The sequence below is a fragment of the Halobacteriovorax sp. HLS genome (assembly GCF_004006665.1).
Taxonomy (GTDB): domain Bacteria; phylum Bdellovibrionota; class Bacteriovoracia; order Bacteriovoracales; family Bacteriovoracaceae; genus Halobacteriovorax.
In genome coordinates this window covers 173,015-230,685 of record NZ_QOCL01000002.1, presented here as the reverse complement: position 1 = coordinate 230,685, position 57,671 = coordinate 173,015, and the positions used below count along the sequence as shown (strand labels likewise).

General features: G+C 33.7%; 52 protein-coding genes, 4 tRNA genes and 1 other RNA gene (2 of these 57 running past the window's edge). 40 read left to right on the top strand and 17 right to left on the bottom strand.

The features are described from left to right. The 4 genes from DPQ89_RS04090 to rpmH form a co-directional block, all read right to left on the bottom strand. Positions 1 to 1,008, bottom strand: the 5' portion of a protein-coding gene (locus tag DPQ89_RS04090; RefSeq protein ID WP_127715480.1) for a tRNA modification GTPase. It extends 495 nt beyond the left edge of the window; the window shows 1,008 of its 1,503 coding nt (coding positions 1-1,008); it begins with the start codon at positions 1,006 to 1,008; its stop codon lies beyond the left edge, outside the window. A gap of 1 nt (position 1,009) precedes the next feature. Then, positions 1,010 to 2,491: a membrane protein insertase YidC gene (gene yidC / locus DPQ89_RS04085; RefSeq protein WP_127715478.1), complete on the bottom strand. Its 1,482-nt coding sequence runs from the start codon at positions 2,489 to 2,491 to the stop codon at positions 1,010 to 1,012. Between the two features lie 77 nt (positions 2,492 to 2,568). Beyond that, positions 2,569 to 2,934, bottom strand: a complete 366-nt coding sequence (rnpA, locus tag DPQ89_RS04080) for a ribonuclease P protein component (protein ID WP_127715476.1) — start codon at positions 2,932 to 2,934, stop codon at positions 2,569 to 2,571. An 8-nt stretch (positions 2,935 to 2,942) separates the two neighbouring features. Beyond that, positions 2,943 to 3,095 carry a 50S ribosomal protein L34 gene (gene rpmH / locus DPQ89_RS04075; RefSeq protein WP_127715474.1) on the bottom strand — a complete coding sequence of 51 codons (153 nt, stop codon included), beginning with the start codon at positions 3,093 to 3,095 and terminating at the stop codon, positions 2,943 to 2,945. Positions 3,096 to 3,319: 224 nt separating this feature from the next. Between rpmH and dnaA the strand changes: the two genes are divergently transcribed. From dnaA to DPQ89_RS04030, 9 genes are all read left to right on the top strand, one after another. Further along, a complete protein-coding gene (gene dnaA / locus DPQ89_RS04070) occupies positions 3,320 to 4,876 on the top strand; it encodes a chromosomal replication initiator protein DnaA (protein ID WP_127715472.1) in 1,557 nt (518 codons plus the stop codon). Positions 4,877 to 5,569: 693 nt separating this feature from the next. Next, positions 5,570 to 6,685, top strand: a complete 1,116-nt coding sequence (dnaN, locus tag DPQ89_RS04065) for a DNA polymerase III subunit beta (RefSeq protein ID WP_127715470.1) — start codon at positions 5,570 to 5,572, stop codon at positions 6,683 to 6,685. Continuing rightward, positions 6,685 to 7,788, top strand: a complete 1,104-nt coding sequence (locus DPQ89_RS04060; RefSeq protein WP_127715468.1) for a DNA replication/repair protein RecF — start codon at positions 6,685 to 6,687, stop codon at positions 7,786 to 7,788. Before dnaN ends, DPQ89_RS04060 begins: the two co-directional genes overlap by 1 nt. A gap of 28 nt (positions 7,789 to 7,816) precedes the next feature. Further along, positions 7,817 to 10,270, top strand: a complete 2,454-nt coding sequence (gene gyrB, locus DPQ89_RS04055) for a DNA topoisomerase (ATP-hydrolyzing) subunit B (protein ID WP_127715466.1) — start codon at positions 7,817 to 7,819, stop codon at positions 10,268 to 10,270. A gap of 9 nt (positions 10,271 to 10,279) precedes the next feature. After that, positions 10,280 to 12,775: a DNA gyrase subunit A gene (gene gyrA / locus DPQ89_RS04050; RefSeq protein WP_127715464.1), complete on the top strand. Its 2,496-nt coding sequence runs from the start codon at positions 10,280 to 10,282 to the stop codon at positions 12,773 to 12,775. Further along, positions 12,744 to 13,553, top strand: a complete 810-nt coding sequence (locus DPQ89_RS04045) for a lipopolysaccharide assembly protein LapB (protein ID WP_127715462.1) — start codon at positions 12,744 to 12,746, stop codon at positions 13,551 to 13,553. Before gyrA ends, DPQ89_RS04045 begins: the two co-directional genes overlap by 32 nt. Before the next feature lie 174 nt (positions 13,554 to 13,727). Continuing rightward, positions 13,728 to 14,108: a hypothetical protein gene (locus tag DPQ89_RS04040; protein ID WP_127715459.1), complete on the top strand. Its 381-nt coding sequence runs from the start codon at positions 13,728 to 13,730 to the stop codon at positions 14,106 to 14,108. After that, positions 14,105 to 14,896, top strand: coding sequence for a F0F1 ATP synthase subunit A (gene atpB / locus DPQ89_RS04035; protein ID WP_127715457.1), 792 nt, complete (start codon positions 14,105 to 14,107; stop codon positions 14,894 to 14,896). Before DPQ89_RS04040 ends, atpB begins: the two co-directional genes overlap by 4 nt. A 58-nt stretch (positions 14,897 to 14,954) precedes the next feature. Then, positions 14,955 to 15,254, top strand: a complete 300-nt coding sequence (locus tag DPQ89_RS04030) for an ATP synthase F0 subunit C (RefSeq protein WP_127715455.1) — start codon at positions 14,955 to 14,957, stop codon at positions 15,252 to 15,254. A gap of 70 nt (positions 15,255 to 15,324) precedes the next feature. On the opposite strand, the gene DPQ89_RS04025 is transcribed toward DPQ89_RS04030, so the two are convergent. Together DPQ89_RS04025 and DPQ89_RS04020 are read right to left on the bottom strand one after the other, a co-directional pair. After that, on the bottom strand, positions 15,325 to 15,696 hold the full coding sequence (locus DPQ89_RS04025; protein ID WP_127715453.1) for a hypothetical protein: 372 nt from the start codon (positions 15,694 to 15,696) through the stop codon (positions 15,325 to 15,327). A gap of 95 nt (positions 15,697 to 15,791) precedes the next feature. Then, positions 15,792 to 16,388, bottom strand: a complete 597-nt coding sequence (locus DPQ89_RS04020; protein ID WP_127715451.1) for a CPBP family intramembrane glutamic endopeptidase — start codon at positions 16,386 to 16,388, stop codon at positions 15,792 to 15,794. A 109-nt stretch (positions 16,389 to 16,497) separates the two neighbouring features. On the opposite strand from DPQ89_RS04020, the gene ribD reads away from it, so the two are divergent. The 4 genes from ribD to ribE are packed head-to-tail and all read left to right on the top strand — an operon-like array spanning position 16,498 to position 19,976. Next, positions 16,498 to 17,655: a bifunctional diaminohydroxyphosphoribosylaminopyrimidine deaminase/5-amino-6-(5-phosphoribosylamino)uracil reductase RibD gene (gene ribD / locus DPQ89_RS04015; protein WP_127715449.1), complete on the top strand. Its 1,158-nt coding sequence runs from the start codon at positions 16,498 to 16,500 to the stop codon at positions 17,653 to 17,655. Beyond that, the gene (locus DPQ89_RS04010) at positions 17,640 to 18,296 is read left to right on the top strand and encodes a riboflavin synthase (RefSeq protein WP_127715447.1); all 657 of its coding nucleotides are present in this window, start codon (positions 17,640 to 17,642) and stop codon (positions 18,294 to 18,296) included. Before ribD ends, DPQ89_RS04010 begins: the two co-directional genes overlap by 16 nt. Further along, positions 18,297 to 19,499 carry a 3,4-dihydroxy-2-butanone-4-phosphate synthase gene (gene ribB, locus DPQ89_RS04005; protein ID WP_127715445.1) on the top strand — a complete coding sequence of 401 codons (1,203 nt, stop codon included), beginning with the start codon at positions 18,297 to 18,299 and terminating at the stop codon, positions 19,497 to 19,499. Positions 19,500 to 19,508: 9 nt separating this feature from the next. Then, positions 19,509 to 19,976 carry a 6,7-dimethyl-8-ribityllumazine synthase gene (gene ribE, locus DPQ89_RS04000; RefSeq protein WP_127715443.1) on the top strand — a complete coding sequence of 156 codons (468 nt, stop codon included), beginning with the start codon at positions 19,509 to 19,511 and terminating at the stop codon, positions 19,974 to 19,976. Positions 19,977 to 20,011: 35 nt separating this feature from the next. Here the strand turns inward: ribE and DPQ89_RS03995 are convergent, their stop codons facing one another. The 7 genes from DPQ89_RS03995 to mfd form a co-directional block, all read right to left on the bottom strand. Beyond that, on the bottom strand, positions 20,012 to 21,502 hold the full coding sequence (locus DPQ89_RS03995) for a SulP family inorganic anion transporter (protein ID WP_127715441.1): 1,491 nt from the start codon (positions 21,500 to 21,502) through the stop codon (positions 20,012 to 20,014). 111 nt (positions 21,503 to 21,613) lie between these two features. Next, complete coding sequence (locus tag DPQ89_RS03990) at positions 21,614 to 22,387, bottom strand: RNA methyltransferase (protein ID WP_127715439.1); 774 nt, start codon at positions 22,385 to 22,387, stop codon at positions 21,614 to 21,616. Beyond that, positions 22,384 to 25,200 (bottom strand): excinuclease ABC subunit UvrA, encoded by a 2,817-nt coding sequence (uvrA, locus tag DPQ89_RS03985; protein WP_127715437.1) that lies wholly within the window; start codon positions 25,198 to 25,200, stop codon positions 22,384 to 22,386. The genes DPQ89_RS03990 and uvrA overlap by 4 nt, the downstream gene beginning before the upstream one ends. Continuing rightward, complete coding sequence (locus tag DPQ89_RS03980; protein WP_127715435.1) at positions 25,197 to 26,111, bottom strand: PdxA family protein; 915 nt, start codon at positions 26,109 to 26,111, stop codon at positions 25,197 to 25,199. Before DPQ89_RS03980 ends, uvrA begins: the two co-directional genes overlap by 4 nt. Beyond that, on the bottom strand, positions 26,111 to 27,022 hold the full coding sequence (locus DPQ89_RS03975) for a hypothetical protein (protein ID WP_127715433.1): 912 nt from the start codon (positions 27,020 to 27,022) through the stop codon (positions 26,111 to 26,113). The genes DPQ89_RS03980 and DPQ89_RS03975 overlap by 1 nt, the downstream gene beginning before the upstream one ends. 63 nt (positions 27,023 to 27,085) lie before the next feature. Further along, the gene (locus tag DPQ89_RS03970) at positions 27,086 to 27,901 is read right to left on the bottom strand and encodes a peptidylprolyl isomerase (protein ID WP_164848250.1); all 816 of its coding nucleotides are present in this window, start codon (positions 27,899 to 27,901) and stop codon (positions 27,086 to 27,088) included. A gap of 68 nt (positions 27,902 to 27,969) precedes the next feature. Further along, positions 27,970 to 31,473 (bottom strand): transcription-repair coupling factor, encoded by a 3,504-nt coding sequence (mfd, locus tag DPQ89_RS03965; RefSeq protein ID WP_127715429.1) that lies wholly within the window; start codon positions 31,471 to 31,473, stop codon positions 27,970 to 27,972. A 222-nt stretch (positions 31,474 to 31,695) separates the two neighbouring features. On the opposite strand from mfd, the gene DPQ89_RS03960 reads away from it, so the two are divergent. The 16 genes from DPQ89_RS03960 (at position 31,696) to DPQ89_RS03885 (ending at position 48,537) form a co-directional block, all read left to right on the top strand. Continuing rightward, positions 31,696 to 32,121, top strand: a complete 426-nt coding sequence (locus DPQ89_RS03960; protein ID WP_127715427.1) for an NADH-quinone oxidoreductase subunit A — start codon at positions 31,696 to 31,698, stop codon at positions 32,119 to 32,121. Further along, positions 32,121 to 33,320 carry an NADH-quinone oxidoreductase subunit NuoH gene (gene nuoH, locus DPQ89_RS03955; RefSeq protein ID WP_127715425.1) on the top strand — a complete coding sequence of 400 codons (1,200 nt, stop codon included), beginning with the start codon at positions 32,121 to 32,123 and terminating at the stop codon, positions 33,318 to 33,320. Before DPQ89_RS03960 ends, nuoH begins: the two co-directional genes overlap by 1 nt. Positions 33,321 to 33,337: 17 nt before the next feature. Next, the gene (locus tag DPQ89_RS03950; protein WP_127715423.1) at positions 33,338 to 33,865 is read left to right on the top strand and encodes an NADH-quinone oxidoreductase subunit J; all 528 of its coding nucleotides are present in this window, start codon (positions 33,338 to 33,340) and stop codon (positions 33,863 to 33,865) included. After that, positions 33,865 to 34,170 (top strand): NADH-quinone oxidoreductase subunit NuoK, encoded by a 306-nt coding sequence (gene nuoK, locus DPQ89_RS03945; protein ID WP_127715421.1) that lies wholly within the window; start codon positions 33,865 to 33,867, stop codon positions 34,168 to 34,170. Before DPQ89_RS03950 ends, nuoK begins: the two co-directional genes overlap by 1 nt. Before the next feature lie 13 nt (positions 34,171 to 34,183). Further along, positions 34,184 to 36,379 carry an NADH-quinone oxidoreductase subunit L gene (locus DPQ89_RS03940; RefSeq protein WP_127715419.1) on the top strand — a complete coding sequence of 732 codons (2,196 nt, stop codon included), beginning with the start codon at positions 34,184 to 34,186 and terminating at the stop codon, positions 36,377 to 36,379. A 32-nt stretch (positions 36,380 to 36,411) separates the two neighbouring features. Further along, entirely contained in the window at positions 36,412 to 37,950 is a 1,539-nt protein-coding gene (locus DPQ89_RS03935) for a NuoM family protein (protein ID WP_241558778.1), read from the top strand. 39 nt (positions 37,951 to 37,989) lie between these two features. Then, entirely contained in the window at positions 37,990 to 39,444 is a 1,455-nt protein-coding gene (locus DPQ89_RS03930; protein ID WP_164848249.1) for an NADH-quinone oxidoreductase subunit N, read from the top strand. 323 nt (positions 39,445 to 39,767) lie between these two features. Further along, the gene (locus DPQ89_RS03925) at positions 39,768 to 40,670 is read left to right on the top strand and encodes a hypothetical protein (RefSeq protein WP_127715413.1); all 903 of its coding nucleotides are present in this window, start codon (positions 39,768 to 39,770) and stop codon (positions 40,668 to 40,670) included. After that, positions 40,667 to 41,131, top strand: coding sequence for a hypothetical protein (locus DPQ89_RS03920; RefSeq protein ID WP_127715411.1), 465 nt, complete (start codon positions 40,667 to 40,669; stop codon positions 41,129 to 41,131). Before DPQ89_RS03925 ends, DPQ89_RS03920 begins: the two co-directional genes overlap by 4 nt. Before the next feature lie 285 nt (positions 41,132 to 41,416). After that, positions 41,417 to 42,949, top strand: a complete 1,533-nt coding sequence (locus tag DPQ89_RS03915) for a hypothetical protein (protein ID WP_127715409.1) — start codon at positions 41,417 to 41,419, stop codon at positions 42,947 to 42,949. Between the two features lie 4 nt (positions 42,950 to 42,953). Next, on the top strand, positions 42,954 to 43,751 hold the full coding sequence (locus DPQ89_RS03910) for a hypothetical protein (protein WP_164848248.1): 798 nt from the start codon (positions 42,954 to 42,956) through the stop codon (positions 43,749 to 43,751). Continuing rightward, a complete protein-coding gene (locus DPQ89_RS03905) occupies positions 43,744 to 44,754 on the top strand; it encodes a hypothetical protein (RefSeq protein WP_127715405.1) in 1,011 nt (336 codons plus the stop codon). Before DPQ89_RS03910 ends, DPQ89_RS03905 begins: the two co-directional genes overlap by 8 nt. 99 nt (positions 44,755 to 44,853) lie before the next feature. After that, positions 44,854 to 48,051 (top strand): tetratricopeptide repeat protein, encoded by a 3,198-nt coding sequence (locus DPQ89_RS03900; protein WP_127715403.1) that lies wholly within the window; start codon positions 44,854 to 44,856, stop codon positions 48,049 to 48,051. A 101-nt stretch (positions 48,052 to 48,152) separates the two neighbouring features. Then, positions 48,153 to 48,240 (top strand) — tRNA-Ser (locus tag DPQ89_RS03895). Positions 48,241 to 48,272: 32 nt separating this feature from the next. Further along, positions 48,273 to 48,363: transfer RNA gene (locus DPQ89_RS03890), tRNA-Ser, on the top strand. A gap of 97 nt (positions 48,364 to 48,460) precedes the next feature. Continuing rightward, positions 48,461 to 48,537: transfer RNA gene (locus tag DPQ89_RS03885), tRNA-Arg, on the top strand. Between the two features lie 2 nt (positions 48,538 to 48,539). Here the strand turns inward: DPQ89_RS03885 and asnB are convergent. Further along, positions 48,540 to 50,141, bottom strand: a complete 1,602-nt coding sequence (gene asnB / locus DPQ89_RS03880; RefSeq protein ID WP_127715401.1) for an asparagine synthase B — start codon at positions 50,139 to 50,141, stop codon at positions 48,540 to 48,542. 136 nt (positions 50,142 to 50,277) lie between these two features. Between asnB and DPQ89_RS03875 the strand changes: the two genes are divergently transcribed. Beyond that, positions 50,278 to 50,742 carry an Lrp/AsnC ligand binding domain-containing protein gene (locus DPQ89_RS03875; protein WP_127715399.1) on the top strand — a complete coding sequence of 155 codons (465 nt, stop codon included), beginning with the start codon at positions 50,278 to 50,280 and terminating at the stop codon, positions 50,740 to 50,742. On the opposite strand, the gene DPQ89_RS03870 is transcribed toward DPQ89_RS03875, so the two are convergent. Beyond that, positions 50,739 to 51,179, bottom strand: coding sequence for a response regulator (locus DPQ89_RS03870; RefSeq protein ID WP_127715396.1), 441 nt, complete (start codon positions 51,177 to 51,179; stop codon positions 50,739 to 50,741). The two genes, DPQ89_RS03875 and DPQ89_RS03870, sit on opposite strands and share 4 nt — an antisense overlap. Positions 51,180 to 51,266: 87 nt before the next feature. On the opposite strand from DPQ89_RS03870, the gene DPQ89_RS03865 reads away from it, so the two are divergent. From DPQ89_RS03865 to DPQ89_RS03850, 4 genes are all read left to right on the top strand, one after another. Continuing rightward, positions 51,267 to 52,004 (top strand): hypothetical protein, encoded by a 738-nt coding sequence (locus DPQ89_RS03865; protein ID WP_127715394.1) that lies wholly within the window; start codon positions 51,267 to 51,269, stop codon positions 52,002 to 52,004. After that, complete coding sequence (locus DPQ89_RS03860; protein WP_127715392.1) at positions 51,997 to 52,476, top strand: nucleoside deaminase; 480 nt, start codon at positions 51,997 to 51,999, stop codon at positions 52,474 to 52,476. Before DPQ89_RS03865 ends, DPQ89_RS03860 begins: the two co-directional genes overlap by 8 nt. Further along, positions 52,473 to 52,829, top strand: coding sequence for a response regulator (locus tag DPQ89_RS03855; RefSeq protein ID WP_127715390.1), 357 nt, complete (start codon positions 52,473 to 52,475; stop codon positions 52,827 to 52,829). The genes DPQ89_RS03860 and DPQ89_RS03855 overlap by 4 nt, the downstream gene beginning before the upstream one ends. 50 nt (positions 52,830 to 52,879) lie before the next feature. Continuing rightward, positions 52,880 to 52,967, top strand: a tRNA-Ser gene (locus DPQ89_RS03850). A gap of 2 nt (positions 52,968 to 52,969) precedes the next feature. Here the strand turns inward: DPQ89_RS03850 and DPQ89_RS03845 are convergent. Continuing rightward, entirely contained in the window at positions 52,970 to 53,353 is a 384-nt protein-coding gene (locus tag DPQ89_RS03845) for a response regulator (protein ID WP_127715388.1), read from the bottom strand. Between the two features lie 87 nt (positions 53,354 to 53,440). On the opposite strand from DPQ89_RS03845, the gene ffs reads away from it, so the two are divergent. From ffs to DPQ89_RS03815, 6 genes are all read left to right on the top strand, one after another. After that, positions 53,441 to 53,538: signal recognition particle sRNA small type (gene ffs, locus DPQ89_RS03840), an RNA gene on the top strand. A gap of 90 nt (positions 53,539 to 53,628) precedes the next feature. Further along, complete coding sequence (gene dnaX / locus DPQ89_RS03835) at positions 53,629 to 55,437, top strand: DNA polymerase III subunit gamma/tau (RefSeq protein WP_127715386.1); 1,809 nt, start codon at positions 53,629 to 53,631, stop codon at positions 55,435 to 55,437. Between the two features lie 9 nt (positions 55,438 to 55,446). Continuing rightward, positions 55,447 to 55,761 carry a YbaB/EbfC family nucleoid-associated protein gene (locus tag DPQ89_RS03830; protein WP_127715384.1) on the top strand — a complete coding sequence of 105 codons (315 nt, stop codon included), beginning with the start codon at positions 55,447 to 55,449 and terminating at the stop codon, positions 55,759 to 55,761. A gap of 8 nt (positions 55,762 to 55,769) precedes the next feature. Next, positions 55,770 to 56,363 (top strand): recombination mediator RecR, encoded by a 594-nt coding sequence (recR, locus tag DPQ89_RS03825; protein ID WP_127715382.1) that lies wholly within the window; start codon positions 55,770 to 55,772, stop codon positions 56,361 to 56,363. Positions 56,364 to 56,380: 17 nt separating this feature from the next. Then, complete coding sequence (locus DPQ89_RS03820) at positions 56,381 to 56,884, top strand: hypothetical protein (protein ID WP_127715379.1); 504 nt, start codon at positions 56,381 to 56,383, stop codon at positions 56,882 to 56,884. Between the two features lie 11 nt (positions 56,885 to 56,895). Beyond that, positions 56,896 to 57,486 (top strand): ATP/GTP-binding protein, encoded by a 591-nt coding sequence (locus DPQ89_RS03815; RefSeq protein WP_127715377.1) that lies wholly within the window; start codon positions 56,896 to 56,898, stop codon positions 57,484 to 57,486. A 3-nt stretch (positions 57,487 to 57,489) separates the two neighbouring features. Here the strand turns inward: DPQ89_RS03815 and DPQ89_RS03810 are convergent, their stop codons facing one another. Continuing rightward, positions 57,490 to 57,671, bottom strand: partial view of a hypothetical protein gene (locus tag DPQ89_RS03810; RefSeq protein WP_127715375.1) — the final stretch only. Its footprint extends 1,042 nt past the window's final position; 182 of the gene's 1,224 nt are visible here — the last part of the coding sequence; its start codon lies off the right edge, out of view — the gene reads right to left on this strand; the stop codon is at positions 57,490 to 57,492.

Genomic DNA, 57,671 nt, shown 5'->3' with positions numbered 1-57,671 from the left:
ATCAGCATGACTAAAAATTACCAAATCAAAGTTGTTATCACCAAGAATATTTAAGCTCTCTTGAATATTATCTAAAGGATTTATAACTAAGATTTTGAAAAAGGAGCTTGAGTGTATATCTAAGGCCTTTTTAATGCCAATTTGTTCGATAGAATCCGTAGTAGATCTTAATCCTGCGGTATCAATAACACGAAAATTATTACCATGCATATTGATATACTCAGAAACGTAATCTCTTGTAGTGCCTTCTATATCGGAAACGATAGATCTATCAGAATTAAGCAATAAATTAAATAATGAACTTTTTCCCGCATTTGTCTTACCAACTAGACTAACACTTGGAGAACTTAGCTCACTCAAATTAGAACTTATACGAGAATGCAGTTGATTAATAATAACAGAAAACTCATCTAAGGCCTCATTTAATAAGGTAGCACAGGTTTCCTCGCCCACATCTTCAGAAAAATCGATACCTATTTCAATCGAAGATTTTACCTTTAAAAAAGAAGAGTGAAGATCTTTGTATTTAAGATATAAGTCTCCCTGAAGTATGTCCAAACCCTGTTCTAGCATGTATGAGGAGCTTGCATTAAGAAGTAAATCTAAGCCTTCAACTTGAGAAAGCGATAATTTACCATTTTTCAAAGCACGGTAAGAAAACTCCCCTTCTCTGGCAGCCCTAATATTTGTATTATCTATAAATACTGAAATAATCTTAGAAATATTTAATTGGTTCCCATGAACGGAAATTTCAAGAATATTTTCACCGTTGTAACTATTGGGACCAGGATAGTAGCTAAATACAACTTCATCCAAAACACATGAATTAAATAATAACTTTGAGAAGTGATTATATCTAGCTTTAACCTTTTTAAGATCAAAGCTGAAAAATTCCTGAAGAGATATTAAATTATCAAACCCAGATATTCGAATAAGCCCTATTGCACTATTAGAAACCATACCGGTACTGCAAGCAATAATGGGCTTATCGTCATAGAGATTATACATACTAGTCAGACAGTTTATAAACTAGAAGCTGTTGACCAACTCCGTAAATAGTTGATGTAAACATATATAAGTTTAAACCTGCAGGAAGGTCTTTCATAATGAAACCAAAAACTAGAGGCATTAACATCATAACTTTTTTCTGAGTTGGATCCGCCGTAGGTGAAGGATTAAGTTTAGTTTGAAAGAACATTGCAATTGCCATTAGTATTGGCAATACATACATAGGATCCTTAACAGAAAGATCTGTAATCCATCCTAGAAATGGTGAACCTACAAATTCCTCAGCATTATAAAGAACTTGGTAAAATGCAAAAAAGATTGGCATCTGTGCAATTAATGGAAGACAGCCACCTAAAGGGTTTGCGCCTGCCTTTTTAAATGCAGCCATAGTTTCTTTTTGCATTCTTTGTGGATCGTCTTTGTATTTTTCTTTTAGTTTAGTAAGTTCTGGTTGAATTTTTTGCATCTTCTTCATCGACTTAAAAGACTTAAACTGAAGAGGAAACATGATAGATCTGATAACTAAAGTAAGCAAAATAATAGCAAGACCATAGTTATGAACATAAGTTTGAATAAACTGAAGACCACGTAATAGAGGCACTGCTAAAATACTAAAAATACCAAAATCAATTGATTGATTTAATAAATTTCCAAGCTTAGATAAATGGTCATAATTTTTCTTAGTAAAAACTATTGAACCTTCAAGACTTTGAAGTTCATTAACAAGAGTTGTATTAAAGTCTCCTGCTTCATTTGCATTAAAACGTGAAGCCTGTGGAGTTGAAAAAGTTAAAGCAAACAAGTGAAAATTAAAATCAATTCCTACCCATCTAGCCTTACCATCATCTTCAGAACTATCAGCAACAGTCATCGAATCTAAGTCTTGCGTGTAATATGAGAAGTGTCTAATCTGTCTATTCTCTTCTTCTCTTGTAGTGGCCCTAAACTTAACTCTATATTTATATGGTGTAGCTGAGTTTAACTTATAAGTAATTTTACCAAGATCATCTAATTTAAAATCAATATTTAAACCTAACTTAGAATTAGAACCTTGAATATGAGCAGGAGAAATTTGATTAATAGAGAAGTTTAACTGAGAGTAACCAGCGCCATTATAAATTTCGATAGCAAAAGGTTTTTCGTGACCAACAGTAGCGAAGAAATCATATGCTACAGTAGGATTTGTAAAACCAACTATAGATAAATCAGAAGTCATCTCAACGAGATAGCCATTATTTTCTAAAGTGATCTTCTTAACATCAGCCGAAACAGGTGCTGCTGGAATATCTTGGGCATCACTAACTTTAACAGAATCTTTAGCAGGCCCTTTAGCTTGCTCTACCCTATTAACACTTGCAGCAATTTGCTCTTTTGCATCTTGCTCAACTATTGGTTGTTGAGGAGCAAAATAAGTTTGCCACCCAAAAAGTACTAAACCAGATAGTACTACAGCTAAAAAAGTACGTTTGTGATCATCAGTCATATATGATTCCTCGAAATTAATTTCAAATTAGTTTGCAGTAAATACCACATTGCATATAGGTAGGAAAGTTTTAGATGTTAAATACTTAAAAGTAATTGTTCGAAGGATTCTCGCAAAAGTTTCTCTTGTTTTTCTTGTGACTCAATTTTTTTTGTTAAAAAAGGAGAAACAATAACAATGATATCAATTGCCTTGTGTTTACAGTCAGAAGTACGAAACATGTCTCTCATTATTCGCTTGAATCTATTGCGAGTATGAGCCTTCCCTACTTTCTTAGTTATAGAGTATCCGATACGTGTATGATTAGATTTTGCTTTAAGTCTAGAAGGTCGATAATAGGCCATTATCCACTTAGTCTTTATCTGCTTAGATCCGCGCCTAAGATATGAAAAATCTTGTGCCGATAATAAACGATAGGACTTATCGAAATGATTATCGGCCATAGATTAACTTATTTTTTACCAGTAGAAACTGTAAGTCTCTTTCTACCTTTAGCTCTTCTTGCGTTGATAATATTCTTACCACCAGCAGTAGCCATTCTTTTTAAGAATCCGTGTACTCTAAGTCTTTTCTTTCTTTTTGGTTGCCAAGTTCTCTTGCTCATAGCTCCACCTTTATCTGTTGTAACATTTAACTATATAATTCGAAAGACTACGTTTACACAACGGACTTAAAAAGGTCAATGGCCCTTTGCAAAATAATGAAAATATTTATTTTTTTTGGCCCTGCGAAAAAAAATGATAAAAGTTATTTGAAAAGTTATTGGGCCATGCTACAAATTTTTGCCCACACAGCATAAATGATTACTACACACGGAGATTAGAGAATATGAGTCAAGACTTTCCCTTTGACCACTTTTTAAATACTCAGAACACTAAAAATCCAACCGATATTTTTAGTAGTAACAATAGCTTACAGGACATTAAACCTGAAGTTAATTTACCAAAAGCTAAAGCAGAAACTAGTATTTTCTCCGAAGCTGAACTTAAAACTATTGGTGACACTCTACTTGATACGCTTAAAGACCAGCTAACTCCTGAAAAATACAATGCCTATTTTACAGATGTCTTTCAGCTATCAAACATCACTATGGATTCTATTGTATTTAACGTTACGAATCCTCTTATAAAGATTATGGTCGAGACGCACTGCCTCAACGAAGTCAAATCTGCAATAAGTGGCCTTCTCGGAAAAGAATATGAAGTAATCGTCAATGTAGCTGAACCAAATACCAAAGCAGAAACTTTAGAGGATAACTCTAAACAGCAAGCTCGTGCATCGTTCACACTTGACCTCTCTCCTACACGTGACGATAAATTATCTAAAGTTGAAAGCCAGTACATTCAACACATGAGTGATCCTGGAATGAATATTGATTCTACTAAAACTTTTGACAATTTTATTGTTGGACCTTCCAATAATCTAGCAAATGCAGCTGCTATCGCTATATCCAAAACACCAGGAGATAAGGGTAAATACCCGTCTTTATATATGCACTCAAACTCGGGACTTGGAAAGACACACCTTCTTTACGCTGTTGCCAACGGTATAAAAGAAAATTTTCCACAATATATAGTCTATCTCACAACTGCTAGAGATTTCATGAAAGAGTATATTGAGTCAGTTAAAACCAAGACTGTAGACGCATTCCAAGAGAAGTTTACCAAGAAAATTGATGTATTAATGATTGATGATATTCATGAGTTAAAAAATAAGACGGGTACTCAAGATGAGTTTTTCCATGTTTTTAATGAGCTTTATAGAAATGGTAAGCAATTAATTTTTACTTCAGACAAATCTCCTGATGAAATTGATGGGATTGAAGAGAGAATTAAGACTCGTCTTCAATGGGGATTAGTTGTAGATATCCAAAAGCCAGATCTAGAAACAAGAATAGCTATCCTAAAAAGAAAAGCATTTGAATTAGATTTATATCTTCAAGATGATATTTTGACCTTAATCGCTCACTCAATCAAAACTAATATTAGAGAACTTGAAGGCTCACTTGTGAAGCTGTCTGCTTATGCTGATGTTATGAATGTAGAAGTAGACACTGAAATGGTTAAAGATATTCTTGGCCTTAGTGCTGAAGATGTTGAAAGAAAAGTTACGCTAGATATTATTGCTAAAGCTACTTCTCTTCATTTTAAAATACCAGTGCCGGACCTTAAGTCGAAGGCTAGAACAAAAGATATAGTTAATGCTAGATTTGTAGCAATGTATTTATCTAGAAAAATAGTAAATGCAACTCAAGATGAAATTGGTAAGTTTTACGGCGGTCGAGACCATAGTTCAGTGGTACATGCCGAGAGAACTATAAGAGAAAAACTACTGACTGACGTATCATTGTCCAGAGATCTAATCACAATAGAAAACTGTTTATAAGATCTATTTAAAGTTCATATCCGAGAGTGCATTGAATGCATTCTTGGATTTCTGCGTTCACTTTACTCACGGCCCTAGGAAGTTATTAACAATAGGCCATGAATAAATGACTATTCAACAAATATTTATCCACATACTATTGTTAATAACTATACATTCTATCAATAACTCACGGCCCAATTTAATTATTAACAAGAAACTAAAGTGCTAGTGTGAATGAAAATATAAGTAATAGAAGGTGTTTAGAGATAGAAAAAAACTTATTAACGGCCGTGGATAAAACAGATTCACAAAAATTAATAAGTGAATAAGAAAGTTATCAACATGTGAATTAAATGTGAGTAGATGAATGGCCAAATGATATTTTTACGCATATATGAACAAACAAATTTTATGGCCGTTGATAACTATGTTAACTAGTATTTATAAAGTTAAGTAAATATTGAGTAAAAAAATAATATCCGAACTAAGGATTGCGTTAAAAAATAGTTATCCAAGCTTACTCATATTTTAGAAATAAGCTTAATACTGGTAAACATTGAAGAATAGTTACTTACACACTTATCCACACTGTATATATATATAATAATTAATAAAGAAATATATATATAAAGAAGAAAGTTCAAAGAACTCCATTGATTAACTAAATCAATAGCGATAAAAAAGTGAAAAGAATTTATTAGGAAATCGAATATGAAAATCACACTACACACAGAAGATTTTAAATCATGCTTGAATAAAGTTTTATCAGTAGTCGATAAAAGAAACTCAAGACCAATTTTAACTTACACTTTAATCGAAGCTAACAATGGTCAATTAAATATTTCAGCTACAGATCTAGAAGTATCTGCAAAGGTAGTAGTTAAAGCACAAGTGGATAACCCTGGTAGATTTTGTGTAAATGCTAAAAATATATTTGATATTCTAAAAGAATTACCTGGTACAGAAATTACTTTATCACTTGATGAAGATACGAATACATTAAAATTAAATTGTGGAGATATTCACTATTCACTTTTAATCTACAAGCCAGATGACTTCCCTCACCTAGTTTTCAACCAAGAAGTGAATAAGTTCAAACTATCAAGTGAACAACTAGCAAATATAATAAATAAAACTTCTTATGCAGTACTCAATGACGAAACTAGATTATATTTAAATGGTATCTACCTACAAGAAATTGATTCTAAACTAAGAGCTGTTGCTACAGATGGACATAGATTATCACTACTAGAAACAGACCTAGTAGAATCTAATAATGAAACTCTAGTAAATGGTATTATTATTCCACGTAAGGGAATTTTTGAAATTAAAAAAGTTTCAGAAACATATCCAGAGATTGATGTAGAAATTTCTGTAGACGATACATTTTTATATATTAACGCAAAAGATGAATACTTTCTTTCAATCAGACTTATTGCAAGAGAATACCCTAAATATCAAGCAGTGATTCCTAATAAAACAACTTATACAATGACTACTGATAGAAACTCTTTCTTTGATGCTATTAGACGAATAAAAATTATGTCTAATGAAAAATCTAATGGAGTTAGAGTTAAGCTAGCAGATCAAATAATGACTATAACAGCAAATCACCCTTCACTTGGTGATGCGATGGAAACAATGGCCGTTGATTACAATGGTAAGGAAATGGAAATTGGATTCAATGCAAAGTACTTAATTGATACTTTACAATCATTTGATGAAGGTGAAATCTCTCTTGAGTTAAATAATGAATTAAGTCCTGTAATTATTAAGTCTAATACGCTTCCTAATTATTTAGGAATCATTATGCCTCTTAAGCTTTAATGCATTCATTTAAAATTTCAAAGTTGCAGGTTACAAACTTTAGAAACCTGCAACCAGACATAATTAGCTTTAATCCTGGAATAAATTGTATTCTAGGGGAAAATGGAAACGGCAAAACCAATATCCTTGAAGCACTTCATGTATTATCTACAAGAAAATCATTTCGTAAAAATACTAGTTTTCCACAATATCTCGGTATTGATTGTGAACAACCAGAGATAATATTTTCATCTGTATTTTTAGATGAAGAAAATATCCCAATGAGTGTATCTGGGAAAATGGACGTTAATAATACAAATTGGTTTGTAGATGGTCAGCCGATGAAAAAAAAGATTGATATTAAATTAGTCTTTATTAACCCCTTCGACTCATATGCTTTTCATAATACATCAAGCTTCAGAAGACAGTGGATGGATCAACATATTTCTATATTAGATCCTATGTATAAAAAAACTTTAAGTAGATATACCGCTTCCTTGAGATTTAGAAATTCACTTTTAAGTAAGAAACCTTCTCAATATAGGGAACAAATAACAGCGATTGATCGAGAGCTTGCTAAGAACTCATATATTTTAACTCAGTTGAGAATAAAGTTTTTAAATGAAATAGAAAATTACTGTACACAAACTTTTAAAGATATTTTCAGTGAAGACCATCTATTAAAAATAACACTTGATACAAGAGTTATAGGATTAGATGAAAATGACATTTTTGACATGTTGCAATCAAGAATTCAAAAAGATGAAATTGTAGGCCATACAACATACGGTATTCATAAGGATGACTATGTGCTTCTTTTTGATGGTTTAAATTCGTTTGAATATTGTTCTTTAGGTCAACAAAAAATGAGCTATTTGAGCCTCTTATTTGCCTATATAGAGCTTTTTAGGTATAAATTCATGTCCTTTCCTATTGTACTAATTGACGATGTCTCAGGCGAGCTAGATCGCTGTCGATGGCAAAGACTTGTTGAGTATTTAGAAAGGAGCTCATTTCAGGTTCTGATAACCACAGCAAATGAGAAGTTTAAAGAAGAGTTAGAGCGCATTAATGGCGCAAATAAAATTTACGTCCAATCCGGTTCGATTACGAATTTGAAATAGACTTATAAATGGAATTATAGGAGTCCCTTTGGAAACAGAAAATACATCAATCTCAAAAGTTGGCGAGAAGTACGATGCTGATCAGATTAAGGTCCTTGAAGGATTAGAAGCCGTCAGAAAGCGTCCAGGTATGTATATCGGTGATACGTCTTTTAGAGGATTACACCACTGCGTATATGAAATCGTTGATAATGCAGTGGATGAAGCCCTAGCTGGTTACTGTAGCGAAATTAAAGTTATAATTCATGTGGATAATTCAGTTACAGTCATAGATGACGGTAGAGGTATTCCTACAGATATGCACCCTACTGAAGGTTGTTCAGCAGCCGAGTTAGTTTATACAAAACTACATGCTGGTGGAAAATTTAATGAGGAAGGTGGGGCTTATAAAGTTTCAGGTGGTCTTCACGGTGTAGGTGCTGCAGTTGTAAATGCACTTTCTAAATGGGTAAAAGTTGAAATTAAGAAGCATGGTAAATTACATGCTGTTAAGTTTGAAAGAGGAGATGTTGTTGAGTCTCTTCATGTTAAAGGAAATTTAGAAAATCCTAAAGCAACTGGTACTGCAGTAACATTTAAACCAGATAATGAAATTTTTGAAGTTCATGAGTTTAACTACGACACTCTTGCTAATAGATTTAGAGAGATGGCTTTTTTAAATAAAGGTCTAAGTATTTCTATTAAAGATGAAAGAAATGATAAGAAAGAAAATTTCTGTTACGAGGGTGGTATTGCTGAATTCGTTACATATTTAAATAGAGCCAAGTCACCAGTTCATAAGAAAGTTATTGCGTTTTCTCAAACACGTGAAGACTATGAAGTTGAAGTTGCTATGCAATGGACTGACTCATATTCTGAAATACTCTCTGGGTATGCTAATGCTATTTGTACACCAGGTGGTGGAACACATATTTCAGGTTTTAAAACTGCCATTACGAGAGTGCTTAACTCATATGCAAAAGATAATAATCTTTTAAAGGGTCTTAAAGCTAATTTAACTGGTGATGATATGAGAGAAGGGATCACAGCGATCATCTCTATAAAACTTCCAGAACTTCAATTTGAAGGGCAGACAAAAGACAAGCTTGGAAACTCTGAGGTTGAAGGGATTGTAAACTCACTAGTTGGTGAACAGTTAAAAGCTTACTTAGAAGAAAATCCAAGTCTAGCAAAAACAATTATTAAAAAGTCAGTTGATGCTGCTGCTGCAAGAGAAGCCGCAAGAAAAGCAAGAGATTTAACTAGAAGAAAATCAGCGCTAGTTGTTTCTGGTTTACCTGGTAAAATGGCCGATTGCCAAGAAAAAGATCCAGCACGTTCAGAAATTTATATTGTGGAAGGTGACTCGGCCGGTGGTTCTGCCAAACAAGGTCGAGATAGAAAAACTCAAGCTGTACTTCCATTAAAAGGTAAGATCTTAAACGTTGAAAAAGCTCGTTACGATAAAATGCTAGCTAATAACGAAATTAAGATGATTATTCAGGCAATGGGAACGGGAGTTGGAAAAGAACAATTTGATATAAAGAAATTAAGATATCATAAAATTGTAATTATGACCGATGCCGACGTCGATGGATCTCACATTAGAACACTTATATTAACTCTTTTATATAGACAATTCCCTGAACTGATTGAGAACGGTTATATCTATATTGCTCAGCCACCATTATATAAATATAAAAAAGGTAGATCTGAGAGATATTTAAAAGATGAAAAAGAGTTAGAATCATTTCTTGTAACTTCTGCATTAAGTGATGCAAAAATTATGAATGGTGATAAAGAGTTATCAACAGATGAAGCTCGAGTACTTGTGAATAAGTATAGAAATTATAAAAGAACTTTAGCTAGTTATGATGCTCACTTTGATTCTTCTCTATTAAAGCAAATTGTTCAAAAAACTCAAATTGATGCAAATTCTTTAAAAGACAAAGTAGAGCTACAAAAACAATTAGATGCTCTTTCTGATTACTTTAAGTCAATTGAAACTGAGTCGTTGAAAACATATTCATTTTCAATCTCTGAAGATGTTGAACACCAATCTAGTAATATTAATATTGTTGTTAAAACAACAGGAAGGACTAAGAAGTTTAAATTGAATACTTATTTCTTAGAGTCTCCCGAGTATGCTGACTTATTAAATAGTTACGATGGTATGAAGAGTTACTTCAATACAAAAATGTCTATTGAAAAAGAAAAAACTGGTCTTAAGCAGTTTGATTCTTTAGATGAGTTTGCTGAACATATTATTCAAGATGGTAAGCAAGGTGCATATATCCAACGTTATAAGGGTCTAGGAGAAATGAACCCTGAACAACTATGGGAAACAACAATGAATCCTGAAAATAGAACTCTCTTACAAGTTAAGATTGAAGATACTATTGAAGCAGATCAGGTTTTCTCTGTACTTATGGGTGACAATGTTGAGCCAAGAAGACAGTTTGTTGAAGATAATGCATTAAACGTTAGAAACTTAGACGTATAGGATTAGTTTATGTCAGATGAAAATAATACACCTGAAGGTGGAAATATAAATCACGGTAATATTGCACCAATAGCAATTCAAGATGAAATGAAAAGCTGTTATCTAGATTACGCTATGTCAGTAATTGTAGGTAGAGCGTTGCCTGATGTAAGAGATGGTTTAAAGCCAGTTCATAGAAGAGCATTATATGCTATGCACTCTCTAAATAATTACCATAACAAACCATATATGAAATCTGCCCGTGTTGTTGGTGACGTTATTGGTAAGTATCACCCGCATGGTGATTCTGCTGTTTATAATACTTTAGTTCGTATGGCGCAGGACTTTTCAATGAGATATGTTCTAGTTGATGGTCAGGGAAACTTTGGTTCAATTGATGGTGATGCAGCCGCGGCCATGAGGTATACAGAAATTAGAATGAAGAAGCTTTCGGAAGAAATGCTTAAAGATCTCGATAAAGATACTGTTGATTGGCAACCAAACTATGATGACTCTTTAAAAGAGCCAAAAGTTTTCCCAACAAAGATACCTACTCTTCTTGTAAATGGTTCTTCGGGTATCGCTGTTGGTATGGCAACAAATATTCCACCACATAATTTAACAGAAGTTATGTCGGCTTTAGTTGAGTTTATTGATAACAGAGATATGAGTATTGCTGATCTAATGGTTCATATAAAGGGACCGGACTTTCCTACTTATGGATCAATTCACGGTACTGAAGGGATTAAGTCTGCTTACCACACTGGTAGAGGCAAATTACAGATTAGAGCAAAAGTTGATGTAGAAGTTTATGGTAAGCAAGAACGTGAAAGAATCGTTATTACAGAAATTCCATATCAGGTTAACAAAGCTAGATTAATCGAGAAGATTGCTGAACTTGTAAATAACAAAGATATTGAAGGTATTTCTGATATTAGAGATGAGTCTTCAAGAGAAGGTATTAGAGTTGTTATTGATGTTAAGAAGGGAGAGATTTCTTCTGTAATAGTTAATAGGCTATTTAAGGCCACGCAGCTTCAAGTGACATTTGGTATTATATTCTTATCAATTTCTAATGGTTCTCCTAAAGTGATGAACTTAAAAGAAATGCTTGAGTGTTTTATTGATCATAGGCGTGAAGTTGTTATAAGAAGAACAGTTTATGAATTAAAGAAAGCAAAAGAAAGAGCTCATATTTTAGAAGGTCTTAAGGTTGCTGTTGAAAATATAGATCAAGTTGTAGAAATAGTTAAAAAGTCTGAAGGTCCAGCTGATGCTAAAGCAAAACTTATCTCAACTTTCTCGTTAAGTGATATACAGTCTCAAGCGATCCTAGATATGAGGCTACAACGTCTTACTGGTCTTGAAAGAGATAAAATTATCGCTGATTATGAAGCGATTATGAAAGAGATAACTCGCTTAGAAGGGATTCTTGCGAGTGAAGATTTAATTAGAGGAATTATTAAAGATGAATTCCAAGAAATAATTGAAAACTACGGTGATGAAAGAAGAACTGATATAGTTGCTAAGGCAGATGAAATCCAATTAGAAGATCTCGTTAAGAATGAGGATGTATTAGTTACAATAACTCATAAGGGATATATTAAGAGAATGACAATGGATACTTATCGTACTCAGAAAAGAGGTGGTAAGGGTGTTAAAGGTTCAAACTCTGATGAAGATTTCTTTACTGATATTTTTACTGCTAATACTCACTCTACTCTACTCTTCTTCACTAATAGAGGAACTGTATTCTCTAAGAAGGTTTATCAGGTTCCAGAAGGTACAAGAACTGCAAAAGGTAGAAATATTGTTAATTTAATTCAAGTTCCTGCTGGAGAGAAAATAAAAGAAATTATTTGTATTCCACCGGAAGATCAAAGAGATGGGAAGTATCTTATTTTTGCAACTGAGAATGGATTGGTTAAAAAGACATCTCTTGATGAATATAAGAATGTTAAGCAATCAGGATTAAGAGCTATTAAGATTCAAGATGGTGATTCTTTATGTAACGTAAGAGTTCTTGAGGGTTCTAAAGATGTTCTTCTGTGTTCTACTTCAGGTAAAATAATTCGTTTTGACGAAAGTGATGCTCGACCAATGGGTAGAGTTTCTCAAGGTGTTAAAGGAATAAATATTGGTGACGATGAGAAAATTATCGGTATGGAACTTATCGACGATACAGTTGAGATTTTATCTATAACTGAAAATGGTTATGGAAAGAGAACTGCAGCAAGCCAATATCGTAAGCAGACTCGTGGTGGTAAAGGTATTCTTGCCATGAGATTGACTGAAAAGAATGGCGAGATTAAACAAATTAAACCAGTATCTGATAAAGATGATTTAATGGTTATTACTGATAAAGGACAAGTAGTTAGAACTAAGATTTCTGGTATTTCTCTTATGGGTAGAGCTACTCAAGGTGTAAGGATCATAAAACTTAAAGAAGGTGAATCAGTAGTTTCTGTAGAGAAAATTATCGAACCGGATGAAGATGATTCAATCGAAACAACAAGCGAAGAATAAAATTTTGGCGCTGATTTTTATCAGCGCCTTTTTTATATCTTGCGATTTTACTCCAAGGCTTCATAAGAAAATTCTTGAAGCTCAGGGGTATATTAAAAACCAACAATATCAAAAAGCAATTTCCCAATACCAAGAAATTTTAAAAAATAATCCACCTAATGATATTAAGGTGAAGGTTAATTATCAATTGGGTGAACTATTTTCGATAAACTTAGGGCAAAACAGAAAGGCACTGCCTCATTATACTGAGATTAAAACCTTAACTGAATCACCTATATGGTTAGTTAAATCTGAAGAACGTATTGGTGAAATCTCATTTACCTATCTAAAAGATTATATGCTTAGCGAGAAAAGTTATAAGTTATTAATTAACTTTACGCCAAGACTTGAGCGATATGATTTTTACCAATTTCGATTAGCAGAGACTTATTTAAAATCTAATAGATATGATCTGGCCTTAAAAGAACTAATGAGTATTCAAGAAAGTAAAGGGCATAAACACTATGTAGATTCTTTTTTTCAAATAGGACTTCTTAACTTTCAGAAAAAAAATAATCAAGAAGCAATAAATAATTGGACGGAATACCTAAAAAGAGAAACTAGAAAGTCTAAACTAGTTCAAACAAAGTTTTTAATGGCTAATGCTTATGAGTCTATGGAAAAATTAAAGCAGGCCTATAATCTCTATTACTCAATTCTGGGTGATTATCCTAATACAGAAGTTGTTCAAAATAGGCTGAACTCTATTTATCAACGACGTGTGTCTAGGAAAAGATAATGTGGGATAAAAAATGGCTTCAAGTTACTGGATTAGCACTGAGCTTCCCTTCTACAATATTAGCTTCAGCATGGATTATGAAAATTCTGGTGGATAATAATTACATCTCCAAAACCTGGGGAATTATTATTTTTCTGGCCATCATCTGTAACACGATATATTTGATGGTCTACTATGCTTTTAAAAACAAAAATAAATCATAAGAAATTTTTTCTGATGTCATTATCTACAACGGCTCTGTTTTTGCTATTTGCAAGAAACGTTGAAGACATTTTTGCAATATTACTTGTTTATGTTGCAACTGTGACGCACTTGGGCATGCTTGCTGAAGCAGTTTTCGAATTAATTGAAAGCCAAATAACAGACGGTCATATTCAAAATGTTAAAGATAAAATAATGTATTTATTCTTAGGAAAGTTAACGATTCTCATTATATCGCTACTTATTGGTCGACAGATTATGGGAAATAGGATAATTATACCTGTGATAAATTATGTCATTCAAATATTTATATTAACTTTTAGCATTAAGACTAAAGGTCGAGATAGAAAATGAAAAAAAATATAGCTTTAATTACATTATTACTTTCTACTAATACTCTTGCTGCAGGTGGTTTCACTTGGCTTGGAGCTGCTCAAGAAGCGCTTCATACTCACTATCCTTGGCATGTTGTAACATTCGTTTTAATTGGTATTCTTCTAACAGCTGCAGGCTTTTTATATAGAATGAAAATTTCAGCTGTTACTAATCCGGTTATTCCTGATAAAGGTATTACTTTTAGAAATATTGTAGAAGCTTATGGAAAGTTTATCTACAGCCAGTGTAATGCAGTTTTAGGAACTAAAGATGCACCAGTTTACTTTAAATTTGTTGCTACGATCTTTATTCTAATTTTTGCTTCAAATATAATTGGCTTGATTCCAGGTTTCTTACCTCCTACAGAGCACCTATCAACTACTCTAGCTTTAGGATGTTTTTCGTTCATCTATTTTAATGCAAAAGGGTGTAAAGAATTAGGAACAATTAATTATTTAAAGCACTTTGCAGGACCTCTTTGGTATATGGCAGTGCTAATTTTTCCAATTGAAATCTTATCAACTTGTATTCGTCCAGTTTCATTAGCGCTACGTCTTAATGGTAACATGATGGGTGACCACAAAGTTCTAACAACATTCTTAAATCTAGAAGTTATGGGATTTAAAATCGCATGGCTAGGTGGAGCGATTCCATTCTATCTTCTTGGTTTATTAGTTTGTTTTATCCAGGCTTATGTTTTTACAATGCTATCAATGGTTTATATTAGTTTAGCGACTGCTCATCACGATCATGCTGAGCACCACTAAAAGAGTATAGCCAAAACAATTTCCTCGGTGGAGAGACGCCGAGTTTTAGGAGAAAAAAATGAGAAATATCGTATTAGGTTTCGCAGTAGCAATCCCATTATTATTCACTTGGAAAGCATTTGGTGCAGAAGGTGGAATGGATACTCAATCTGTTAAGTATCTAGCTTACTTCTTCGCAATGGCTATCGCTGCTTTTGGTGGTACAGCTGCTCAGTCTAACGCTGCTTCCGTAGCTCTAGAAGGTATCGCAAGAAACCCATCTGCTGCTGACAAGATTCAAACTCCAATGATTCTTGCTCTTGCACTTATGGAATCACTTGTTATCTTTACTCTTATCTCTGTATTCCTAGTAGGATAATTAGATAAGATCTAAAACAAGATTTTATGAAGCCACTCGAATGAGTGGCTTTTTTTATGCCGAAAATGGCCTAGATCATATCGATATCTTTTTCAATTTCTTCAATTTTCTTATATAACGAGTTTGAGCTAGAATTATAGCTAAGTTGTTCAATTTCTTTTTTTAGTACTTCTAACTCTCTTTCAACTTCATTAGATATGAGAGCAACAATACGACCTTCATTGATTTCTAAATGGTCTGGAAGAGCTGTAAGAGCTCTATTTAACTTTGCTTCAAGTCTGCTGATTTCTCTTGATAGATGATTATATTCAGCTGCCAATATTTTTCCGTGCGTGATTTCAGTATCAATGTATGAATTATCTGAATCATGAGGGCTTTTAGCTTGAGACATCGAGCTTGAAATTAGTAATGAAAAAAGAATTAATGATTTTAGTAGTTTCATAATTATCTCCCGATTAATTGATTTATGAGATAAATATAACCCTTTGCTATAAATCCATGTTGTAAATTGAATATGTTTCAATGGCCGTCAATAATTTAAACAATTTTTGATACTGTCGCCACATAGAATAGAAGATTAAAAATAATATGTAATATTATAGCTTTAGTAATGTTCTTATTGCTTTCAAAAGTTACTGAACAAATAATTCCAAGTATTAAAGTGTAGAGTAATTGAAGATAGAAGAATTGCATCCACTCTTTTGGAGCATAGAATATAGAAAAAGAATGTCCAAAACTAAAAATTAAGCCAGAAAGAAGATGTTTTAACTTACCGATTTTACTAGGTATAATCTTATTAAATATGCCTCGAAACACAAACTCTTCTAGAATTGGTCCAATGATGACCAAATTAAGAAATAGTAAGCTTATGTAATTAAAGGGATTTACAATATCTAACTGCTTAAAAATTAACAAAGATCCGACTGCCAGAAAGGTAGTACTTATTAGTGAGGTTAAGTCATTGCGGTTTATTTTAAGTTTATAGGAATAGCCTATATCTAAATACTTAGAAATAAATAAAATAAATCCAATATCAAAGAATATACTACTTGAAAAACCCTCATGAATTGAGAATCTTTCCCAAGGTATGAGAAAGGAGATAGCGAGATAAAGTGGGATTATCAATATTTTCATAGTGCCTAATTGTGAAAAACTTAATTTTAGACTACTTTTATAAAATCTTATAGTTAGAATTTTTGTTTATATGAAAAAAAGACTATAAGTACCCGAAAGAGCTGTGAATATGTTATATATCGCACCTATGGATACTAATACTCACAAACAATATATTAGAAGGTGCTTTTCCCTCGCAAAAAAAGGTCTTGGTTCTGTAAGCCCTAATCCTTTAGTTGGCTCTGTGATCGTTAAAGATAATATTATTTTGGGTGAAGGATTTCATGAAGTTTATGGAGGTCCTCATGCTGAACCAAATGCTATTTCTAACTCAAAAGAAAGTCTAGAGGGGGCGACTTTATATTGTAATTTAGAACCTTGTTGTCACACAAACAAACAAACTCCTCCTTGCGTTAATGTAATTATAAAAAATAAAATTAAAAGAGTAATCATCTCTAACCTTGATCCAAACCCTTTGGTTGCCGGCAATGGTGTTAAAATTTTGAGAGATGCAGGTATTGAAGTTCTTACTGGAATTCTTGAAGAAGAAGGAAGGGAGCTTAACGAAGCATTTTTTAAATTTATACAAACAGGTAAACCATTTGTTCATATTAAATTAGCTCAAACGTTGGACGGTAAAATTGCAACTGATAGCGGTGATTCAAAATGGATTAGTAATGATTTAGCAAGAAAAGTAGTTCATGAGTGGCGTTTAAAATATGATGCTGTTTTAGTAGGTAGAAATACTTTATCAAAAGATAATCCAGTTTTAAATATTAGAATGGGAGTCGATGCAAAAGGTAAAGTCCCTTATCGTATTGTAATGGGTTCTATTGAGAATATGGACTTATCGTTCAATCTTTTTTCGGATGAGTGGTCCCATAGGACCATAATTGTGACTTCTGTAGAAAGCTATAATAATGCCTCTGATTCACAGATTGAGCAGGTTTTACAAAAGAAGCTTAAAGTTATATTTATCGAAAAAAATAATGGTTCTATCGACTTAAATCAACTCTTAGAAAAGCTTGCAGGTCTAAAAATAACTTCTATTTTAGTTGAGGGTGGAAAGGGAGTAATCACTTCTTTTATAGATCAGAAACAATATGACAAAATTAGTTTTTTTGTATGTCCTAAGATAATTGGCAACGGTATTTCATATTATGAAAACGATGATCTTACTGAAATGAAAGATGCCATAAGCTTTGAGAAAACTTATGTTGAAAGTATTGATAATCAAGTTCTCATTCACGCTTATAATAGTTCGGAGAAATCATGTTTACAGGACTAGTTAAAGAGATTGGAATTATAAAGGCAGTTTATCCTAATCAAGAAGGTGTTGAAATAGTAGTACAATCTAAAGTTCTTCTTCCTGAAATTGGAATTGACGATTCTGTTGCAATAAATGGAGCTTGTCAGACGGCAGTTAAGATAAAAGACAATTGCTTTCATGTTCAAACAGTCCATGTCTCTCTTGAAAAAACAACTCTTGGAAGTTTAAAGTCCGGTGACGAAGTTAATTTAGAGCTCGCTCTTCAGTTGAAAGATAGACTCGGCGGTCACTTAGTTCAAGGTCATGTGAATGATGTTGCCAAAATAATTAGAATTGATTCTAAGGGTGAAAACTATCAAGTTAAACTCAAAGTATCACCACAACAAATGAAATATATCGTTAAAGAAGGCTCCATAACAATTGATGGTATCTCGCTAACAGTAAGTGATGTCGATAAAGAAGGATCAGCGTTTATGGTCTCCATAATTCCACATACTTGGAGTAATACTGTTCTTCGTAATCGTACAGTTGGAAGTGCTGTAAATATCGAAGTGGATATCTTAGGCAAATATGTGGAAAACTTGCTTTTTTATAAGCAAAATCATACAAATAGCTCACCCACTCTTACTGAAGAGTGGATTAGGTCAAAAGGTTTTTAAATGTTTAATAACATAGAAGAAGCAATTGAAGATATTAAACACGGTAAAATGGTTATCGTGATTGATGATGAAGATCGTGAAAATGAAGGTGACTTTATTATGGCGGCAGATAAAGCAACTCCAGAGGCCATTAACTTTATGGCAAAGTATGGACGTGGTTTGATCTGTACTCCGATTACTCAAGCTAGAGCTAATGAATTAGAGCTTGATCTAATGGTTACAAAGTCTAATTGTGCTAAACAGACTGCCTTTACTGTATCAATTGATTTAGATAATGGCGGAACAGGAATCTCGTGTGAAGATCGGTCATTAACTACTCTTGCTCTTACAGATTTAAAGACAAAGCCTTCTGATTTTATAAGACCTGGTCATATTTTTCCTTTAATAGCTAAAGACGGTGGAGTTCTAGTTCGCAATGGACATACAGAGGCAGCAATTGATTTATCAGTACTTGCTGGTTGTTCTGCGGCAGGTGTTATTTGTGAAATCATGAATGATGATGGAACTATGGCAAGAACGGACGACTTGTATAAGATAGCAACTGAGCATGATCTAAAATTTATAACGATTAAAGATTTAGTTGCCTATAGAATAAAAAATGAAAAAAAAAATGTAATTAGAACTTCGTCGATTGATTTTCCAAATAAATTTGGGACATTTCAACTTCATATGTATGAAGTTGAAGGATCAAATGAGCATCATGTTGCAATTGTAAAGGGAGATGTTGATTCTCAATCCCCTACTCTTGTTCGTATGCATTCTGAATGCTTTACAGGAGATATCTTTGGCTCACTTAGATGTGATTGCGGTGAGCAGTTAGAGTCTTCAATGAAGCTTATGGAGAAGTCTGGAAACGGGGTTTTAATATACTTAAGACAAGAAGGAAGAGGAATTGGTCTTCCAAATAAAATTAAGGCATATACTCTGCAAGACCAGGGTCTAGATACAGTAGATGCTAATAGGGCCTTAGGCTTTGGTGATGATTTAAGGTCTTATGATGTTGCTGTTGAGATTCTTAAAGATCTTGGTGTTGAGAAAGTTGAACTGCTAACAAATAATCCTTTAAAAGTTTCTTCTTTAGAAGATGCTAACTTTGAGTTTGTTAATAGACATCCAATTGAAACTTTAGCAAATTCAACGAATATAAATTATTTGAAAACAAAAAAAGATAGAATGAATCATTTATTTGATTCTCTTAATTAGGAGAGCTCTATGGCCAATTTAATTGAAGGTCAATTATCTGCAGAAGGAAAGAAATTCGCGATCGTTTCTGCTAGATTTAATGAATTTATTACGAGTAAGCTTGTAGGTGGCGCAATTGATTGTCTTCAAAGGCATCAAGCCAATGAGAATGATATCGACGTTGCATGGGTTCCTGGAGCATTCGAAATTAGCTTAGTTGCGAAGAAGCTAGCTGAGTCTAAAAAGTATGATGCTGTTATCTGTCTTGGAGCTGTAATAAGAGGCTCTACTCCACATTTTGACTTTGTATGTTCTGAGGTAGCGAAAGGAGTTTCTAAGATTTCTTTAGACACTAACGTACCTGTTATTTTCGGTGTTATTACGACTGATACAATAGAACAAGCAATTGAAAGAGCTGGAACTAAGGCCGGAAATAAAGGCTGGGATGCAGGAATGTCTGCAATTGAGATGGCCAGCTTACTTTCTAAGTTAGATTAATTAAAAAAGCCTCCGTATTAAGGAGGCTTACTTTTTTAGATTGTTTTAGCTTCAAACACATTGCCAGCTTTTTCTATAACACTGGCACAATCCGGACTTAGGTTTGTGATATAAACCTCTTTTCCTTGGGCCTTATATTTTTCAACTATATTATTTATAACTTCTATACTTGAGTAATCACATACTCTAGACGCTGAAAAATCAATGTGTATTCTTTGAGGATCTTCTTTAGGGTTAAATAGCTCTTTAAAACTTTCAACAGATCCAAAAAAGAGTGGGCCATTAAGAAAGTAGTGTTTAACACCATTTTCATCGATATTCTCTTCCGATTTTATTTGCTCTGACTTTTCCCAGGCAAAGGCAAGCGCAGAAACGATAACCCCGCAAAAAACAGCTATTGCTAAATCTGTAAAGACCGTGACTGTTGATACAAGAATAATAACAAATGCGTCCATTTTAGGAATTTTTCTAATAACTCTAAAGCTAGACCACTCAAAAGTTCCAAGCACAACCATGAACATAACACCTACTAGAGCAGCAAGTGGAATCATTTCAATTAATGCTGATCCTGCAACGATGAAAAATAGTAGAAACAAGGCTGCTGAGATACCAGAAGCTCTCCCGCGACCACCAGAATTGACATTGATCATTGATTGACCAATCATTGCGCAACCACCCATTCCACCGAAGAATCCAGTTACGATATTTGCCAAACCTTGTCCAAAGCACTCTCTATTTGCTCGTCCTCTTGTTTCTGTTATCTCGTCAACAAGTTGCAGTGTCATAAGTGATTCTATAAGACCGATTGCTGCTAGAATTGCTGCGTAAGGAAAGATTATATTTAATGTCTCTAAATTAAATGGAACTGATGGAATATGAAATGAAGGAAATCCTCCACCAACAGAGGCCATATCAACTACAGTTCTTGTATCTAATCCACCAAATTTTACGATTCCAGTAACAACAACGATTGCAGCTAGAGATGATGGGATGGCCTTTGTAAGCTTAGGAAGAAAGTGAATTATGGCCATTGTTAAGGCCACAAGCGCCAACATAATTGTCATATCTCCTGAAGGAAGCCATGTCGTAAGACCTCCGTCATCCACTGTTTTAAATTGCGATAGTTGAGCAAGGAAAATAATAATCGCAAGACCATTAACAAAACCAAGCATAACTGAATGAGGTATAAGTCTTACAAATTTACCAAGCTTCAATGCACCAGCTAGAACCTGTATAATTCCCATAAGTACTACTGTTGCAAATAAGTATTCTACTCCATGGTTAGCAACAAGAGAAACCATAACGACAGCTAGAGCACCAGTTGCTCCGGAGATCATTCCCGGCCTTCCACCAAAGATAGAAGTAATTAGCCCGACCATAAAAGCAGCATATAGTCCGATAAGAGGATCTACTCCTGCAACGAATGAAAAGGCGACAGCTTCAGGAACAAGGGCAAGTGCAACAGTTAGCCCTGATAAGACATCAGCTTTTAGCGTCATCTTAGTTTTAGAAATTAAATCAAACATTAACGATTTCCTTAGAAAAAATTATTTTAGTACATATATAGAAAGAAGAAGTATATCACAAATTGAATTATAACTTTGTTAACCTTTCTAAATAAACAATATTTTTATACCTTAAGATTGTGCAAAATTATAAAGGAAAATTGCACTGGAGCATGCTGCATTTAGATGGGCAACTTCATCATTAATTGGGATTCGAAGTATATGGTCACAAGAATCAATAATAGATGGATCCATGCCGTGACCTTCACTACCAATAACGATTGCTCCTTTTGAGGCTAGTTTCGTATTAGGTAAGTCAATTGCACCTTGTTGGTTGGCCGTGGCATAAACTGTATAGTTAGTATTTCTTAGTAATTCGATAGTCTCTTTTAAGTTATTTGTTTTGTGAACTTTAACTTTAAATATATTGCCCATTGAAACTCTAATACACCGTCTCACATATGGTGAGCATGTTTTAGAATCTATAATGACACTATTTATATTGAAAGCAGCTGCGTTTCTTATCATGGTTCCAATATTTTCAGGAGAACTTAGCCCATTGAAGATTAAAACTTTAGATCCAAGCTCTTCAAGTTTAGTGAATTGTGGCCTATGTGCTAGTGCCATGACTCCATGATGTAGGTTGTGACCAACAATAGATTGCAAAATACTCTTATCAGCGCTAAAGCATTCATATCGTGCAAGATTATATTGATCATAATAGTTTTCATAAAACTCATCTGAAGCAAAAATCTTATAAATTTTAACGTCAGAGTTTAGTAATTTGAGAATAACTTTCTCTGTTTCAACAATTATTTGTTCATTTTCTTTGAGTGATTTATCTCTTAGGGAGAAAAACTCACTAACTCTTTGGTCTAAATTATCTTCGATAGTTATAATACTCATTTTAGATATCTCTTTAGATACTTTCCTGTATATGATCCCTTAACTTTTGCAACCTCTTCAGGCGTACCTATAGCGACTATATCTCCACCTTTGGCCCCACCCTCTGGTCCTAAATCAATCACATAATCAGCCGTTTTAATAACATCAAGATTATGTTCAATAATAAGAACAGAATGGCCTTGTTCAACAAGTGAGTGAACAGCATCAAGTAGAAGTTTTATATCTTGAAAGTGTAGTCCTGTTGTTGGTTCATCAAGAACATAGAAGCAATGACCTTTAGTCATTTTTGCTAGCTCTTTAGATAGCTTTAGTCTTTGCGCTTCACCACCAGAGAGTGTTGTTGCTGCTTGGCCTAATTTCATGTAACCAAGGCCAACGGAGTTTAAAGTGCTAAGGATACGATTCATTTTCTTGTGATTAGAAAAGAACTCATTTGCATCTTCAATACTCATTTTTAAGATATCTGCAATGTTCTTTCCCTTATACAAGATTGAAAGCGTTTCGTTGTTGTATCTAGAGCCGTGGCATTCACTACAAGTTATATAAACGTCAGGTAAGAAATGCATTTCGATCTTCTTGACACCATTACCTTCACATTCTTCGCAACGCCCCCCTTTTACATTGAAGCTAAATCTACCTTGCTTGTATCCACGAATCTGAGATTCAGTAGTCTTGGCGTATAGGGCACGAATTTCATCAAATAATCCAGTATACGTTGCAGGGTTAGAGTTGGGAGTTCGTCCAATAGGACTTTGGTCTAATTCAATTATTGACTTTAATTTATCAAAGCCTGTAATTGAATGATAATTACTTCTACGATATAAATTTCTATTTGTTTTAGAAATATTGGCCTTTATTGCAGGAACTAGAACTTCGTGAATCAAGCTAGATTTTCCTGATCCGCTTACTCCTGTCACGCATACCAATCCTCCTAAAGGAATTTCTAAGCTAATATTTTTCAAATTATTATGAGAAGCTTTTTTAAGCTTAATAAAGTCAGTTAAGCTTTTTCTCTGTTTAGGAATATCAATCTTGGTCGTACCATTTAAATATTTAGCAGTAAGGGATTTCTTATTTTTTAATAAGGTTTTAATATCCCCTTCGGCCACGATTGTACCACCATGTACTCCTGCTCCTGGACCCATATCGATAATATAGTCGGCCTCTCTCATTGTGTCTTCATCATGTTCTACAACGAGTACTGTATTTCCTAGATCTCTTAGAGACTTTAAGGTTTCAATTAATCTATCATTATCACGCTGATGAAGTCCGATACTAGGCTCATCTAATACGTAGAGAACACCTGAAAGAGCAGATCCTATTTGAGTAGCTAGCCTTATACGTTGGCTTTCTCCTCCTGATAATGTAGCTGCACCTCTGTCTATTGTTAAGTACTCTAGACCAACGTCGATGAGGAAGCTTAAACGATTCGTAATTTCTTTAAGAAGTTTTCCTGCAATGATTTCTTTTTCACCTTTTAATTTAACACTATTGAAATAATTAAAGGCAGATAGAATATCTAGTTTAGAAAGTTCCATTATATTTGACTTGCCAACTTTGGTGGAGAGAGCAACTTTATTAAGTCTGTTTCCATCACAAGAGCTGCACTTGCAAATATTCATGAACTCTTCTAGTTCTTTTTTTACTTTTTCAGAGCCGGTCTCAGTGTACTTTCGCTCAAGCCATTCAGATAGACCAGGAAATGCTTTTGAAAATTCATAATAAGAATTTTCTGATGAAAACTTATATTTATAAATTTTATCACTCCCATCGAAGAGTATTTTCTTAAATGATGAAGGAAGTTTTTTTAGTGGAATAGTAAGATCTACTTTTTCCTTCTCTGCTATACTGATAATCATTTTATATAGAAATGAATTCTTTTTGCTTAAAGGTTTAAGAGCACCATCAAGTATTGAAATATTTTCATCTGTTACCATGAGATTCATGTCGAAATTCTTCATTTGACCGAGTCCATTACAGCTAGAACAAGCACCTATTGGTGAATTGAATGAGAATAGTCTTGGTTCAAGGTCTGGAAAAATTTCTCCTGTACTGGGAGAGATATTTTTTTCGCTAAAAGTGATGATTTCATCATCACCTACCATAACTTTAATAATTCCATTTCCTAGCTTAATAGCATGCTCTACGGAGTCGTTAAGTCTCTTTTCAATGTCTTTTTTTAATAAAACTCTATCAATAACTATGTCGAAAGTAGTATGTTTTGATTTTGCTACTTTGTGATCTTCATCTAGCTGAACAATCTCACCATTTAGATTCGCTCTAACAAATCCCATAGAAAGAAATTTTGTAATTTCTGACTTTAAGTTAGCATTTTTTCCATCATGAATTGGCGCCATGATGTGAAGTTTAGTTTTTTCCGGATATGTTAGAAGTTTTCTAACAATCTGAGCTGGAGTGTACCTTGTAATTTCTACATTTGTTTCAGGGTCAAATAGTGTTCCTGCTCTAGCGAATAGAACTCTCATATAATCATAAATTTCTGTGATCGTTCCTACTGTGGATCTAGGATTTCTACTACTAGTTTTTTGATCAATAGCAATTGCTGGCGAAAGCCCAGTGATAGATTCAACATCTGGTGGTTGATATTGTCCTAAGAATTGCCGTGCATAACTTGATAAGCTTTCAATATATCTTCTTTGACCTTCTACATATATCGTATCAAAGGCCAATGAGCTTTTTCCTGAACCTGAAGGTCCTGTGATAACTGTTATAGTGTCTTTAGGAATTTTTACACTTACTTCTTTTAGGTTATGAACTTTCGCCTTATATATTTCAATATTTTTATTAGTCATTTCTTATCCAGTTTTATGGCCTCTTTTAGCATATAGTAGCAGCCCGAAAAGTCAGCAACTCCCCTTCCATATAAATCAAAGGCCGTTCCGTGATCTACACTCATTCTGATGAAGGGTAATCCAAAGGTTATATTTAATCCAATCGTTTTAAATTGATTTTTAAATGGGGCGAGACCTTGGTCATGATATATATAAACCTTTAGTTGATTAATATTTATATTGTTATGAAAATGAAGAGTATCACCACTTACAGGACCTATTACTTTAATACTTTTATTCAACTCTTTTACAGCGTCATCGATAACAGAGTCCTCAGTACCGAGTAAACCATTTTCTCCACAGTGAGGATTTAATCCTGAAATAATGACTTCATCAACAGTGTTAAAATATTTATCAAGATAGTTAATACATGTATTTACTTTTGATTCTATTAACTCTCGAGTAACAGTGGAAGGAACTTGGCTTAAAGGAATATGATCCGTGATTAATAATGTAGTGTGGTTAAAGGCCCTAAATACCATGCATAGATTTTCATTTAAAAATCTCTTTCTAAGAAATTCTGTATAACCTTTGCAGTTTTGTCCTTCTAGTATTAATTGATCTTTTGAAGTCGGGAGCGTTAATAGAATATCACCCTTTTTAATTTTACTTAAAGCAATTTCTAAAGAACGAGTACTTTCAGAAATTTCATCTTTTTTAAATTCGATTATTTTTAAAGCGGAATTACAAAATAAGAATAATTTCTCAGATATTTCAAAGGAGAAGTTCAAAAGATTAAGATTCTTGATAAGAGTGTCTTTACAGCAAACAAGAGTAATACTTTTTTGATGTTGCTTACTTAAGAGAACAAAAGATCTTAGAAAAACTTCTAATCCTACAGCTTTTTCATGCCCTTGAGTAATAAATATCATTATTTAATATAGTTTCTTATGTAATGTTTAGAGCGCTCTCTTTTAAACCACAGCTCAGTTACACTTACAGCCTGAAGGCTCATTAACTCACCTTTTATTCTTTCTTTAACATTTAGGAATAATTGTGATTCAACAAGGTCTTTCTTTTTTACAAAGAAAACATGGTAAGTGTCTCCAAGTTTTACTGGTGTAGAAAACTTCCCTTCTTCTGTTGATTTTAAGGCCTTTTTTAAAGCGTCTGTAAGACCATCTTCTGTAATATCGCCTAGTACATTAGTTTCGATTGATTCATAGTTCTTAGGTAGAATTCCATTAACTTGAAATTTTTCAAGAACTTTAGAGAAGTTTTTAAGCATACCCTTTTTCATTTTATCTTCACCTAGTGAGAAGTCTACCAATGTATATTTAAAAGCTAGAGTCTTATCATTAGATGTCTTATAGTAGTGATTCTTAATTTCTTGCTCTGTAACAGACAATAGCGGCCTTACAATCCTTCCGTTAAATATATTTAACTCAATAGTCTCTCTAATGATTTCGAAGTATTCATCAAAACTCATATTATTAGATTCAAGAAAGGAAAGTAGTTGTTCTCTATTTAGTCCTAGTCTTTTTTCAATGCTAAGAATTTCTGATTCTACTTGGTCATCATTTCGAACATAACCAATTTCATTAAGCTTCTCTCTTATAATCAATCTTTCAATCATAAGATCTACAATTTCTTCTTTAGTCAGATTTGTTCTTTGGTAAATTATTGGAGAGATATTTTTACGGCTTGGTAAGTTATCTTGAATTCTTTTAACTTGGCTTAAAGTAATAACTGTACTGTTAAAAATAGCGACTGTTTTATCAAGTAATTTTGCTTGTATGTTTATTGTGCTTAGAATAGTAAGCGCGAGTATTAGATGCTTCATTATTAATCCATTTCATTGACTGTTCAGTACTTAAAAATAGATTAACAATGAGCATTATTCAAGTTATTTAATCAATTGTTTGTTTATTTTTATATTTGCTTTAGCGCGTAACTCTGCAAAGTACCCTTCAAGAATTGCGTCACGTTTCTTATCATAAACAATCTTCTTATAAAGTGCGTTATTTATACTCTTAACACTTTTAACTCCCATAACTTTTATTATGTGATATCCAAATTGACTCTTAACAGGTGGAGTTATGAAGTCGTTGCTCTTACCTTTGATTGCTGCAAAGTACTCTGGAGCTAGTCTTATTGCTGGTTGAAACCCCATGTCTCCCCCATTTGGAGCAGTCGAGCTTTGTGAGAATTTGTTAGCAAGTTCAGCGAATGCTTCAGGCTTTTTCTTTAGCGTGTTATACACTTTAAGAGCTTGATTTAGGGCCGCTTTGTTTTCTTCTTCTTCAGGGTTGGTTCTAACTCTAAAGAGAATATGTGCAGTTCTATATTCAGGGTAATCTTTGTAATAAGCATCTACATCAGTTTCAGTAACAACAATTTTCTTTAATCGTGGTTCAAGATCTTTAGATATTTGGGCATGATACATAATATCTTCCATTTTTTTTCTAACTATTGGATCTTTATCTAACTTCGCTTTAAATGCTCTCTTAACGCCTAGTTGTCTATTAATTAAGTCGTTTAAAACTTTCTCTTTAGTAACTAGTTTATCTGAAATGAACATTAAGTTTTCGTGATAAGTTTTTTCAAGTTCAGCTTTAGTTATAGAAACACCATCAACAACTGCAACGACAGGATCTTTTGCTGCAAAAGTAGTTGATGAAAGTAATAATAAAGAAGCTAATGCGATAGTATTTTTAAACATACTGCTATTCCCTAAATGGTTATTATTCCTTAATAGGATAACAAAAAAATCTATAAACTGGCGAAAAATCATTCAACAGGAAGAATTTTCTCAGCTAATTCTATAGCAAACTTGAGGAATTCACTCTGGTTAACCTCAACTTTAGAGTTATAAATAACCTTATAGTCCGGTGTGAATTGAAAAACTTTGGGCTTTGGTAAGAAGTAGTCGAGCATTTTATTTCTTAACTCATTATTTGATTCAACTAGAGCTTTATCAAAAGAAAGAGTTACAAGTTTGCCACCAACCTGGATAGTTTTGAGGCCAACATTTATAAGTCTTTGTCGAACTTCAAGAGTTGTAAAAAGATTTATGAGCTCAGTTGGAATGGCCCCATAAACATCTATATATTCTTCTTTTATAGAAAAAAGGTCCTGAAGTTCATTACAGTTTGAAAGCCTTTTATATTGCTTTAGCCTTTCGCCTGAATCACTTATATAATTAGATGGAATATAGCTTGAAAATGGTGTTTTGATTTCGATGTCCTGTTTAATTAATTTCTTCTCACCTCTTAGTTCACCAATCGCATCTTTTAGTAATTCCATATAAACTTCAAGACCGACATTTTCAATTTGTCCTGATTGATCTGCTCCTAAAATGTCGCCAGCTCCACGAATCTCTAGATCACATGTTGCTATATTAAAGCCTGAGCCCATATCTGCATACGTCTGAAGAGCTTTGAGCCTTTTTTCCGCAACTTCTGATATACCTTTATGTTTTGGTATAACAAAGTAGGCGTATGCCTTCTTGTCAGAACGTCCGATTCTACCTCTTAGTTGATGTAGTTGGGCCAATCCATAATTATCGGCACGATCTATAATCATTGTATTAGCATTTGGAATATCAATACCAGATTCGATAATTGTTGTAGAAATTAGTATTTGATAAGTACCATTATAAAAAGCGCTAATCTTTGCTTCAAGATCTTTCTCGGACATTTGTCCGTGTGCAAATACAATCTTTGCTTCGGGCACTAGTTCCTGAATATGGGACGAGAATTGCTCTATGTCTTGTACTTTATTATGTACGATGAAGACTTGACCACCTCGATTTAATTCTTTCTTTATTGCAGTTTGTAATGTGAGATCATCTTCTTTAATTAAATAGGACTTAATAGACTGTCTTCTTGGAGGGGCAGTTTTTATTAAAGACATTTCTCTAATTCCTAGAAAAGAAAGTTGTAAAGTTCGAGGAATAGGAGTTGCTGTTAATGTTAAGAAATCAACATTCGCCTTCATAAGTTTTAGTTTTTCCTTATGCCCTACTCCGAACCTTTGCTCCTCATCTACAACAACTAATCCTAGGTCCTTATACTTTACTTTATCGCTTAAAAGTTTATGGGTACCAATTAGTATATCAATCTTACCTTGTGTAAGTTTTTCTAAAACCTCTTTAGTTTGTTTAGGTGTTTTGAATCTCGATAAAAACTCAATTTCAACAGGAAATTTATTAAACCTTTTAATAAAAGAATTATAGTGCTGAAGCGCGAGAACTGTTGTTGGTACAAGTACGCAAACTTGTTTTTTATCAAGAACAGCTTTATATGCAGCCCTCATAGCAACTTCTGTTTTTCCAAAACCAACATCACCACATACCAAGTGATCCATAGCTACAGGTTTTTGCATAGACTCCAAGACATCTTCAATTGCTTGAGTTTGATCAGGAGTTTCATGAAAAGGAAAAGCAACTTCAAATTCTCGGTAATCATGATCTGGCGCAGAAAAAGCGTAGCCAGAAGATGATTGTCTTTCAGCTTGAAGTTTAAGAAGATCAAAAGCAAGTTTCTTTGCAGAATTCTTGGCCTTCGCTTTTAGAGCCGCAAATTTATTATTACGTAAACTATCTGTTGATACAGAAGCACTTGAATCAGCGTGTTTCTGTATTAAGTTCATTTTATAGACAGGTACATAAACCTTATCGTTACCTTTATATATAATAACAATATAGTCCGAAGGTATTCCTCCAATATCTAAAGATTCGAGTCCTTCGTATACACCAATCCCATGATCACTATGAATAACATAGTCACCTTTTTGTAGAGTAGCTAATTGTTCTGCAAATATATCAAGGCTTACTTTCTTTATGGTTTTTGTTTTACGAGTTTTTGCACTAAAAACATCGGCTTCAGATAAAACTAATGTTTTTTCTTTTTCATAATAAAATCCATTTGGAAGTTTCGAGTGAATAAGAAATAGTCGATCTCTTAAAATTGAACTAAGTCCAAAAATATCGATTAAGTGTATAAACTCTTTGCGAGATGATTCATGTTCATAAGAAAAATAAATATCTCCACTTCTTGAAAATTTTTCCTTTAAGTGAGTGAAGATCTCTTTTGTGTACTCTGGTTTTGATAAGGTTGGATTTAAGTAACTATTTAGATATCCCAGCGCTGTTTCAAGCTTCAATTCGATAGAGTTTCTTAACTCTTCTTGTATAACATTTGCAAAGCTCAAATCATCAATAGAGATATGAGGCATCTTTTCTAAAGTTTTTTCTAGGTTAATGTCATACAGTAAGTTTGGTTCAGGTAACAAATTATCATTATCCAAATCTTGCCACTCGTGTTCAAACTCTAGTCTCAATTGCTCGAAGAACTCTGTATAAGCTTGAGAGAATTGAACATCGTTGAATAGAGTTTTTATATCACTATCATTTAAAAATTCTGAAAGAATGCTGGATGCTTCAAAAAATAATGGCGTATAGGCAGCATAATTATCAAATAAGTGCTCATCAGATAAGGAAGAGAATATTTCCTTTCTTCTTTGATATCTATTTTTTTGCGCAACAGAAGGCATTGGAATATTTTCTCTAAGTCGTAATGAAAAAGCTTCACCAGATCTGAAAATTTGTGGAGTTGGAGAAATATTTAGACTCTCGATTCTTTTGTCTTTCAAAGTTTTTTGAGTACTAATATCTATCTCAAAAATCTCTTCAATCATATCGTCAAAATAATGAATTCTAATGGCCTTTGAATCGAGAGTATATATATCGAAAACTTCTCCTTTAGCACAAAAAGTTCCAGGCTCCTCCACACTTGGTGAAGAGTTATAGCCTAATTGAACAAGTTTTTGTGACAACTCAATTGGAGAGATAATATCTGAAACTTCAATTTTTAAATTATGATCTATAAAAAAGTTCTTAGGAGGAACACGCAGAGAGAAGGATTCAAAAGTTGAAATAACGATGTAACTTTGATTATCATTATTGTTTGCTAAAAAATTTAGGACTTTAAATCTTTCAAAAAGCGCCCTCTCCGATGAAATGGCCCCTGAATAAGGACTTAAGTCATGACCAGGATAAAAAAGTAATTTTTTCTTATTATTAGAAGTTAAGAAAGATTCATACAAATCTTCAGCCTGACTTACCGAGTCACAAATGAAGATAAAGTTATTTTCTTTAATGAAGCTGGAATCTTTTTCACATTCATTTAAAATAAATGAAAATTGCGCGCTGCTTAGGCCAGTAATGTGTAGACAGTCATTACTGTTTAGGTGCCATGTGTTAATCTTGTTGATCATTGTGTCGAAAATCATGAGAACTGCCTTGTTTAATGACAATTAATAACACAAGGCCAAAACACTTCCAAGTTTAGAAAGTTGTAGTGCATAAAAAAATAAGTATTGTGCAACGTTTAAATTAAGAAAGCCTTATCTATGAAAGTCTCTCAGGAAAAAAAAAGATTCCAAAATGTTTCCAACATGTTAAGTATCATGTATTCTTTCAAGACCGAAAAAGTATTTAAAATGGAGCTATGAATGTCGTCATTCAATCTAGACGTCTACATGCCGGTACTAATCTTGATTGCTTTTGCAGTTGTCATGGTAGTTGGAGCATTAGTCGTAGGTGTTTTGGTAAGACCTAACAACCCAACAAAACTTAAGCTACAGGCTTATGAGTGTGGGGAAGAACCTGTTGGAGCAGCATGGTCGAATTTTAATATTCGTTTCTATGTAATCGCTCTTGTATTCATTATCTTTGATGTAGAGGGAGCTTTAATGTTTCCAGTCGCAGTAGTATTTAAAAAGTTTAATGAGATTGGTGAAGGAACAGCAATCCTTGGAACTGTTTTAATATTCGTTTCAATATTAATTGAAGGCGTAGTCTACTGTTGGAAAAAAGGTGATCTTGATTGGGTTAAGAGTTATCAAGTTCCTAGTGAAACAGAGAAAGAGGTAAACTAATGAATAGTAGTATCGTTTCGTTCTTTTCTGAGACAGCAATCTATAAAGCAGTTGTAGAGGCTTTAACAAATGGCTTAGGTTTTGATGCTACATCTCTTGTTGCATTCTTGTTCTTTGGTTTTGCCTGTACAGTTGTTGTAATCTTAAGTGCAACTATTGGTGGTCTTGGTACATATGCAGAAAGAAAAATTTCTGCAGACTTACAAATGAGGCAAGGTCCAAATAGAGTTGGACCATTTGGAATACTTCAGTTTTTAGCTGATGGTGTAAAAATGATTCTTAAGGAAATCGTTATACCGAAGCAAGCGGATAAATTCTTATATATGATCGCACCACTTCTTTGTATGGTTGGTGTATTTGCAACTCTTGCAGTAGTTCCTTTTTCAAGTGGATTCATTCTTTCAGATTTAAATATTGGGATTTTCTACCTAGTAGGAGTTTCATCTTTAGTTGGTGTTGGAATCTTTCTTGGTGGTTACTCTTCTAACTCTAAGTGGTCAATGCTTGGTGGGATGAGAGGTGCTGCACAGATTATATCTTATGAAGTTCCAGTAACCTTATGTATTCTTTCTATTGTTTTGATGGCCGGTGGCTTGTCAATGACTACTCTTGTTGAGGGACAAGGTGGTTTACCTCATCAATGGTACATTCTTCATAACCCTTTTACATTCATCGGATTCTTCGTTTTCTTTATCGGAATTCTTGCTGAAACAAATAGAGCTCCTTTTGATTTACCAGAAGCTGAATCTGAACTGGTATCAGGTTATCACACTGAGTACTCTGGTATGGCCTTTGGTTTCTTTGCTCTAGCGGAATATGTTGAAGTATTTGTGGTTTGTGCTGTGGCTGCAGCATTATACCTTGGTGGATATAAGGTTCCTTTTGGTTTAGGTGACGGATTGGTAATTCAACAATCATTAGGTTTAGAGCCAATGATTGCAAAGACAATCGGTCAATTTTTACAACTTGGTGCTTTTTTCACAAAAACTTTCCTACTTTACTATGTAGTGATTTGGGTACGTTGGACGCTACCAAGACTTAGAGTTGATCACCTTGTATCTCTTTGTTGGAAATACTTAACACCGATTTCTATTTTTAACTTGATTGGTGTTGCTGTTTGGTTTTGGGCCTTTGAAGGTCACTCGATATTAGATTTAATTGTATCTCTCGCCCACACTAGTGGTGGCGGTGGTCACTAAAATAAAAGGGAATTAACATGTTTTTAGATATCATGTTCATTTTGGCTGCACTTCTAACTCTTGGCGGAGCTTTTGGTGTTGTTGCAAGTAAAAATATTATGCACTCGTGTGTGTATCTATTAGCATCACTCTTTGGAGTTGCAGGTCTTTACGCTATATTGGGGGCTGACTTCTTAGCAGCAACGCAATTAATTGTTTATGCTGGTGGTGTTGTTATTCTTATGCTCTTTGCCATAATGCTAACAGGTGGCCATAGCCAAGCAGTTAATAGGTTCGGTCTCAATAAAGTTGCTCCAATGGGAACTGTTCGTACTTATGTCATTGGGACTCTTTCTTCGTTAGTAATTGGGTTTGTGATTTTAAAAATTTTAGCAAGTACTATGAAAAATTACTTACCAGGAGAATTACCTGCTTTTGCATCTTCAGTAGAAAAAGTTGGTGTTCTACTAGCTACGGATCATGTTCTAGCTTTTGAAATTTCATCTGTTTTACTATTAGGAGCACTTGTTGGTGCTGCTGTTATTTCTAGACCAAGGAAACAATAATGGTATCTCTTCCAGCATTCTTATTTGTTTCGTTTATTCTTTTTCTTTCAGGAATCATCGTGATGATTGCGAGAAAGAATATAATTGCGATTCTATTAGGAATTGAGTTAATTCTTAACGCCGCTGCCCTTAACTTTGCAGCTTACACTAGATTTATTAACAACAACCTTGATGGCCATGTTGTTTCATTATTTATTATCGTTATTGCTGCAGCTGAAGCCGCTGTAGGATTAGCAATTGTTATTAGATTTTATCAAATTAGAGAAAGTATCCATATTGATGATGCTACTCAATTACAAAGTTAGGAAGGTTGATTAAATGGATTATACTATTTCAACTATAGCACCAATTGTTCTTTTCCCATTCTTTGCATTTGCAATTAACGCATTTTTAGCACCAAGAGCAACTAAACTAGCTGTTGCAATAAGCTGTGGCGCTATTGCAATGTCTTCAGTTTGGGCCTTTAGAATTTTTAAAGATTTTGTCTTTGGTAATTATGCAGCGGATTTCTACATACACAAGACCTTCACATGGTTTGATCTAAGTAGCACTACTGTTTCAGGTACGGTCATTGATTTCCCAGTTAAAATGGGTGTCTATATCGACAATATGACAGCAATTATGCTCTTGATGGTTACGGTTGTAGCGACTCTTATTCATATCTTTTCTACATATTATATGAAAGACGATATGAATTACGGAAGAAATGGTCGTTTCTTTACTTATCTTTCTCTTTTTACTTCTGCAATGTTAGGGCTAGTTCTATCGGATAACCTTCTTTCAGTTTTTATCTTTTGGGAGCTAATGGGATTTTGCTCATATTCTCTGATTGGTCATTATTATGAAAAAGATGGTGCTGGTAATGCAAATATTAAAGCATTTATGACTACAAGAGTTGGGGATGTTTTCTTCCTTCTTGGAATACTTGCTCTTTGGACACATATTGGTTCGGTTTCATTCGTTGATATATACGCTTTTATTGCTAACGGTTCTATGAATGACTTAACTGCTTTAGGAATTCCTTTGGCAACTTTTGCAGGTCTTTCAATATTTATGGGAACAGTTGGTAAGTCTGCTCAATTCCCGCTTCAAGTTTGGTTACCAGATGCGATGTATGGACCGACTCCTTGTTCTGCCCTAATTCATGCCGCAACTATGGTTGCTGGTGGTGTTTATTTATCACTAAGAATTTATCCATTATTAGATTTGGGCGGACTCTTACCTGTCGTAGCATTTATTGGTGGTATAACAGCTTTTGGTGCTGCAACAATTGCACTTGTTCAGACAGACTTCAAGGCAGTTTTAGCTTACTCAACAATATCTCAGCTTGGTTATATGGTACTAGGTGTTGGTGTTGGGTCATATAATGCTGCTTTTATGCACCTGATTACACATGCAATTTTTAAAGCATGTTTATTTCTAAGTGCTGGTTCAGTTATCCACTCTTTGCATGACCATCATACACATGGACATGTTCAAGAAATGCCAAGAATGGGTGGCTTACGTCACAAGATGAAGTTTACATGGTTTGCTATGTGGTGTTGTACATTAGCTATTGCTGGTATTCCATTCTTCTCAGGTTTTGTTTCAAAAGATAGAATTCTTGGAGATGCTCTTCTTATGGCAATGGATAATAAAATCTATATTATCCCGGCTTTACTAGGTTTTGTTGGAGCACTTTTAACAGCATTCTATATGTGTAGAATGATGTTCTTAGCATTCCATGGTGAGCCTAGAGATAAAGACTTATATGATCATACTCACGAAGAGAAATTCTCATGGAATAGAAACTTGCCACTATTATTTTTAGCGGTATTTACTCTAGGTGTATGGTTCTCTGGATCTTTAACAGGACAAAAACTTGTTAAAGTTGCAAGTCCTGAGGGTAAATTAGAATGGTTCTCTACACTTGTAACTAAGCCTGAAGTAGCTAAATTTAAGTCTTATGTGAGACAAGATTGGTCTTCTCAAGATACAAGAGTAAAAAATACAGCAGAAAAATCTCATTATGACCCGGATCATGGAATGACAGCTGAAGAAGCGCACCATGTTCACCATGTTCATCATATTGGAGCAATTGCTTCTATTATCATTGCTTTCTCAGGTGTTTTTATCGCATTTATGATGTACATAAAGAAAGCTTGGAATCCAGGTTGGTGGGTATCTACTTTTTCTGGTTGGTATAGAGCATTACAGAATAAATACTACATGGATGATTTATATATTAAAGGTGTAATACAAAAAGGGTTATTACCTCTTAATAGACTACTTGCATGGATTGATATGGGTATCTATGACAGATATATTGTCGATGGATGGGCTGCTGTAAATCGTATGCTTTACAGATTTTCAAATTGGTTTGATGCCCTATGGGTAGATACAGTAATGGTAGATGGAACTGGAGCTAGTGTTAGGTTGTTTAATGTTGTACTTAGAACATTACAATCAGGAAAGATTCAGTTCTACTTCATTATGGTGATTGTTGTTTTAGCAGGTTATGTTTTAGCGTTATAAAAAATTAGTTTTAATATAGTAAGGAGTTGGCGGTGAACGGTACGTCGAATTTATTAAGTTGGATATTATGGATGCCTATTATAGGTGTTCTTGGAATTCTTTTTATTCCAAAGGCAAAAGAAAATGCAATCAGAATGTGGGCTCTGTTAAATACAGCTATCACAATGGTTCTTTCTGTAAAACTGTGGATGGGGTTTGATAATTCTATTGCAGGTATGCAGGATGCATTTACTATTAAGATGAAGTGGATTGAGCAATTCAATATCAACTATCACTTAGCAGTTGATGGTATCTCAATGCCAATGATTCTTTTGACATCACTTTTACTCTTCCTTTGTGTACTTTGTTCTTGGACAGTTTCAAAGCAAGTTAAGGGATACTATGCACTTCTACTCTTCTTACAAAGTACAGTATATGGTGTTTTCTTATCAATGGACTTCTTCCTATTTTACGTTTACTGGGAAGTAATGCTTATTCCAATGTTCTTTCTTATCGGTATTTGGGGTGGAGAAAACAGAGAGTACGCAGCAGTTAAGTTCTTCCTTTATACATTTTTTGGATCAATCCTAATGCTCGTAGGTATGGTTGCTCTTTATCACGCAACTGGAATGGGAGCAGAGTCTTTCAACTTACTTGCTTTAAAGGCACAAGCAGATCAGTTTATTCAAATGAAAGTATCTTTATTTGGTATGAGTATTCCTTTTGATAAACTCTTCTTTGTATTTATGTTTATTGGTTTTGCAATTAAGGTTCCAGTATTTCCGTTTCATACATGGTTACCTCATGCACACGTTCAGGCTCCAACTGCAATTTCAGTTATTCTGGCCGGTGTACTTTTAAAGATGGGAACTTACGGGTTCTTAAGAATTGCTTTCCCAATCTTCCCAAGTGCTACAGTTTATTTCGCAGAATGTATCGCAGCTCTTGGTTTGATCAATATTATTTACGGAGCTTTCTGTGCAATGGCACAAACAGATGTTAAGAAGCTAATTGCATATTCTTCAGTGTCACATATGGGATTCGTAATGATGGGTATGGCTGCAATGACTACTCAGGGAATGAATGGTGCAGTTCTTCAGATGTTTAATCACGGAACTTCAACAGCGATGATGTTCTTACTAATCGGTATTCTTTACGAAAGATCTCACCACAGATGGATAATTAGACCAGATGGTTCTAGAGGTTTCGGTGGTCTTTATACTCAGTTACCTGTTTATTCGATTATCTTTATAATCGCAATGTTCGCTTCAATGGGATTACCAGGGTTATCTGGGTTTATCTCAGAAGCATTGATCTTCTTAGGTATGTTCCCTGTTTATACTACGATGACTGTAATTGCATTATTAGGTCTTCTAATTGGTGCAGCTTACCTTCTTTGGATGTTTAAAAGAATGTTCTTTGGAGATGTTGTTGAAGAAAACAAGTCTTACACAGACATGAATGCTAGAGAGATATTCTACATGGCTCCACTTTGTGTTGCTGTTATCGTCTTTGGTATTTGGCCTTCACCAATTTTAAATATTATGAAGGCATCAGTTAATGATTTAGTTACTTTATTAGGTAAGTATTAATATAAAGGTTTAGTAATGGTTTTAAACTATTTAGCAAATATGGCCCGGTTCGTACCAGAGATTACTCTGGTAGTGACTATGATTGGTCTGCTTTTTGTCGAATCAACTTATAGCAATGAAGAGAAAGGTAGTAAGAAGAACTTCCTCTATGCAACAGCATATATTGGGCTACTCTTTACTCTTGTTAAACTAATAGGTTCTTTAGGTGATGAGCCGACAGCAATCTTTACGAACTCTTTAACTATTGATCCATTTAGTACTCTATCTAAAATCATAATGGTACTTGGAACAGCGGCTTCTATTTACTTAAGTAGAAAATCTTCTGATATTTATGAGAATGTTAAGGGTGAATTCGTTATTATTTCGGTAGGTGTTCTTATCGGTGGTATGCTGCTTTCATCTGCTAATAACATGCTTATTCTTTATATCGGTATCGAGATTTTATCTATTCTTTCGTATGTTCTTGCGTCACTTAAGAAAAATGACGATAGATCATCTGAAGCGGGCTTAAAGTATTCATTATATGGCGGTATCTCAGCTGGGATCATGCTATTTGGTTTAAGTCATATTTTTGGGGTAGTGGGAACAATTCAGTTTGCAGGTATTGCAGGTAAATTAGCAAAGCTTGATACTGTTCAAATTGCAGTGTTAATGCCTTCATTTTTATTATTCTTTGCAGGAATTGGATACAAAATAGCTTGTGTACCATTTCATATGTGGGCACCTGATGTTTACGAAGGATCTCCTCTTCCTGTTACAACTTTCTTTTCAATCGTGCCTAAGATAGCTGGTATTGCTGTATTAGTAAGAGTAACAATGGCATTTTTTGGTGGTGCAGATGTAACTCTTTTACAAATGAGTTGGGTTGGAACTTTAAGTGTGGTTGCCGCTTTAACAATGACAGTTGGAAATGTCTCAGCTATTGGGCAAAGATCTGTAAAGAGAATGTTGGCGTATTCATCAATATCTCATGCAGGTGTGATGATGCTTGGTGTGCTTTGCTTGTCAGAAATTGGTGTTAGGGCCATTTTATTTTATGGTATCACTTACCTATTTATGACTTTAGTTGCCTTTTTTATTACTTCTGCTGTTCAGGATGAGTATGGTAACGATCATTTTGAAAGATTTAGTGGATTGATTGGTAAGCATCCATTGATGGCCATTTTTATGATTATTACAATGTTTTCATTGGCTGGTCTTCCACCATTGAGCGGTTTTGTTGCCAAGTTTAACATCTTTAATGCATTAATCGCTAAGAAGTACTATGTTCTTACTATAATTGCAGGACTAAACTCTGTTGTTGCACTTTTCTATTATATGAAGATTATAAGAATCATGGTTTTCAAGAAATCAGAAAATGACTCTGGAATAAAGGGCTTTGATTTTAGTTATCAGGTTGCCGTAGCTTGTTTGGCAATTCCTGTTGTTCTGTTAGGTGTTTTCTGGGAAAATATCCTGGTTGTGGCCAACGGAGCTAAAATCTTCATTCAATAATGCACAATATAAGCATTAAATTTCTAGTATACTTCTCATGTGGCCTAAGCTTTTTGATCATAGCTTGGGCCTTATTAATTAAGCTCAAGCTTAAAGACTTTACAATAGATCTTCCGAAAATATTTGTAACTAGCTCTGTACGGACATATAGAGCTTCATGTTTATCGATACTTTATATCTTAACTCTGTTCTTGCTTACCACGCTTTATAAATCTAATAATATTAATAACTTCTTTGAGTATGAAAACCTTTTATTAATGGTTCCGATTGTTCTATCATTTATAGTAATTTATATAATGGAACCATTGTCACGGAAGTAGATTTTGACCCTAGTTGATACTGAATTTTTACCAGTACTCTCTGTTTTATCAGTAGTTTTTTCTTTCTTATTATTACACTCTGTAATGTATAAGGCCGTGCGTTCTTCTTCTATTGTGACGAGTAAAAGAAATATATTACTGTCCTCTCTTTTATCATTTTCAAGAGTTAGTCTTCAGAGAACATCTGTTTACTCTCTAACTATTTCACTGATTCGTGTAAATGTAATATTTTACGCGGTTTCAAATCTATTATTGAATAACCTCTTTGCAAGTAATACATCTGTTTACAATATTACGCATGTCTTTAGTTATCTCATTATCTTAGAGTTTCTTTGGTTTTTAAAAGCAAAGGACAAAGAAAATATTAATCAAATTTCTAATTTCTTGCCTGTGGCGTTTTTGTGTTTTGTTTATATTGCTATAAGTAAATTGAGTATGAATCTTGGTATCGAAGTGAATTCTATGCTGTTAACGATTGGATCTTATGCTTATAATTGGCAAATTTTAAATATACCTATGATAATTATTCCAATTGTTCTTTGTTTATCTATGGTTGAACAAAGAATTGTGATCGCTCGTAAAAACTTATTTCACAAGACGGTAGATGGAATTGTAGATGTTATTACAGAAAAACTAATTTATTTTTATTTCGTAATTCTGTTTATTAAATCTGTCTTCGGAGGTATTAAAGACTTAAGCGGCTACGATTATTTAGCAAATGAAACAGTATTATCAGCGATTGTATTATTCCTCAAGTACATGTTAATTGCTCTTGTAGTTAATTTCTCGATGAGATTTAAATCTATTGTAAAAGAGAAATCTTCTCATAAGAGATTGTCTGGGTTAGTGGCAATTCTTCTTTTTGTTAATCTCTTTTTATGTGTCTACTTAAGGAAGTTACTGTGAGTAATAATTTAGGTGTTATCGTTTTTTTAATCTTTTCAATATCGATACTTTTATCAAATAAATCATCTTTTAAGATCATATTCAGTTTAATGTGCTCGCTAAGTATATTTGTTTTCCTTAAAATAAATGAATATCCATTTGCACACTATTACCTAGTAATCACAAGTCTTCTGCATTTTGTTACTCTTGTTTATGTTAAGGTATCTCAGACAGGTAAAATTAGAGTCGCTACGACACAAAGAAATAAGTACAGTAACAACTTAATGCCTGTTCTTAGTATTATTCTAGTAAGTATTTTTACACTGATTATCATTGCTGGTGTAGACGATGAAATGCTGAATGGAACAGTTAAACTAATTGAAACGAATAGGTTTAATCTATTAGCTCTAGATGATATTAGGTTTGCAATGATGTCCTCTATATTTATTTTGATTTTATATTGTTCAAAAAGGCTTAGGTAGTCATGACCTATATAGCGCTAATTACATTTATATTTATAACTTTTACAATTGGATTTTATTTATTATTTGCTAGGCAAAATGCAATAGATTCTTTGCTCGGTTTTATAAATTTGTTTAGTACTTCATTTTTAATAAGTTACTTACTTGAATTGAGATTTTCAATTTCTTTTAGTGGGTCTCTTATTGTAGTACTAGGTTTTTTATTCTTTATTGTAATTCTTGTTTATTCATTAGTACGCTTCGAGGCATATAAAACTAATGGCAATAGCAATATAGAGGGATAGGATGATTGAGATTTTAATACTTCTTTCATTAGTAACTTTATTCTCCTATAGAATTGGTGAAAAGTTCTATATTTCTTATGTGGTCAAGCTTTTACAGCTTGGTGTTGTTGCTTTTGTACCAACTTTATTCACTCAAAGTTATCTCTCAAAAATACTTTCAGTTAGTTCGCAATCAAGTCTTTTGTCTTCACTTTTAGTCTTTGTATTAGCTCTAGAGGCGGAGCATTTTCAAATCAGAAGATGGATTAAAGAGTCAATTTTCCTACTGATGATCATAGCAATATATTCAGGTTCTCTGGCCGTGATTTTGATTAGTGTTGTCTTAGTATTCCTCTTATTGATGGTGTGTAGAAAGAATAGACTTATAGACTTTATTTCCACATTCTTACTTTTGACGAGCTTTCTTATTTATTTCTCAGAACTCTTTGGAAGTTATAATAATTATGGAGACAAGTATGTTGTTTACTTTAGCGGTCTATCGGAATTTTTATTTCCTACATCTCTAATTCTCTCTTTTGTGTTGGTAGTGATCTCGTCTTGGGGATTTCTAAGATCAATGATTTTTACACCTGTTTTCGCTAGTTTAATCCTCCTTTTGAAGTTCAATAAGGCGCTACAAGTTCCGAATGTAGCAGTTATATTCGGTCTATTAATATTTACTGTTTTTGCTGTTAATAACTTACGAAAATATATTGTTCGTAAAAATATTGCGACTGCAATTAATGTCTTATGTTCACTAAGCTTCTTGAATGTCTTATTTAGTGCGCTTAATAATAATTATTCATTGGCCTTAGCACAGGCCCTATTAATTTCAATAGTACTCTATTGTGTAAGAATTTTTAATTTAGATAAAAATAATGGGCTAATAAAATTTAAAACTATTACAATATACTTTGTATTGTTGAATATTTCGTTCTTTCCACTAGGAATGTCTGGGCTTCATTCAATTGACTCTTTAGCTAATTCAGAGAATTTCTTTGTAGGATTTCTTTTAGTGATAAATATACTTATTTCATGGATAATTCTTTTTCTATCTTTGAAGTCTTTTAAAGAAGTTGTGGTTTTTAATCTATGGGAAAGTAGCTTAAAAGAGAGGTTTTATTCTTTTGGGCTACTTGTGATTAGTTTATTTCTTTCTTATATTAATTTACCACAAGGATTTGTTTCTAAGCAGTATTCTAGAATTCTCGTTTCTAATTCATACTTGAACTGTTGTGAGTTTAGTGAAATTCAGGGTTACAGCTTCAATATTTCTTTGCTTATTCTCTTAATACTATTTTGTTTAGTAATTTATGGCTTGAGTATTTTAGATTTTAAAAAGGTTTGGCTAATTAAATATAGGTTCATTAATATATTTTCTTCGATTAAGCCAAGGTCCTTATTGTTTAGAAAGAACGCTACTGTTAGAGAAACAAATCGCTCAAAAGTTAAGCTTTATAATGTGATTAATTTAGTCGGACAGAGCTCTAGCTATATGATTGTAGTAATTTTCTTTTTATTCTTCGTTGGTCAACTTTTAATATTAATTGAGTAGGTATATGGTTTATTTGTTCGTAGCGTTTACATTGTTTTGCCTTGTCGCTGTTACAGCAGGTAGTAGTAATAGAAAAGAGCTCATACCTTTTTATATGATGTTTGTTTTACAATTAGTTGGAATAGTATTATTTAAGCTTAGTTCTACTCTTTTCGATTACTTTCTAGTTTTTGAGCTTGTAACAATTTCTATGTACTGTTTTAGTGCACGAAAAATCGACAATATTTTCTTTATGAAATTTTTGTCATACTTCTTAGTTGTTATTTTCACTCAGAACATAGACGTGTACCCAGTTACAGTATTAATCGCTTATGTCATAATCAATATTATTCTTTTGAGCACTCTAAAAACAAACTATACAAAGGAAGTAAGAATACCTCTTTTTTCATTTAATCTCTTCGCCTTAGTGTCCTTAAGAGAAATATATAGTTTTGACTATGATTTTAGATGGTCTTTAATCTCAGTTGGACTTATGTTAGCGGTAGTTATTTTTAATAAGTTCAGAACTAATAGATTATTCTATATAATTCTTAATCTAACAGTTTGTATAAATTTACTTACTCTGAATCATAGTTCTGAGTTTCTTATATTTACAGTCACATTACTTCTTTCTTATTTGGCCTTAAGCTTCATAAGTTCAAAGATATCACGAATGACCTATGATAATGTCGTTCTGCTGATGCTTACTTTCTCACTTGTTCCGTTAATGAGAGCGAATGTTTTAATTGTGGTACTTACTATTTTAGCATTTTCAATTCTAAATTATTTTAATTATTCTTCTGGGAAATATATTGATGGATAAATTAAACCAATTAATTAGCTATTATGATTGGAATGTTATGTTGAAAATAATCTTTAGTCTCGCGTCTATAGGTTATGTTTTCTTCTGGAAAAAACTAGACAAATATACAGATCAAGTTTTAGGCATACCGTTCATCATTTTAATGAGTTACTTTTTATTTAATGCTACAAATCTAATTTCACTTATTTTCTTTATTGAATCCGCACTTATTCTAAAGGAAATTATTTTTAAAGTTGATTATAAGAGATTTGAAAGCTATTTTTTTAATTTTGCAAGATTTCCATTATGGTTAATCTCCATATATTGTTATTACACAACATTCGCAACTTTTGAATTTGTTGATATCGTAGAAAGAACAGATTTTAAACTAAGTATAGTTTACACAAATACATTACTAATTCTTGCTCTTCTGTTTGTAGGCTTCTTGTATAGAATTAAATTTTCGTTAGTTACTAAATCAGAAAGAATTGCTCTAGTCTCAATTTTGTTGCCAACTATTGCTTTTAAGCTGATTTACTTTTTAGCCAGTATTGATGAGTTTATATTACCTGAGCACAGTACATATATTTCAACTATAACCTTTATAATTTCTTCGGTGTCTTTTATTTTATCATTGCGCTATTTGAATAGATCTAAGACGAGAGATAGCCTAATTTTAGGGTTTACTTCACTATTTTTACTTTCTTTTCTTCCTTTATTGGTCTCAATAAATAGGATTTTCTGGGAAGACTATCAGTTTACTGTTGTACGGCTCATTCTTTTGCTTTGTGTATTTCATGTCTTCTTATTGTCGGCTCCAAAAAATAGAGTATATCAGTTAGGTATCTTTTTATTAATGACTGAAATTGTTGGTCTATCCCCTCTTGGACATATTTATAAATACTTCGCTTTCAGTATTGATAGCTATGATCAGATTATCTCGATAATAGGGTTATCCTTTATTTATATTGGTATTGGGTTTGTTGCCAAATCGATAGTAAGTAAGCTTTCTAATGAGTGTTAAGTAATTGAAAATTAGGTAATTCTTGCCTTTAGCGTCCTTTTTTTTTGTGTGTAGTTTTAGGCTATAATTGTAAATGAATTACTTTCTAGCCGGTCTTTGATGAGCAAAAAATATAGAGTTAAGTTATTAAATGATAGAGTTGTTGGTCCATTCTTAGTTGATCAGATTGGAGAACTATACGCTAAAGGTCATATCCAGGGTAACGAAAAGTGTCAGCTCTTTCCTGTTGGAGATTGGGTTGAAATAAAATCGTTTAAAGAGATTAATTCACTTTTTGCAAAAATCGCTGCGGGTCAAGTTGATAATACTATTAAGAGCAATCCTGAGAAAACAGGAACCTTTGCACGTATCAATAAACCTAAGAGTGCAGGGGCCAAGCCTAAGAATGATGATGGTTTTCAAGAATTTCAATATAAGAAAGAAGATGCCAGTAAAGTAGACTACAATGCTTTAGAAGAAAGATATCAAGAAGATCTTCAAGAGATAAAAGAGATAGAAGAAGAACTACATCATTTGGATGAACCCAATGAAGTCTCAGAAGAGGAAGATTCTGTAGAAAAAACAGTCATTGTTAATCGAGCTAGTCTGCAAGAAGACGTCGCTGAAAAAACAGTTATTGTCACACCTAATCCATTTTTAAATAAGCCAAAGGATGAGCCAGAAGAAATCGCATCTAATGAGAGCTTGAGTGAGGAGGCTGAAGCAGATGATGAAGAAGACTCTGAGGATGAGCCAGAAGAAGTAATTGTTACAGATGAAGCAACAGAGTTTATCAATCTAAAAGAAGTGATGCCAGATATTAAGCAAGTCTCTCAACAGGCAGAAAAAGAATTTGAGCTAGTTGAAATTGAAAGTAACAAAGATGAGATTGAACAAAAAAAAGAAGAAACGAAAAAGATAGAGCAAGCAAAGGAAGAAAAAAAGAAAGAAGAGAAGAAGAAAAAGAAAATGAAGCCGATTGTTGCTTTTGCATTCCTTGCAATAATTGCGGTCTTAATGTTTCCGGAGGAAAGTGAGAAAAAGCTAGAGCCTATAAGAATAAAGGTAATTCATCCTGTGGCTGCAGATATTCTTGACGAAGTTAAAAGTCGTGAGGCACTAGTTGAGGGTGTTGAGCTATACTCAAAAGGTACTTATCTTTCGAAAATTCAAGCCGCAGCAAAGTTTCGCGAATCTCTTCATCATCAGTATCGAAAAAATAAGGCATTAGGATATCTTGTTTTAACTTATTCAGAAATTTTTCAAAATGCATCAAATGAATTTTCTGCGCAAAAGAAAATTTTTAACCTCATTGAAATCGGCAAAAGTAAAGTGCTTACAGATATTAATATGGCGATGGGTTCTGCAATATTTTATTCAAGTATTGATAAGAAATATACGGCTAATAAAATACTAGAAAATTACATCCGTATTAATAAGCCAAGTGTTAAGTTACTTTCAATCTACCTTAAGGTACTACTTAATATTGGTAATTATGTAGAAGCCAAGAAGGTATATGATTTGCTGATAGATGTAAAAAATAAAGAAGAAATAACTTATTTAAATTTAATTTTTTACTATGAATCAAATGAACTTAGAGATGAAGCACAAAAAATACTTACTGAAGCTAGAACGAAGTTTCCCTCATCAATACCATTACTTCTAAAACTGGCGCAGTATAAATTTGAAGCTAGAGATGTAAAAAAGTTTGAAGTTGTTTTAAAAGCAATTAGCAAACTTAATGCTGGAAGATCACCGATCTACTATTCTAAGTTTTTAGAATATATGGGAATCTTAAGTGCAATAAAAGGCGATAATAATAATGCTGCTAGATTATTTAAATCTGCTCTTAAGATTCATGAGTCTGATGAGTTGAGATCAAAATTATCTGCGCTAGAGCTTGGTGGAAGTAACAAGGTTGAAAAACTTATTCTTGAAAGTAAAATACTCGAATTAATGAAAAAGTCTTCTGATATGGTAAAGAGAAAGAATTGGGAACAGGCTTTTCTCTATGCTATTCAGGCCTCTGATATGGATCGGTCCTATATACCGGCTCAACTTCTTCTTGGAGATATTCAAGTTCGTCGAGGGTATTACGAAGACGCTATCAAAACATTTGTACGAATGAAAAAAGAGTACCCTCTTAATAAGAAGATTAATGTTGCTCTTGTAAACGCTTACATAAAAGCATTTAAGTTGAGAGATGCCGAACTTGAACTAAGAGCAATTGGTCAGTCTAAGCTAGGAACGAGTTATATCTTTTCGTCTCTACAAGGTCAGTATTTCTATAGAAGAAAATTCTATGAAAATGCGATAAAAAAGTACAAAGATAGTATTAAAAAGAATCCAATCAATGATCAAGATTATTATCAATTAGCAAAAATATATATGGAGCATAGAAAGTATAAGACGGCTAAAAACTTATTGATCAAGTCAATAGCCCTAGACCCCGTTAATACAACTTATCATAGCATGTATGCAAATATAATTTATGAGCTAGATGGTGCAGACACAGCAATTGGTTACTTAAGAAACTTTCTAAAAACGAATAAAGAAGATCCAAGAATTTTGGGTGAGATTGCTATTTATTATTATAAAAATGGACAAACTTTAGAGTTTGAAGAATATAAGAAAAGGCTTGAAAGACTCACATCTACTGATGCAAGTTTTTATGAGTTTCTAATTTATTCTGCTGAATTAGATGATCGAGATGAAGATGTAATTAAATATGGTAAAGAGTTAATAAAAATTAATCCAGGTGACTTGGATGTTCAAATTAAATTAGGTTCGAATCTTTATGACAAAGGTTTATATAAAGAAGCGTTGAGTATGTTCCAACAAATTCTCGCTAGATTAGAATCATTTCCCAAAGCTAATTACTTCTTATCAAAGACATATTTAAAGCTAAGAGATTTCAAAAATGCTGAAGCAGCAGCTTTAAAAGAAATAAAAGCAAATCCAACTCTTGAATTTGGATATTATATTTTGGGTGAAGTTTATAGATCGCAGAAGAATTACAAAGATGCAGAAAATAACTTTAAAAAATCAATATCAAGAAATGGAAGATATGAAGAAGCTCTTATCGGTATGGGTTGGATTAAGTGGAAGCAAGGCTACTTAGATCAAGCAAGACAGTACTATTTGAAGGCCTTAAAAGGAAATCAGAATAATGGGGAGATACACAGGTCTCTTGGCTTTATTTATAAAGACATAGGTCAGAGTGCCTTAGCTATTGACAGCTTTAGGGTATACTTAGATTTGACCCCTGCTGCAAAAGATAGAGCAAATATAGAAAATTTAATGAAGAGATTAAGATAATTTTATTTAAAGACGCATGTGGTCTTAAAAATTTTAGGATAATGTATTTATCTATATTGCATTTTTCAAAACTTTCTCGTAATATGACAATTCCTAAATGCGGAGGATTGGCTGAGTGGTCGAAAGCGGTGGTTTTGAAAACCATTGACCCGAAAGGGTCCGCAGGTTCGAATCCTGTGTCCTCCGCCATTTATTGTTCTCTAAGTAAATTGATAATCTGTGGAGACATGCCCGAGTGGCCGAAGGGAGCACCTTGCTAAGGTGTCGAACCGTTTGACGGTTCCTAGAGTTCGAATCTCTATGTCTCCGCCATTAAGAAGCCAGCTTTAAGCTGGCTTTTTATTTTTGGGCATATATTTCAGGTTTCTTGACACTCTTATTTCTAAGCGTTATTTTATCGGATAATTGCGCACCCTTGGCTCAGCTGGATAGAGCATCTGACTACGAATCAGAAGGTCGGGAGTTCGAATCTCTCAGGGTGCGCCATTTTAAACACCACTTTTTCCATAGTTAGGTAGAACTCTGGCAGAAGGGTCTTCGACATCACAATTTTCCCATTCTAAATTTGGCATCCATATTTGAGGAATTAATTTCTCTTGATCTTTAAAATGCGTCGAGAAAATTTTCCTATAGAGATAAGCTTCTTTGTTTTTAGGAGTGCAGTAAGGAAACTCTTTGTGCGCGCAACTCATCTCATCATCAGTAATAGTCATCGCCGCTAGACTTTTTAAGAAGTCGACACTGGAGTGTCCCACAGCATCGCTAAATGCTGCCTTATCTCTATATAATATTTCATGTGGTAGATAGTCCTCTAAATCAAATGCGGCCCTAAGAAGGTACTTTCCATGTCCTGAAAAGTTCATTTTCAAGCTCGGTGGTATACTCATAACAAATCTGACGAAAGCTTTGTCACTAAATGGAACCCTGGCTTCAAGTGAGTTTGAGCTTATACATCTGTCGGCCCTAAGGACATCATATATATATAACTCTTTAATTCTCTTTATTGCTTCATTTTGAAATTCACTTGGGTTAGGTGCAAAGTCAGTATATTTATATCCAAATAATTCATCACTACACTCACCTGTCATTAGAACTTTAATGGCCGTATTAGTTCTAATGTATTTACAAATAAGATCCATTCCAATTGATGCTCGAATTGTCGTTATATCAAAAGTTTCGAGTCTATAGATTAAATCACTTAAAACTTCTAAAATATCTGATTTCGAAAATAAGTACTCATGATGGTTTGAACCAATGTGTTTAGCAACTATTCTTGCATACTTTGTATCAATGGGATCTTCTTTGATGCCCACTGCAAATGTGTTAATAGGTCCTTTGCTGGCTTTCGCTGCGATAGCACATACAAGGCTGCTATCTAGACCGCCACTTAATAGAAAGCCTACTTTAGCATCAGAGTTGAGCCTCTTTATAACCGCTTGCTCTAAAAGATGTTTTATTCCAGAAAGAGCTTTTGATTGATCAATTGTAGGATCTATTTGTGTTTGCTCTATTTGTTCAAATTTAATTATTTTTTGGCCGTCGAAATAGCTTCCAGGGGGAAATGGTAAAATCTCTTCGCACATGTCTTTTAAGACTTTGATCTCCGATGAAAAGCAAAGCTGCTTGGTGATGAGTGACTTTCCAAAGAAAAGAGGACGTATCCCAATTTGATCTCTTGCAGCTATAAAACTTTGCTTTGCCTCATCCCAAATAACAAAAGCAAATTCTCCATCTAGTAGCTTACATGTTTTTTCTATTCCTACTTTCTTATATAGAGGTAAAATTACCTCACAATCAGATGTAGAGTGAAATTCATGATCGCTTAATAGATCTTTCTTAAGATCTTCGAAGTTGTAGATTTCGCCATTGCATACAAGTGCACTACCACTCTTAGATATAAATGGTTGCATACCACTTGTAGATAAATCCATTATGGCCAACCTTTGAAAGTGAAGATTTACTTTCTGATTAAGTACAATATGTGAATACTGATCAGGTCCCCGATAATCAATTCTTCTGGCATAGGAAGAGTATTGTTGAGCAATTTCTTTGTCATTCTCTTCAAGTAAATACGCTGTAAAACCACACATAACTAACCCCTTGTTATATGATTTATCGGTATATTCTACTTTTTGCTATATAATTTACAATATGGTGCTCTGATTAATGCGAATTATTTAATATTTCATTATAATTATGAGAATATGTTAATTTTGAGGGGATAAAATGGGCTCAGAGTACGAAATTGATAGTTTGGATAAGAGAATAATTAGTGAATTACAATCAGATGCTAGAAAGCCATTTCTTGATATGGCCAGAAAGTGTTTAGTTTCTGGAGGAACTATTCATCAGAGAGTTGAGAAGCTCAGAGAGAATGGTGTAATCAAAGGAAGCAGCATTTCTGTAAATCACAAGAAGCTGGGCTATGGTGTTGAAGTGCTACTAGGAATTCATCTCGTAAACGCCAAAGTTGTTTCAAAAGTTATTAAGAAATTAGAGAAATTTCCTGAGGTAGTTCAGGCCTTATATACTACTGGAAACTACGCTCTCTTTATTAAAGTTATCACTAAAGATATCGACGGATATCATGACTTTTTGGTTAAGAAGTTACAGGCCATAGAAGAAATAAGGTCCACAGAGTCCTTTATTTGCCTTGAGACACCAATAAATAGAGAGTTGAAGTTAGATTAAGCACTGTTTTTGTGTTTTCTTTTCATCATTTCAATGAATATATCGTGCCACGATTTGATACACGTGTGAGCACTTTCAATTGTGCTTAAAAACCTTTCTTGAGTAAATGGTTTAAATATAAAGCCAGTCGCTTTCTCATGAAAGCACGCGGTAAAGGTTAATAAGTTATTTGATGCTGTCGCTATGATAACCTGTGTACCATGACCAAGTTCATTTACTTTTCGCAAAACAACCTCTCCGGCCATTTCTTCCATATTAATATCGACGATGGCAATTGCCGTTTGGTTATTGCTCATAAACTCTAGCGCTAAAATTGGAGATGTAAATTTATGGGCCTTAAAATTGCTGTTATTACGAACGTAGAATTCCATCAGGTCTAACATATCAGGGTCGTCGTCAATCAAAACAAGGTTTAGTGGATAATTTAAGTTCAGCATAATTTCTCTTTAGTTCCCTATCGGTAAAATTCGCTCATCCTTGGTAAAAATGCTAAATATTAAGATAATATTATAAAGGACTTATATATGATCGATTTATCTAATTTAAAAATTCGCCAAGATATTGATAGAGTACATTTACTGCAATGGGGGCACTTTTCTATTCTTATGTTGGCCTTTGTTGCTGAAGGAATACTTGATTTTAAAATCATTACAATGTGTTTAAGAATTCTGATGGGTCTTTTGTTCTATAAATTATACTTTAAAACATTAGCAGATCTTTATTATTCTTTTTGGACCTTTTCAGCAGGGCTTGCTCTGTACTTAAGCTATAACCTTTATTGTGTAGTTGCTAATCAGTCTAATTTACAAGTGTTCTATCTCTACCTCGTTGCGATGATCATTCTATTTGTACAGATGTATATCCTTCTTTCACCTATTTACTATCCTCGAGTTAGTTGGTGGGAATATGATTTTAGATATAGAGATGATCTTAAAGTTAAATTGTACTGTGATGAGCTTGAGTCAGAAGCTAGATTGACCGATCTTAGAAGAGGTGCTGGATGTTTATCTGCTTTTAAAAACTTAGAAGTTGGAACAAATGTTAAAATCCATGCGGATAATGGTATTCAAAATTTTACTTTTTTGGTGGAAATAATGAGCCGTAGACAATATTCGCTTGGTAGGCCGAGCTCGCATGGAGTTAAGTTTATATTTAATGAAGAATACTCTGAGAAAAGTTATGATGAGTTCTATACATTTTGGAAAAGAGAAAAGATAGCAAAGAGTAAAAAGAGATTTACGAAAAAGGTTGATAATGCATAATTTTAAGGATTATGAGTGGTTGATGTCAAAGGCCATAGATGAAGCTTATAAGGCCTATGGGGTTGATGAAGTTCCAATCGGTGCATTGGTTGTAGATGAGAATGGTAACATTTTAAGTCAGTCCCATAATTTAAAAGAAAGCGTTAACGATCCTTGCGGTCATGCAGAAATATTAGCGATTAGAGAAGCTTGCGAAAAAAAAGGAAGTTGGAGATTAAATAACTGTACTATTTTTGTAACTCTAGAGCCATGTCCAATGTGCCTAAGTGCCCTAGTTCAATCTAGAATTGGACGACTTGTATTTGGTGCATATGACTCTAAGGGCGGAGCAATAAGTCTAAATTACAATCTATATAAGGACAAAAGACTTAACCATAACTTTGATGTAATTGGAGGAGTAATGCATTTTGAAACTTCTCAAATCTTATCAAAGTTCTTTAGAGAAAAGCGCAAGTCGTATATTAAAGAATGAAACTACTACTAATTGAAGATTCGAACTTTCAAAGAAAAATCATCGTAGCTAAGCTTTCGAAGCTTGGTCTAGAGATTAGAGAATGTGGAGATGCTGAAGACGCACTAATATATTTAGAAGCTCAAGACTTTGATCTTGTAATGACTGATTTAAATTTACCGGAGATGAGTGGAATCGAATTTATTAAAAAGCTTAAAGAGATTAAGCCTTATATTCCAGTTATCGCAATGACTTCTCCAGGCAGCTCTTTAGAGCATCCGAATCAATCTATTGATGCTGGAGCACTTTTTATTCTAAATAAGCCAATTGAAGATATCTCAAAAATTGAAGAATTAATTCAATCAATTTCTTAACTTATATGTGACATTTATTTAAACGTGAGTTACATTTTAACTTCAATTGCGGAGAATTGGCCGAGTGGTCGAAGGCGCACGCTTGGAAAGCGTGTAAACGGCAACGTTTCGAGGGTTCGAATCCCTTGTTCTCCGCCATTCTATTTTTTATTTAATAGCATTTTACAAAATTTCGTTAGTCTTTCATTGGTAAAAGGTTTATCGATATAAAGAATTCCTTCGGAAACAGATAACCCTTCTTCAATTTCTGGAATATATCCTGAGACAAAAATAACAGGTGTTTCTGAATTCGTATTAGTGGTAGATTTAATTTTAGTAACGAAGTCTAGTCCTGTACAAAATGGCATTTTATGATCTGAGATTATAAGATCATACTCCATTGTCATTGCATAATGATATGCTTCAAGCCCATCTTTGGCCTTAGTGGTCTTTGCCCCTTTAAATTCATCAAGTAGGCAATCTTCGATTAAGTTCAGAACCTCAGGTTCATCATCAGCAATAAGTATTTTTATTAGTTTATCCATAAAATTATTTTAGTTCATAATTGAATAAAAGTGGTAGAAAAAACTCAAATTGACATTAAGTTAATATAAAAATATGATGGCGTCGGTAGTCTGCCCCTTGGCAAACGTATTCATGGTGAACTCCGCCAGGTCGGGAACGAAGCAACGGTAACTTATGGTACGTTGTGTCGTAGGGGTGGGCTGCCGCTTTAGCTTCATTTGGGCATTTTTCATTGCCTAAGCCTTATAATTTCATTACCTTTAAACTTGAAAAACTTTATTAAAATGGAAGTTCCATGTCGTATCAGGTTCTAGCTAGAAAGTGGCGCCCAAAGAGATTTCAAGATGTTATAGGTCAGTCTCATATAACACGCTCTCTTCAAAATGCTTTATCAAGAGATAAGCTCGGGCATGCCTATATTTTGTCTGGAACTAGAGGAATTGGGAAAACATCTGTAGCACGAATTTTTGCTAAAGCAATTAGGTGTGAAAATAAGCGTGAAGACTCTAATCCCTGTGGAGAATGTCCAAGTTGTTTGGACTTTGAAAGCACAACTTCTATGAATATTGTAGAAATTGATGGTGCTTCTAACAATAGTGTAGACGACATTAGAGACCTGATTGGAAATATTCAATATCTTCCCACGTCTGGAAAATACAAAATTTATATAATTGATGAAGTTCATATGCTCTCAACGAGCGCATTTAATGCACTTTTAAAAACTCTTGAGGAGCCACCTGCTCACGCTATTTTTATACTGGCAACAACTGAGCCTGAGAAGTTATTAGGAACTGTCCTTTCAAGATGTCAGAGATTCGATTTTCGCAATGCAACTGTTAAAGATCTTTCGGTCCATCTAAAACATATTGCAACAGAAGAAGGCATAAAGTTTGAAGATGATAAAATTATTTCTCAAATAAGTGCTCAAGGTAAAGGTTCGGTTAGAGACTCTTTATCTCTATTAGATCAAGTTCTTAGTTTTTCTGAGGATGGAGTTATAACTGAGCAAAGCGTATCGTACGCTTTAGGTCTTGCTAAAACCTCTGCTATTATAGATATGGTAACTTTTATCATTAATGGTGACAGAGTAAGTTTAAGTAAGCTTTATAATGATTTGTTAAATGAAAATGTTTCAGCAAAAAATATTTGTTATTCTCTGCTTGATGAATTCTATCTCTTTATTTCTCAGGTAGATAATGAAGAAAATATAAAATCGAGATGGCCTGCTGCAAATAGTAGTTCTTTGCAGCCAGGTGAAATCTTTTGGATTTACGAGTCCATTTCTAAAGATATTATTTGGACGTTGGCGTCTCTTTCTCCAGAAAGGGCCACTGAAGTTGCTCTTGTAAAAATAGCGCTTCGAAATTCTTTTTTTCAAGAAGAAGAAATCGTAAAAAAAAAAACGATAATTAACTCCAGTGCAAATGAAGAAAAAGTAGAAGTTATTGAGGACGTAATAGAGAGTCCTCCTTCTGAGACTATAGAAGTTAAACCTGCTGAGGTGATAGTTGAAGAAGATAGGCAGGATGAAGGGCCTGCGGTTAACTTTGAAGAGCTGTCTAAGGTTCTCGATTCAAATGAAAGTATTCCTGTTCAGGTCGATGAGACTCTTGATTCAGTTACTAAATCAGAAGAATTATTAAGAGAAAAGTCTGTTCAGGATCTGCCTCGATCATGGGACGGTTTTTTAGCTTACTTATTTAAAGTGTCGCCAGCTGCTGCTTCTAACCTTGAGCAAGGTAATATTATTAATCCACTGACTGTCACAGAAAGCACAGTTGTTATTGATATTGGTTTTCCTGAAACAAGTAAGGTTTTTCTTGATTATTTAAAAGAAGCAGAAGCTTTCAAAAAGCTTACATCACAGGTTTGTGATTTTTTTAATGTTGAAGAAAAGAATGTTACTATTGTTTTGGAGCTTGTTGGTAATGAGGATGCAATTGAGACTGACTTTAAGTCTAAAGCAGAGATTAAGCAGATGTTAGAGGATAAAGAAGAAGATAGACAGAAGAATGATATCTTGAATAACCCTCTTATAGTACAGGCGCAAGATATCTTTAACTCTAAAATTGATAAAGTTATTATAAAAAAAGAATCTAAATAGGAGCTTGAAATGGCAAAGAATTTAAATCACTTAATGAAACAAGCACAAGTAATGCAACAGAAAATGTCTACGTTACAAAAAGAACTTGAATCTAGAGAGCTTGATGTTTCTTCAGGTGGTGGAATGGTTAAAATTAAGATCAATGGAAAGCAAGAGATCCAAGAGTTTAAGCTAGATAAGGAATGTGTTGATCCGACTGACGTTGAAACGTTGGAAGAGCTTATTCAAACTGCTGTTAATCAAGCCGTTAAGGAATCGCAAGAGATGGTTAGTTCAGCAATGAGTAAAGTTACTGGTGGATTAAATATTCCAGGTCTTTTTTAAGGAAATAAGTGGAACTACCAAAAACACTCTTAGATGTTATTGATCAATTAAGTCGAATTCCTGGCGTTGGTGATAAAACAGCAACTAGGCAGACACTTGTTTTGGCCAAATGGTCAGCTCAAGAATTATTAGCTTTTGGTGATGCTATGAAAAACTTGGCACATCTTAAGTCGTGTAATGAGTGTGGTATGTATGCAGATGAAAATATCTGTGACATTTGTTCCAAGCCTGAAAGAAAAGAAAGTAAGTCCATTTGTGTTGTAGAAAATGTAACAGACTGTTTAGCGATTGAGAGAAGTGGTAATTACCACGGTCTTTATCATATTTTAGGAGGGGTTCTTAATCCATTGATGGGTATAGGACCTGAAGAATTAAAAATAGATAATTTCGTGAAGAGAGTGCGTGATTTGAATATTGAGAGCATAGTGCTAGCTGTTAACCCATCTGTTGAGGGTGATGCGACTTGTTCTTATATTAATCAAGTTATTCCAGAAACGGTTGAGGTCGATCGAATTGGATTTGGTATTCCAATGGGTGGAAGTTTAGAATATTTGGATACCATGACAATAGCGAAAGCGTTAGAAAATAGAAGAAAAATGTAACTAACCAGGGAGTGGTTTTGTTTACTTTGGAAAATTTACCAAAATTAGCAGAGGAATTCTTTACAGAAGTTGCTGATGTAAACCAATTAAAAAATAGTAGTTTGTTTCTTTGCAGATCAGATGGTGTTCCATTGTATGTCAAAAATGAACTAAGTACTGATTTCGATAGCTCTTCAGTTGGTGCGTTACTTGGTGGAGTATGGCAAGCAGCTAGAGCGATGGCGTCATTTATTCCCAACTCTACAGAGAGAGACATATTTAGATTAAGTTTCGATACATCTGATAAAGGAATTTATATAGTACCAATTTCACTTGGTAATGAAGAAGTTTATTTAGGAATGATTTATTTTGAAGAAGTTAATCCTGGGCAGATTAAATCAAAGCTTAGGGATATGAGTTGGAGATTGTCTGATTTTTGGGCATTAACATCGAAAAATAGTGACAATATGATCGATAGCACACTTTTTAATAATATTACTGATGAAGAGATGGATAATCTATTCTCAACAGCACTTCAATAACTGAGGGATATATGTCTTTTGTAAATTATCATTCAAAAGAAATTAACTGTAAGATTGTTTACTATGGTCCAGGCCTTGGTGGCAAGACTACAAATATACAACATGTTTATCAAAAAACTTCTGGTGACTCTAAGGGAAAGATAATTTCTTTAAATACTGAAAATGAAAGAACCCTCTTTTTTGATTTTCTTCCATTAGACCTTGGAGAAATACGCGGGTTTAAAACGAGGTTTCATCTCTATACTGTACCTGGGCAGGTCTTTTATGAGGCGAGTAGAAAATTGATCCTTAGGGGTGTTGATGGTGTTGTCTTTGTTGCAGACTCACAAGTTGAAAGGCTTGATGCAAATATTGAGAGTTTAAAAAATCTTGAAAGTAACCTCTTAGAGCAAGGTTATGATATGAGTAAAATTCCTATTGTTATGCAATGGAACAAAAGAGATCTACCTAATGTTATGAGTAAAGAAGATCTGTCTTCAAAACTAAACAAATGGAACTTTCCAGAGTTTGAAGGCGTAGCTACTCAAGGAACAGGCGTGTTTGAAACATTAAAGCAGATTAGTAAATTAGTTCTTATGAATTTAAAGGGTGGAGTTGAATAAGTTTTAGCGATTAAGCTTTTGTGACTTATCTAGGAAGTCGAGCATAACTAAATGGGATTCAAGCAGCGCTTCTTGAGTATAGAAACTTGATCTTGTTCCAATTAGATGGTGACCTCTAAGAATTCCGAGATTAAAGGCTTTAAAGTAGTTTGGAAAGTGTGCGTTCTTAGTATCTACTACTCCAT

Bases quoted from the DNA above. Each gene is read 5' to 3' on its own strand.
- DPQ89_RS03815 (WP_127715377.1), top strand. From the start codon at position 56,896: ATGTCTTTTGTAAATTATCATTCAAAAGAAATTAACTGTAAGATTGTT.
- DPQ89_RS03960 (WP_127715427.1), top strand. From the start codon at position 31,696: ATGTCGTCATTCAATCTAGACGTCTACATGCCGGTACTAATCTTGATT.
- DPQ89_RS04060 (WP_127715468.1), top strand. From the start codon at position 6,685: ATGCATTCATTTAAAATTTCAAAGTTGCAGGTTACAAACTTTAGAAAC.
- DPQ89_RS03830 (WP_127715384.1), top strand. From the start codon at position 55,447: ATGGCAAAGAATTTAAATCACTTAATGAAACAAGCACAAGTAATGCAA.
- atpB (WP_127715457.1), top strand. From the start codon at position 14,105: ATGAAAAAAAATATAGCTTTAATTACATTATTACTTTCTACTAATACT.
- nuoH (WP_127715425.1), top strand. From the start codon at position 32,121: ATGAATAGTAGTATCGTTTCGTTCTTTTCTGAGACAGCAATCTATAAA.
- DPQ89_RS04020 (WP_127715451.1), bottom strand. From the start codon at position 16,388: ATGAAAATATTGATAATCCCACTTTATCTCGCTATCTCCTTTCTCATA.
- DPQ89_RS03905 (WP_127715405.1), top strand. From the start codon at position 43,744: ATGGATAAATTAAACCAATTAATTAGCTATTATGATTGGAATGTTATG.
- dnaA (WP_127715472.1), top strand. From the start codon at position 3,320: ATGAGTCAAGACTTTCCCTTTGACCACTTTTTAAATACTCAGAACACT.
- nuoK (WP_127715421.1), top strand. From the start codon at position 33,865: ATGGTATCTCTTCCAGCATTCTTATTTGTTTCGTTTATTCTTTTTCTT.
- DPQ89_RS03865 (WP_127715394.1), top strand. From the start codon at position 51,267: ATGATCGATTTATCTAATTTAAAAATTCGCCAAGATATTGATAGAGTA.
- DPQ89_RS03980 (WP_127715435.1), bottom strand. From the start codon at position 26,111: ATGATATTTATTACTCAAGGGCATGAAAAAGCTGTAGGATTAGAAGTT.
- rnpA (WP_127715476.1), bottom strand. From the start codon at position 2,934: ATGGCCGATAATCATTTCGATAAGTCCTATCGTTTATTATCGGCACAA.
- DPQ89_RS03930 (WP_164848249.1), top strand. From the start codon at position 37,990: ATGGCCCGGTTCGTACCAGAGATTACTCTGGTAGTGACTATGATTGGT.
- ribE (WP_127715443.1), top strand. From the start codon at position 19,509: ATGGCCAATTTAATTGAAGGTCAATTATCTGCAGAAGGAAAGAAATTC.
- gyrA (WP_127715464.1), top strand. From the start codon at position 10,280: ATGTCAGATGAAAATAATACACCTGAAGGTGGAAATATAAATCACGGT.
- DPQ89_RS03875 (WP_127715399.1), top strand. From the start codon at position 50,278: ATGGGCTCAGAGTACGAAATTGATAGTTTGGATAAGAGAATAATTAGT.
- DPQ89_RS03990 (WP_127715439.1), bottom strand. From the start codon at position 22,387: ATGAGTATTATAACTATCGAAGATAATTTAGACCAAAGAGTTAGTGAG.
- DPQ89_RS03870 (WP_127715396.1), bottom strand. From the start codon at position 51,179: ATGCTGAACTTAAATTATCCACTAAACCTTGTTTTGATTGACGACGAC.
- DPQ89_RS04030 (WP_127715455.1), top strand. From the start codon at position 14,955: ATGAGAAATATCGTATTAGGTTTCGCAGTAGCAATCCCATTATTATTC.
- DPQ89_RS04040 (WP_127715459.1), top strand. From the start codon at position 13,728: ATGCTTTTAAAAACAAAAATAAATCATAAGAAATTTTTTCTGATGTCA.
- DPQ89_RS03975 (WP_127715433.1), bottom strand. From the start codon at position 27,022: ATGAAGCATCTAATACTCGCGCTTACTATTCTAAGCACAATAAACATA.
- yidC (WP_127715478.1), bottom strand. From the start codon at position 2,491: ATGACTGATGATCACAAACGTACTTTTTTAGCTGTAGTACTATCTGGT.
- rpmH (WP_127715474.1), bottom strand. From the start codon at position 3,095: ATGAGCAAGAGAACTTGGCAACCAAAAAGAAAGAAAAGACTTAGAGTA.
- ribB (WP_127715445.1), top strand. From the start codon at position 18,297: ATGTTTAATAACATAGAAGAAGCAATTGAAGATATTAAACACGGTAAA.
- DPQ89_RS04045 (WP_127715462.1), top strand. From the start codon at position 12,744: ATGATTCAATCGAAACAACAAGCGAAGAATAAAATTTTGGCGCTGATT.
- ribD (WP_127715449.1), top strand. From the start codon at position 16,498: ATGTTATATATCGCACCTATGGATACTAATACTCACAAACAATATATT.
- DPQ89_RS03970 (WP_164848250.1), bottom strand. From the start codon at position 27,901: ATGTTTAAAAATACTATCGCATTAGCTTCTTTATTATTACTTTCATCA.
- dnaN (WP_127715470.1), top strand. From the start codon at position 5,570: ATGAAAATCACACTACACACAGAAGATTTTAAATCATGCTTGAATAAA.
- DPQ89_RS03845 (WP_127715388.1), bottom strand. From the start codon at position 53,353: ATGGATAAACTAATAAAAATACTTATTGCTGATGATGAACCTGAGGTT.
- DPQ89_RS03915 (WP_127715409.1), top strand. From the start codon at position 41,417: ATGATTGAGATTTTAATACTTCTTTCATTAGTAACTTTATTCTCCTAT.
- mfd (WP_127715429.1), bottom strand. From the start codon at position 31,473: ATGATTTTCGACACAATGATCAACAAGATTAACACATGGCACCTAAAC.
- DPQ89_RS03950 (WP_127715423.1), top strand. From the start codon at position 33,338: ATGTTTTTAGATATCATGTTCATTTTGGCTGCACTTCTAACTCTTGGC.
- uvrA (WP_127715437.1), bottom strand. From the start codon at position 25,200: ATGACTAATAAAAATATTGAAATATATAAGGCGAAAGTTCATAACCTA.
- DPQ89_RS04010 (WP_127715447.1), top strand. From the start codon at position 17,640: ATGTTTACAGGACTAGTTAAAGAGATTGGAATTATAAAGGCAGTTTAT.
- dnaX (WP_127715386.1), top strand. From the start codon at position 53,629: ATGTCGTATCAGGTTCTAGCTAGAAAGTGGCGCCCAAAGAGATTTCAA.
- DPQ89_RS03995 (WP_127715441.1), bottom strand. From the start codon at position 21,502: ATGTTTGATTTAATTTCTAAAACTAAGATGACGCTAAAAGCTGATGTC.
- DPQ89_RS03940 (WP_127715419.1), top strand. From the start codon at position 34,184: ATGGATTATACTATTTCAACTATAGCACCAATTGTTCTTTTCCCATTC.
- DPQ89_RS03855 (WP_127715390.1), top strand. From the start codon at position 52,473: ATGAAACTACTACTAATTGAAGATTCGAACTTTCAAAGAAAAATCATC.
- DPQ89_RS04025 (WP_127715453.1), bottom strand. From the start codon at position 15,696: ATGAAACTACTAAAATCATTAATTCTTTTTTCATTACTAATTTCAAGC.
- DPQ89_RS03900 (WP_127715403.1), top strand. From the start codon at position 44,854: ATGAGCAAAAAATATAGAGTTAAGTTATTAAATGATAGAGTTGTTGGT.
- asnB (WP_127715401.1), bottom strand. From the start codon at position 50,141: ATGTGTGGTTTTACAGCGTATTTACTTGAAGAGAATGACAAAGAAATT.
- DPQ89_RS03860 (WP_127715392.1), top strand. From the start codon at position 51,997: ATGCATAATTTTAAGGATTATGAGTGGTTGATGTCAAAGGCCATAGAT.
- DPQ89_RS03910 (WP_164848248.1), top strand. From the start codon at position 42,954: ATGGTTTATTTGTTCGTAGCGTTTACATTGTTTTGCCTTGTCGCTGTT.